Genomic DNA, 55,982 nt, shown 5'->3' on the forward strand with positions numbered 1-55,982 from the left:
GAGGCGGCCTGACGCGCAAAAAGCGGCCGCGGCCGTGATCAGGAGCGTGTGCCCGTCGAACCGCCGGCGATGGACCCCGGTCCGAAGTCGCTGTCCCCGATGCGCACTTGCACGCGGCCCCGGTGTCATCTTCAGCGCGTCGGCGGCGATCAGGATGAGCGGTCCGTGCACGGGTTCCGTTGTCCGACGCGTTGATCCGCAAGGTGAAGGTGTCGTCCGCTTCCGCCGTCGACGGTATGGCTCCCGCGGGGAAGGACGCCGCCGCAGTGCCGGTGCCGAGCGACCGGCGTCCGTCGCGACGCAGGCCGGGACGCGGGTCCCGGCCTCCCCAGCCGAACCGGCGGGCACCCTCGGTTCTTGGGTGCGGGTGCGCTGTGGCTTGTCGCGCAGTTCCCCGGGCCGCCTTCCGGGGCTGCCCGTTCAGCATTCTTCGACGGTCACGCAACAGCGCCCGGAGGCTCGGACGACCGACAAGCCATCAGGTCATCTGTCCCGGACTCTTGACTCTGTTAACCACAGTCGCGATTCTCATGACATCCGCTTGTACGAGTCATGACAATCAGGGCCGACTTAGTCATGCCCATGCCCGTCTGTCTGGCTCCTCAACGGCGCCATCCGCCGACCGGAGACGTGAGTGATGACCATGACTCGACAGCCACACCGCAGGCGTAGCCCCATCACGGTTCTCTCGCTGCTCCTCATCGTGATGACCATGACGCTCGGCCCCACGTCCAGTTCCGCGGCCGAGACGGACTGGTGGACCCCGGTCGCGCGGCCCGCGCCGGACTCCCAGATCAATGTCACGGGCGAGCCCTTCAAGGGCACCGACTCCCAGGGGGAGGTACGGGGCCTCGTCGACGCGCACAACCACCTGATGTCCAACGAAGCCTTCGGCGGCCGGCTCATCTGCGGCAAGCCGTTCTCCGCACTGGGGATCACCGACGCGCTCAAGGACTGTCCCGAGCACTATCCCGACGGCTCGCTCGCGATCTTCGACTTCATCACCAAGGGCGGCGACGGCAAGCACGACCCGAACGGATGGCCCACGTTCAAGGACTGGCCGGCGTACGACTCGATGACCCATCAGGCGAACTACTACGCCTGGATCGAGCGCGCCTGGCGCGGCGGTCAGCGGGTCCTCGTCAACGACCTCGTCACCAACGGCATGATCTGCTCGGTCTACCCCTTCAAGGACCGCAGTTGCGACGAGATGACCTCGATCCGGCTCCAGGCGAAGCTGACGTACGACATGCAGGACCACATCGACAAGATGTACGGCGGCACCGGCAAGGGCTGGTTCAGGATCGTCACCGACAGCGCGCAGGCCCGCGAGGTCATCGAGCAGGGCAAACTGGCCGTCGTTCTCGGGGTCGAGACCTCAGAACCGTTCGGCTGCAAGCAGGTCCTGGACGTCGCGCAGTGCAGCAAGGCCGACATCGACCGTGGGCTGGACGAGCTGTACGACCTGGGTGTGCGCAGCATGTTCCTGTGCCACAAGTTCGACAACGCCCTGTGCGGGGTCCGTTTCGACGAGGGTGGTCTCGGTACGGCGATCAACGTCGGCCAGTTCCTGTCGACCGGCACCTTCTGGAAGACGGAGAAGTGCGCCGGTCCGCAAGCCGACAACCCCATCGGCGGCGCGGCGGCGCCGGGCGCCGAGGAGGAACTGCCGGCAGGTGTGGAAGTCCCGTCGTACGACGAGAACGCGCAGTGCAACACCCGCGGGCTCACCCAACTCGGCGAGTACGCGGTGCGCGGCATGATGGACCGCAAGATGATGCTCGAGATCGACCACATGAGCGTCAAGGCCACCGGCCGGGTCCTCGACATCTTCGAGGCGGAGTCGTACCCCGGTGTGCTCTCCTCGCACAGCTGGATGGACCTCAACTGGACCGAGCGGGTCTACCGTCTCGGCGGCTTCGTCGCCCAGTACATGCACGGCTCGGAGGAGTTCAGCGAGGAGGCCGAGCGCACGGACGCGCTGCGTGAGAAGTACGGCGTGGGCTACGGCTACGGCACCGACTTCAACGGCATCGGAGAGCACCCCGCCCCGCGCGGCGCCACCACCTCGAACCCGGTCACGTACCCCTTCAAGAGCGTCGACGGCGGCTCCGTCATCGCCAAACAGACCACCGGCGAACGCACCTGGGACTACAACACCGACGGCGCCGCCCACGCCGGCCTGATCCCGGACTGGATCGAGGACATCCGGCGGGTCGGCGGCCAGGACGTCGTGGACGACCTCCTGGGCGGCGCCGAGTCCTACCTCGGCACCTGGGGAGCGTCCGAGGACCACAAGGCCGGCGTCAACCTCGCCTCGGGCTCGACCGCCTCGGCCAGTTCCTCGGAGTCGAACCCGTTCACGAGTTACGCACCCTCCAGGGCCGTGGACGGCAAGCCGGACACCCGCTGGGCGAGCGACTGGAGCGGCGACCAGTGGCTCCGGCTCGACCTCGGGTCCGCGAGCCTCGTCAAGCGCGTCACCCTCGACTGGGAGCGCGCCTACGGGAAGGCGTACCGCATCCAGCTCTCCACCGACGGCACGAACTGGCAGTCCGTATGGTCCACTACCACCGGCGACGGCGGTCTGGACACGGCCCGGTTCACCGGCGTGCCGGCCCGCTATGTGCGCGTCCAAGGGCTCGAGCGGGGCACCGAATGGGGATACTCCCTCCGCGAAGTCGGCGTCTACAGCAGATGACGGCACCGAATCGGTGCCCAGGGGCCGCGGCCGGCCGGATCAGCTCGCCTGATCCGGCCGGCCGCGGGCCGCCTTCCCGGCGGAACACAAGAGCCGAGACACAAGAGCAGAGACACGAGAGCAAAGGGAATCCACATGGCACGGATGCCGTCGGCCGAGCGGCGCCGACAGCTCACCGAGGCGGCGATCCGTGCGATGACCCGAGACGGCGTCCCCCGGACGACGACCCGGTCCATCGCCGCCGAGGCGGGTGTGTCACTGAGCGTCTTCCACTACTGCTTCGACTCCAAGCAGGCCTTGATCGAGTCCGTCATCGAGACGATCACCGGTCATTACGTCACGGTGGTGAAGGAAGCGATCCGGCCGAAGGCCACCCTGCGGGAGACCATCGGGGCCGGCTTCCAGGCCTACTGGGACCATGTGTCCGCCAATCCGGGCGAGCACATGCTCACGTATGAACTGACTCAGTACGCCCTGCGCCAACCCGGCTTCGAGCATCTGGCACGACGGCAGTACGAGCTGTACTCCGACACCTACGCCGAACTCATCGAACAGCTCCGGCACAGCATGAACTTCGAACTCCGCGTACCCGTCCCCGTGTTGGCCCGCTATCTGGCCGCCATGACCGACGGCCTGACTCTGAACTTCCTCGTCCTCGGCGATGACGCGGCCTGGGCGGACATTCTCGACACGATCACCGACCACGTGGCCGGTCTCGTCCGGGACGAGGCACCCGCGGCGACCTGAACGCCGGGCTCCGCCCCTGGCTGGTAGGGCCGCGGAGTCGATCGGGCGGGTGCCCCTGATCCTCCCCTGATCCGCCAGGGGACGGGGAACCCGCGGAGCATTCGGGCCCCTCGATGGAGCCGATGTCGATGTAGCCGATGACTGGGACGGTGCGGCCGTCGCGGGTGTGCGGTGGGAGTCGAGCTTGATCGTGAGCTCCTCGCCTACAGCGGAAGCAGCGGCCACGCTCCCCAAGGCTGCGACCACGAGTACGCGAGGTTCATGTCGCCGGTCCGCCAGCGGCGCGGAGTGGTGGTGGCGAGCCAGTCCAGGGGTTCGACGCCGCCCGGCTGTCCGCCGTCCAGGGCGAGGCGGACGGCCGCGGTGAGGTCGGCGTCGGCCTGAGGGGTGCGGGCCGCGGGGTCGACGGAGACGAAGAGGGCGGTGCCGGAGCGAGCCACGAGGTCGAGGAACTGACGGTTCAGCGCCCACTCGGTCGCCGGGGTGCACGGCACGCAGTCGGCGTCCACCGCGTAGAAGCGGTTGTGCTGGGCGAGGCGGAAGGCGAGGGTGTTGATCCCCATCCGGCGGGTGCGCTCCCAATGCCGGCCGGAGGTGTCGTCACCGGTGCGTTGTACCTCCACCAGGCCGGCGGCCAAGTGCCCGACGGTGTTGCAGCCGAGCACCAGCGCGTCTCCGGCGGCCTCGGCGATGGTGCGGTACAGGGCCACCAGAACCTCGGCGGTCGTACGGGTACGGTCGGCCAACTGCCAGCCGGGACCAGCCATTTCAGGCGGCGTGTCCGGGTGGAAGCGGCCGAAGACGTCGTACGTGCTGAAGTCGTGCTTGATCAGCTCGAAGCCCCAGGCGCGGAAGCGGGCGACGTCGGCGGCGACGGCGGCCAGCGTGGCGTCCGACGACGGGTCGAGCCGGATCCGGTCACTGGGGCTGACGGCATCGGTGCGCATGCCCTTGGTCTCGATGCGGGACAGCAGCGGCCTGAACCACAGGCCCGGCCGGGCGCCTTGGGCGGCGATGCCGGCGGCCAGGCCCGCCATGTCGTCGAACACCCCCGGCAGGCCGACGTCCCATGGCCCGCCCGGCGCACTGCCGCCGCCCTCCGTCCAGCCATCGTCGACGACGCAGAAGGGCCGTACCGGATGGTCGCCCGCGTACTCGGCGATGGTGGCGGCGTCGCGCAGCACGGCGTCGGGACCGAAGTCCTTGCCGTAGGCGTAGTACCAGTTGTTGCAGCCGACCACCGGCTGCTCGGGCAGCAGCGGGTCGGGGGACATGGCGGCACACAGCGCCTGGAGCGCCGCGTACGGGGTGGTGCCGGCGTCGGCCGCCACGCCGACCACGGTGGCGGCGGCCAACTCCCGCTCCCCCGGGAGCACCGGCAGGCCGCCGGAGCGTACGTCCAGCCACAGGGTGGTGCCGTCCTCGTCCACCGTCCAGCAGCACAGCGCGCCGGCACGGGTGCGTACGCCGAACCCCGCGGTAGTGCCGACGACCGGGTCGGTGCCCAGCCAGTACCAGGGCAACGGCCGCTCCGGCTGGATGCCGCGCCACTGCAACTCGCCGTACGAGCGCTCCCAGGCGTCGCCCAGCACGAGGGCGGGCCGGTGTCCGCCGGGGTGGTGCCACCAGCGCAGCGCCACCTTCGACAGGCCGTGCGGGCCCGGGGCGGCAAGAGCCAACTCCAGCCCGCCGTCCGGCTGGTGACGTGCCGTCACTTCGACGCCGGGCGCCGTCCAGCGGCCCGGCCCCGCCGGTGTGGCGGAGCGCGGGTCCCCGTCCGCCGCGATGATCACGTGGACGGCATCGGGCAGGGGAACATCGATCACGGACATGACGTGCCGCCTCTCTCAGCCCTTCGCCTCTCAGCCCTTCACCGCGCCGGACGTGAGCCCTTGGACGATGTGGCGGCTGGCGAAGGCGAACAGCAGCATCGTGGGCAGGATGGTGAGGACCGCCGCAGCGGACATGGAGCCCCAGTCGATGTTGAAGCTGGAGATGAATCCGTTCAGGGCCGTGGGGACGGTCTTTTTGGTGTCGCTGTTCATCAGCGTCACGGACAGGAAGAGTTCGTTCCAGCAGTTGACGAAGTTGAAGATGAACGCGGCCACGATCCCGGGACGCATCACCGGCAGCAGCACCCGGAACAGCGCCCCGAACCGGGACAGGCCGTCGATCATGGCGGCCTCCTCCAGCGCGTCCGGGATGTTCTCGAAGAAGCCGCGGAGCATCACCGTGCAGAACGGGATGCAGACGGCGATGTAGACGAGGATGAGCCCGAGCCGGTTGTCGACCAGCTTGAGGTCGGTCATCAGCAGGTACAGCGGTCCCAGCGCGATGAAGGTCGGGATCATCTGGGTGACCAGGGCGGCCATCAGCAGCGCGGACTTGGTACGGAACTCGAAGCGGGCCAGTACGTACGCCGACAGCATCGAGATCGCCGTGGCGACCGCGCCCGCGACGGTCGCCACGATGAGGCTGTTGGTGAGGTAGACGCCGAAGTCGGCCTTGCCGAACAGCCCGCTGTAGTTCTCCAGCGAGAAGCGCTCGGGCCAGTAGGCGATCGGGAAGGTGAAGATGTCGCCGGGTGCCTTCAGCGACGTGATGGTGATCCAGTAGAGCGGGAAGACGGTGAAGACCAGCCACAGCCCCAGGAAGGTGAACTTGGTGGCCCGGCCGGCCGTGGACTCCTTGCCGATCACGGCTTCACCTCTCGCTTCTCGCGCGTGGCCAGAAGGAAGAAGACCGCGAACACCAGCAGCGTGGCGACCACGATGAGGCCGAGCGCGGAGGCCCTGCCGTAGTCGCCCTGCTGGGTGATCTTGATCATCCAGGTGGTCACGATGTGCGTCTCGTTGTTGGGTCCGCCGCCGGTCATTCCGAAGATCAGGTCAGGGAAGTTGAAGATCCAGATGACCCGCAGCAGCACGGTCAGCGCGAGGGTGACCCTGATGTACGGGATCGTGATCTGGAACAGCGTGCGCACCTTGCCGGCTCCGTCGAGCGCCGCCGCCTCGTACAGCTCCTCGGGGACGGACTGCAGCGCGGCCAGGATCATGATCGTGAAGAAGGTGACCCCGTACCAGACGTTGGCGACCACGACGGCGAACATCGCGGTCTTCGGGTCGGCCAGCCAGGCGACCGGCTCGTCGATCAGCCCGGCCTTCTGGAGCAGGTCGTTGACCACACCGAACTCGCTGTTGAACAGCCAGCGGAACAGGATGCCGATGAGGAATCCGGAGATCGCCCAGGGGAAGAAGACCAGCGCCTGGTAGAGGCCGCGGAAGCGGAACTTCCGGCGCAGCCACAGGGCGAGGGCGAAGCCGATCACCAACTGGGGCACGATCGAACCGAACACCCAGACGGCGGTGTTGGTAAGGACGGTGCCCCAGGCGGGGTCGGCGAAGACGTCACGGAAGTTCTTCAGGCCCACCCATGAGGTGTCGCTCAGGTCCGTCAGATTCCAGTTGCGGAAGGCCATCTGGCTGCCGGCGATCATCGGGTAGTACGTGAAGACCGCCACGAAGATCGCGGCCGGTGCCATGAAGGCGGCGATGAGCAGCCCGCGCCGGGAGGTGAACTCCGGCTTGCGGCGGCCCCGTTCGGTGCCTCGGGCGGGCGGGTCTCCCCCCTTCCGGTTCCGGGAGGAGCCCGCCGACGCCGTTTTCATCGTTTCCGTCGCACTTGTACTCGTACTCGAACTCGTCGTTTCGGACGCGGACGGCATTTTGCCTAGCCCTCCTGCTGCCACTTCTCGGTCCAGTACGCGTCCCAGCCGGCCAGCAGCGCCTTGGGCGTCAGCTTGCCGAGCACCATCTTCTGCACGTCGGCGTCGGCCTTCTGCTGCCACTCGGTCCACCATGCGACGCCGCGCGGCTGGCTGACGTTGAGGTACTTCTCCGGCTGCTCCGTCATGGTGACGTAACTGGACCAGGGGCCGGTCTTGTAGAACGGGTCCTCGGTGGCCGACTTGAGGATCGGCACCAGGCTGTTCTTCTTGGTGAAGGTCGTCGACGCCTCGCCCTCGGAGAGGAACTCGACCAGCTTGACGGCCTCGGCCTTGTTCTTGCTGCCGTCGGCGACGCCCCATCCGGCGGTGGCCAGCGGCTGGACGGTCTTGCCGCTGGGGCCTGCCACCAGCGGGGCGGTGTCCCACTGGTCCTTCGCGATCGCCTTGGACTCCGAGACGGTGGCGATCACTTCGGGATCCTGGAGCAGGAAGGCCGTGGAGCCGTTGGAGAAGCCCTCGACCATCTCCGGATAGCCCCAGGACACGGACGACTTCGGGGACGCCTGTTTGAAGAGCTTGAGGTAGGTCTCCATGGCGTCGAGAGCCTCGGGCACGGAGAAGATCGTGCTGCCGTCCTTCAGCTTGAAGCCGTTGGCGGGGTCGATCTCGTCGGCGACGTACGCCTCGATGACGGCGGTGGCGTTGCCGTTGGCGTTGGCCCCGCCGCGGAAGGCGTACCCGTAGCGGCGCTTCGCCGGGTCGTGGATGGCGGAAGCCTGCGTCAGCAGCTCGTCCCAGGTGGCCGGCGGCGCGCTGAAGCCGGCCTCCTTGATCAGGTCGGTGCGGTAGAAGACGCTCAGGCCGTAGAAGCCGTACGGGACGAAGTAGGTCTCGCCGTCGGCGTCCTGGGAGGCCTTGACGGCGTTCTCCGTCATGGCATCCCAGCCCTTCCAGCCGGTGAGGTCCTTCTTCATGTCGTAGAGCCAGCCGTTGTTCGACCACGGGCCCACGGTGGTGTCCCGCACCTCGAGGGTGTCCACGCCACTGCCGGACTGGAGCATCTGCTGGATCTTCTGGTCGGCCTGCTCGGTGGGCGGCGAGACCAGATTGACCTTGATCTTGGGGTTCTGCTGTTCGAAGTCCGCTATGAGGTCCTTCAGCAGATCCGTGCGGGCGGGGTTCGTCAGGCTCTCGACCATGTTGAGGGTGACCGTTCCGCCACCACCACCGCCGCTCATGGCGGAGCAGCCGGTCAGTACCATCGTGGCGGCTGTGCCGAGGGCGAGAGCTGCCGTCCTTCTTCTCATCGTGCCGACCTCTTCCTGGGATACGGCCGCGCTGGCAGCGGCATCGGGGACGGGGGTTGGAGGGGTCGCGCCGCCTACGACGCGCCGGGCTGTTCGCGGGCCGCGCGGGCCCACTCGCCGAGGACGGGGACGCAGTCCTCGGCGAAGTACTCGTAGTCGGCGGCGGTGTTGTAGACGTGCGCGGACAGCCGCAGATAACCGGTGCCGCCGAAGCTGGTGAAGGCCGTCTCCACGCCCAGTTCCCGGGCGGCCCGGTCGCGCAGCGCGTCGGCCTCGACGCGGCTGGCGCCCAGTCCCGCCGGCAGCCGCACCAGACGCATTCCGGGCACCGGCATGCCCACGTCGACGGCGCTGGGTTCTCCGGTGAGCTCGGCGAAGGCGGCGCCGACGACGCGCTCGGCGTAGCCGACCAGGTCGTCCATGTACTGGCGGGCGGTCCCCCAGCCCCAGGTGCGCTCGATGAGGTCCAGCGCCGTCGGCGCCGCCAGATAGCTGGTGAGGTCCACCGTTCCCTGCTGGTCGAAGCGGTCGGGATACGGATCGGCGGCGCCCCACGAGTCGATCAGGGGGTAGAGCTGCTCGCGCCGCGGGCCGCGGGCGACCAGCGCGGCGGTGCCGCGCGGTGCGCAGCCCCACTTGTGCAGGTTTCCGGCCCAGAAGTCGCACGTCACACCGTCGAGGGGGGCGGCGATCAGACCAGGGGCGTGGGCGCCGTCGACGAGCAGCGGGATGTCGCGCCGCCGGGCCTCCGCGCCGATCCGCTCCACCGGCATCCGGCGTGCGGTCGCCGAGGTGATGTGGTCGAGGACGATGAGATCTGTGGCCTCGCCGATCTCGGCGGCCACGGCCTCGTACGCCTGCTCCTCGTCCGCGTCCAGCGGCACCCGGGCGGTGCGGACCCGGCCGCCCCAGCGGCGTGCCAACCGTTCGGCGCCCATGGTCACAGCCCCGTAGCCGTGATCGGTGACGACGATCTCGCCACCGCGGCGGCGGGAGAGGCCGGCGAACACGACGCTGGCACCGGCACTCGCGTTCGGCACCAGGGCGAGGTCGTCCGGGGCGACCCGCAGGAAGGCGGCGAGTTCGACCCGGGTGGCGGCGATCCGCTGGGGCAGCGCCGGGAACCACACCACCGGGGAGCGGTCCATTTCCGCACGCAGCTGGTTCTGCCGCTCCTGCGCCACCGAGGGGACCGCCCCGAACGAGCCATGGTTCAGGTGCTTCATCGCGGGGTCCAGCGACCACGCCCTGGCGGCGGGCCGACCGTCGGCCAGCAGGAGGGGGCGCGGGGCGGTGGTGACCTCGGTCTCGCTCACATCACTCCATATCTGCCCGGCCTGAGTGCCCGAGACATCAGACAGTGCCTGACCTTTTCCCGGAGACGTATGATGACTCGGCATCCTGGCATGGCACTTTCGAGCCTGCAAGGCTTGTGCAAGGGAAAGTCATCAGATGAATCCTGGCCGATACATACAAGACATCTGATGACTCGGTACAGTGCACACGGGCTTCGGTGATGCCGCCGGTCCGTCAGGGAGGAGTCGAATGTCCGCAGTCGACAAGGCGTTTCACGGCCTACGACACATGATCGCGACGGGACGTCTCGGTGCGGGCGAGCGCATCCCGCCCGAGGCCGAGCTCGGCGAGGAACTCGGCGTCTCGCGGGGATCGTTGCGTGAGGCCGTGCGGATGCTCGCGGCCCTGGGAGTGATCGAGCCGCGGCACGGCTCGGGTACCTACGTCTCCCAGCTCAGGCCGGAGGACATCATCGGCAGCCTCTCGCTGACCCTCGAACTCCTGCCGCTGCCCGGCCTGTTGGAGGTGTACGAGATCCGGCGGGTCCTGGAGGCTCATGTCGCGGCCAAGGCCGCCGCGCGCCGAACCCCCGAGACCGTGCGGACGCTCTTCTCGCTCATCGAGGCGATGGAGGCCACCGACGACCCCGCCGAGGCCTCGGAGCTCGACCACCGCTTCCACGCGGAGATCGCCCGGGCCGCCGAAAACCCCACCCTCGCCTCCCTGCTCGCGGTCTTCCGCGCCCGCTCCCGCAAGTACCAGGTCTTCACCCTCCCTGAGGGCCCCGAGCTGCGACGCAAGAGCGACGCGGACCACCGCGTGCTGGCCACCGCGATCGCCGACCGCGACCCTGGCTCCGCCGCGGGCGCTGCCGAGGCCCACGTCACCCAGACGGAGCGGTGGCTGCGTGCCTTCATGCCTCCGGTGGAGGAGGGCGCCCAAGGCCGGGAGAAGAGCGGCGAGGCTGACGGCGCCCTGAGCTGATGGCACTCGGCCGTCGGCAGGCCGTGCCCCGCGGCGCCCGTCACGGGGCGGGCCGGCCGGCCAGAGGGAATCGACGCGACAACCAATGGGGGTCCTGGCCGTCAAACTGCCTCATTCCAAGCAGCTCTCACCCTCTCGGGGTGGCCCTCCGATCCCGTCCCCGGATCGGCCGCCCGACGCCAGTGCTCCGCCACATCCCGGCCGGTCGCGAACCAGACGTCCCCCTGTGCGCGGACGTGGTCCAGCAGTTCCTCGAGCATCAGTGCCCGTCCCGGCTTGCCGATGGACTGCGGGTCGAGGGCCAGGACCCAGCACAGGCCGTAGTCGCGGTAGGCGTCGAAGGAGTCCTTCCAGTCGTTCAGGACGTCCTGGTAGGCGGCGATGCGGGACTCGGCGGGAGGGAAGGCGACCGGGGCACCGTTGAAGAGGAAGTAGGGGTGGTCGGCGTACTCCCACTGCCAGGGCAACTCCACGACGGGCGTGGGCCGTCCGGCGGACCACAGCAGGTGGGGGCGGTCGTCGCCGTGTGTGGACGAGGACCAGCCGAAGCCCAGTTCGTCGAGGAGCGCGGTGTGACCGTCGCCCATCGGGCCCGGGGCGGCACGCAACCCGGTCGGCCGGGCGCCGGTCACCGTCGTCAGCAGGTCGGCGGTGCGGGACCAGATCTCCCGGAGGTCCGAGGTGGGCGTTCCCCCGGGGACGGTGGGCCCAGCCGCGGCGATCTCATGTCCCGCGGCGGCGACTTGGCGGACCGTGTCGGCGTGGCGCAGCGCGGTGTGCTCGGGAACGAACCAGGTGGCTGGGAGCCCGTACGCGTCCAGGAGGTCCAGGAGGCGCGGGACTCCGCGGGTTATGGCGTACGTCCCCAGCGAGAGGGTCTTGGGCCGGTGCCGGGCGGAGGGGTGCTGCCTGAGCCAGAACAGTTCGGCGTCCAGGTTGAAGGTGAGCACCACCGCGCATCTGGCGCCTCCCGGCCACTGCGGGCGCGGCTGCCGGCGCCGCCGGGTGCCGCTGTCAGCGCCGGGACCCGGCATGGCCGTATCAGAGATGCTCATATCGCCCTCCCCGAAGCGGTCTCGCCGCGCGACCGCCACCAGTCGGCGATCTCGGCACCCGTGGCGAACCAGACGTCACCGGGTCGGCTCATGTGGTCCAGCAGTCGCTCCAGGGCACGCACCCGCTGGGGTTTGCCGATGACCTGGGGATGCAGCATCAGGACGTAGCACAGGCCCCATCGGTGGTAGCCGTCGAACTCGCGGCGCCAGTTGTCGAAGGTGGTGAGCGTGGACGCGATCCGGTCCAGGCCGCGCGGCTCCGGCGGGGACTCGTTGTAGACGAACTGCTGGTAGTCGTCCAGCTCCCAGTGCGCCGGGATCTCGATCAGGTCCAGGGCGTGGCCGTCGGCCTGCCAGCGGTAGGGCCGGTCGTCGCCGCGCATGGAACTGGAGTAGGAGAAGCCCAGCTCCGCGAGGAGGGTGGGGGTGTCGGCTGCGATGTCGCCGCTGGGGCTGCGGAAGCCCACCGCGCGTACTCCGGTGGTACGTTCCAGCAGGTCCTGGCTCCGCTGGATGATGTCGCGCTGTGCCGCGCGGGAGTGGTCGAAGAAGGTCTCGTGCATCCAGCCGTGATGGCCGATCTCATGGCCGGACGCGGCGATGTCCTTCACCACGGCGGGCCATTGTTCGACGATCTTGCCCGGCACGAAGAAGGTGGCGGGCAGTGAGCGGTCCTCCAGCAGATCCAGCAGGCGCGGGGTGCCTCGCCAGGGGCCGTACGCGCCGATGGAGAAGCCCCGCGCGTCGTCCCACTGCCCGGTGGCGCGTTCGAGCCACAAGGTGGGGCCGTCCAGGTCGAAGCTGAGCATGACGGCACAGCGTGCCCCGCCCGGCCAGTGGGGCGGCGGTTGTTGGTGCATGGGCGGTTCCGGTTCGCGTGCGTTCGGGTGCGGGGTGGGCTTCAGCTCTTGCGGGGCCGTGGCTCGGTGGGATCCAGCAACTGGCCGCGCAGAACGGTGAGTTGGTGGGAGGTTTCGACGGCTCGGTGCTCGTCCAGTGAGGCGAGGGCCAGTACGAGGGTGTCCATCACGACAGTCCCCGCCAGGGACTCGGCGGTGATGCCGGTGGGCGTGTGCGGGGCACTGATCACCACGTCGGAGCGGTCGGCGAGGGGGCTGGTGGGTTCGTCCGTGACGAGCAGGACGCTCGCGCCGACGGCCCGCGCCCGCTCGGTGAGGACGGTGAACTCCCGCAGCAGCCTTCCGGGTTGGAGGATCACCACGGCGTCGCCGCGGCCGAGGTCCAGCAGTTCGTCGGCCATGGTGAAGCCGGTGGCGCCGACGAAACGGGCCCGGCGGCCCGCCCGGCGCAGCTTCAACACCAGGTGCCGGGCGGCGAGTTCGGAGGCGCCGACGCCGTACGCGACCACTTCGCGCGCGTCGGCCAGGATCTGGACCGCCTGCTTGAGCACGTCCGTCTCCAGCAGCCGGCGGCACTGTTCGAGACGCTCCGCTGCCTCGTCGAAGACGCGGTCCTTGATCTGCTCCAGGTCGTGGCCGACATGGGCGATGCGCTGCTTGAGCCGCTCCTCGGGAGCGGTCGCGGAGGTGAAGTCGGCGGCGAGTTCCCGCTTGAGCGCGGGCAGTCCGGTGTAGCCGAGGCGCTGCAGGGCGCGTACGACGGTGGCGTTGCTGGTTCCGCTCGCCGTGCCCAGCTCCTGCGCGCTGGCGAAGAGCAGGTGCTCCGGCGGAGTGTTCGCCAGGTACTGGGCCACCACGCGCTCCGAGGCGGACAACTCCCCCCACAGGTCGCGAATCGTGGCGTGGAGTCGTGTCGCTCCGGTTACGTCTTCTGTTTCGCTCATTACAGCTATTGACTTCCTCGTAGCGTCCATTACTAACCTGGTGCCATCATTCCAGAAGCTCCGGATTCTGAAACGCACATTACAGGCCGCTGCGGGTCCGGGCCGTGGATCACGTGCGTCGCAGAGCACAGTCGTCGCAGAGCACAGTCGCAGAGCACAGGAGAGGCATGACAGCCAGCGCCATCCCGATCGTCGAGATCTCCGGTACGCCCGTCGAGCGCGGCCGTCAGTACGGCGAAGCCGTGCGCGGCAGACTCGGCGCCGCGCTCGCCTACTACCAGGAAGCCTTCGGCCAGTCCTCGGGTCTCACCTGGGAGCAGGTCACCGCGCGGGCCGAGCGCTGGCTGGAGCCGGTGCGCGCGTACGCCCCCGATCTCGTCGAGGAGATGAGCGGCATCGCCGAGGGGGCCGGGGTCGGTCTCCTGGACGTGCTCGCGCTGAACGCACGGGGCGAGATCCTCTACGACGAGACCTTCGCCGGGATGCGCGGCCGGGAGGACTCCACAGAGGAGACCGTGGAGGAGAAGGGGACCACCGACGGCTGCACCTCGTTCGCCGTCATGGGCGAGGCCAGCGGCGACGGGCACGTGTACTGCGGTCAGAACTGGGACTGGCGGGCGGGCACCGCGGACACCCTCGTGATGCTGCGGATCGTCCAGCCTTCTCGGCCCACGGTGATCATGCAGGTCGAGGCGGGCCAGATCGGCCGCCAGGGCGCCAACTCCGCGGGCATCGCCCTCAACGCCAACGGTCTCGGCGGCCGTTTCGACGACGCAGTGGGCCTGCCCCAGACCGTGATCCGCCGCCGCGTGCTGGACAGCGAGTCGATCAGCGAAGCGGTCGAGGTGCTGTGCCGCACCCGCGGCCATATCGCCAGCAACGCCCTGCTGACCTGCCGCGAAGGCTTCGCCGTAGATCTGGAGACCACCCCCGGCGCGCACGGCTGGCTGTATCCGACCGACGGCCTGCTCGTGCACGGCAACCACTACCAGGCCGGCGTGCCCGTCCAGCTCGCCGCCAACTACCGCCCGGCGTCCTCCGATTCACTGATCCGCGTCCCCCGCGCCGAGGCCGGACTGCGCCAACTGCGTACGGCCACCGCCCCTGACGACTCCCGCAAGCTGATCCGCCAGGCCATGTCCGACCACCTCGGTCACCCCGAGGGCCTGTGCACCCACCCCGATCCGCGGCAGGCGGAGGTCAAGCGGTGGACGACGCTGCTGTCCTCCTGCGTGGACCTGACCACCGGTGACTACCACGTGACCCCGGGCACCCCCTGCGACCACGAGTACCAGTACCTGCCCTGGAACCTCTACGACGGCCCGCACGCCCCGAACTGACGCACCATCAGCCGCAGCCGTCGAACGTCCCGCCACCCCCCGCGCCGACGCCCCCTCACCCCTCGAACCACCAGGAAGAGCCTGCTATGAGAACCAAGCTCTGTACCACCGCAGCCGGCCTCGCGGGAGCACTGCTGTTCACCGCGGGGTGCTCCGGGGCCTCCACCGGGTCGGGCGGCGCGACCGCCGACGCCGCCGAGCTCAAGCTCACCAACACCACCGCCAAGGCGTCCGGCGAGGCCGCCTCCGTGAACTGGCTGGTGGAGCAGGAGCCCGGTTCCCTGGACCTGGACCGGCAGGGCAACACCAGCGGACGGACCGTGCTGGCCAACGTCTGCGAGCGGCTGCTCCAGCTCCAGCCCGACCTCACCACCGAACCGCAGCTCGCGGCGAAGGCCGAGTACACCGACGACAGGACGCTCGTCCTCACCCTCCGCGACGGCGTCACCTTCCACGACGGTTCCCCCATGACGGCCGACGACGTGGTGTGGAGCCTGAAGCGGCACGCGCAGCCGGAGATGTCGGAGTCGGACGAGTACGAGGACGTCGACGAGATCACCAAGACCGGCGCTTCCGAGGTCACCGTCACCTTCAAGGAGCCGAGTGCCCTGTTCATGAAGGCGCTGGCGGGCGACGCCGGGATCATCATGGACCGCGAGACGGTGGAGAAGCAGGGCGACGACTACGGCACCCCTGGCCGGCCGGACGCCTGCACGGGGCCGTACCGGCTGAAGAGCTGGGATTCCGGATCGTCGATCAACATCGAACGTTACGCGGACTACTGGGACGACAGCAGCCCGGCGCTGACGAAGAACGTCGTCTTCCGCTGGGCGACCGGCAGCGCGCTGGTCAACGCCGTCTCCACCGGCGCGGCGGACGGCGCGTATCTGACCGCCACGGGCCCGGCCGCCGTACTGGCCGAGAAGAAGGGCGTGCGCGCCTACTACGGGCAGAGCACCACTGCCTGGTCGCTCAGCCCCACCGACAGCGGTGCGCTGAAGGACACCCGGCTGCGCAAGGCGCTGTCGCTGGCGCTGGACCGTGAGGGCATCGCCAAGTCCGGGTTCAGCGGGCTCGCCACGCCCTGGGCGACGCCCGTCGGGCCCGGCGCGTGGGGCTACGAGAAGGCCACGTTCCAGAAGGCCCAGACGGACCTGGAGAAGTCGACCGCGTACACGGCGTCGCCGTCGTCCGACGACATCGACGAGGCCAAGAAGCTGGTCGAGGAGGCCGGGGCGCCCGCGCAGCCGATCGTCGTGGCCAGTGACGGCGGTGAGAGCCAGACAGTCATCACCAACGCGGTGCGCGGCGCGGCCCAGAAGATCGGTCTCGAAGTGAATGTGAAGACGGTGCCGCCGAGTCAGTACGACGAGTTCTTCGCCGACCCGAAGGCGCGGGAGGGCTTCGATCTGATCGCGGTCGACTGGTACATCTCCAAGGCCGACCCGGTGGGCTTCTACGACAACGCCATGTCCGGCAACGCCAACAACTGGCTCGGATACTCGGACAGCGGCTACGACGCCCTCGTCAAGAAGGCCCAGCAGACGATCGACGACAAGGAGCGGGCGAAGCTCGTCATCGAGGCTCAGTCGAAGTTCGCCGACGCCGCCGTGTGGATTCCGCTGGTGCAGGTGCCGTCGGTGCTGGTGCTCGGCGAGAAGTACACCGGCCCGCCCGCGTCCATGGTGTCGCTGTACTACCCCTGGGCCGCCGACCTCGGAACGAAGGGCTGAAGCCATGCTGCGCGGACTGCCGCGGCGCATCGCCGGCCTGCTCGCGACGCTGCTCGCCGCCTCGTTCGTCATCTTCTCCGCCGTCTACGCGGCACCGGGCGACCCCGCCGTCCTCCTCTCCGGCAGCAGGCAGGAGCTCACTCCTGAGAAGCTCGCTGCGGTCCGCGCCGAGTACCACCTCGACGAGCCGCTCGTCGTCCAGTACGGGCGGTGGCTGTGGGAGAGCGCGCAGGGCGACCTGGGCCGGTCGTTCCAGTACCGCGACCAGGTGGCTGACCTGATCGGGGCGCGACTGCCGACCACCCTCGAACTCGTCGCCTACGCCACGGTGTTCTTCGTGGTCCTGGGCGTCGGCTCCGGGGTGCTGGCGGCGCTGCGCCGCGGCTGGGCGGACTCGGCCGTCGTCGGGGGCACCACGCTCGCCGCGTCCATCCCCTCGTTCGTCGCCGCGATCGCGCTGGTTTCGCTGTTCGGTGTGCAGCTCGGCTGGTTCCCGGTGACCGGCCAGGGCGAGGGATTCGCCGGTCGGCTGCACCATCTGACGCTCCCGGCGTTCGCGCTGGCGCTCGGCGCGCTCGCGGTGATCAGCCGGGTGACCCGGCAGGCGATGGCCGAGGCGTACGCCTCCGATCATGTGGAGGCCGCCCGCGCCGCCGGTCTGACGGAGCGTGAGATCGTCGTGCGGCATGTGCTGCGCAACGCGCTCGGCCCGATCGTCACCATGTGCGGCCTCGTCATGGCGGGCATGCTCGCCGGAACGGTGGTCGTCGAGACCGCCTTCGGCCTCAGCGGCGTCGGCTCGCTGCTGGTGAGCGCGATCACCACGCACGACTTCCCCGTCACGCAGGCGGTGCTGCTGCTGATGGTCATCGGCTATGTCGTCGTCACGACGCTGGTCGACCTCGTCCATCCGCTGATCGACCCCCGGGTCTCGCTCGCAGGGAGGGCCGCATGACGACCCTGACAGCCGGGGCACTGATCCCGGTCAAGGTGCGGGCCCGGCGGCCGGTACCGGTGATGGTGGCGGGCGGCTTCCTCGCCCTGGTCGTGGTGGCGGCCGTGTTCGCTCCTCTGCTGGCGCCGTACGCGCCCGACGCGGTCGACCTGTCCGCCTCGCTCGCCGGGACCAGCCCCGAGCATCTGCTGGGCACCGACGCATCGGGACAGGACCTGCTCTCCCGAGTCCTGTACGGAGCCCGGTCGAGCCTGCTCGCTCCCCTGGCGCTGCTCGCGCTGGCCGCACTGCTCGGCATCACCATGGGCACGGTCGCCGCCTGGTACGGCGGCTGGGTGGACACCCTGCTGTCACGGGTGACGGATGTGATGTACGCCTTCCCGGGCCTGCTGTTCGTCGTCCTGGTGATCGCGGTGTTCGGCGACGGCCTCACCACCTCGGTCGTCGCCATGGGGCTCGCCTACGCGCCCACCATCGCCCGGTACACGCGCAGTCTCGCCCTGTCCGAGCGGTCCAAGCCCTACATCGACGCCTATCGGGTCCAGGGCATGGGCGGGGCGCGGATCTGCGTACGTCATCTCGTGCCCAATCTCTCCGGTGCGCTCGTCGGCTATCTCGTGGTGCTGTTCGGCGAGGGACTGATGAGCCTGGCCACGCTCAGCTATCTGGGCTTCGGCGCAGGATCGCCCAGTATCGACTGGGGATTGATGGTGCAGGAGGGCCAGGACGCCGTGGTGCAGGGAGCGCTGCTGCCGGCCCTCGTACCGGGCACGGCCATCGCCGCCGTGGTGGTGGCCTTCAACATCGTCGGGGTCTGGGTCTCGGACCGGCTGGGCCAAGGAAGGTAACCGTCCATGCTGCTGGACATCGAGAATCTCACCCTCCGGCTGCCCTCGGGGGCCGCCGCCCGGCCCCTGCTCGCCGAGGTGTCGCTGACCGTCGGCCGGGGCGAAGTGGTCGGCCTGGTCGGCGAGTCGGGCTCCGGGAAGTCGACCACGGCGCGGGCGGTGCTGGGCATGCTGCCCGAGGGGGCGTCGGTCTCCGGCGCCGTGCGGGTGGACGGCGAGGACGTACTCGCCATGGAACCGGGCCGCCTGCGCGCCCACCGGTCCCGTACCGTCTCCATGGTCTTCCAGGACCCCCGCTCGGCGATGAACCCGGTCCGCCGGATCGGCGACTTCCTCACCGAGCCGCTCGTACGCGTCCTGGGGCTGCCCAGGCGCAAGGCGGCAGCGAAGGCCGTGGAGCTGCTGGCCGCCGTGGGGCTGCCCGATCCGGAGCGCCGGATGCGGCAGCGCCCGCACGAGCTGTCCGGCGGCATGCTGCAACGGGTCGTGATCGCCGCCGCGCTCGCCACCGACCCCGGCCTCCTGCTCGCCGACGAGGCGACGAGCGCGCTGGACGCGACCACCCAGGCGGAGGTGCTGGCCCTGCTGCGCGGCATCCAGGAGGAGCGGCGACAGGCCGGCAGCGGCCTCGGCACGCTGTTCATCACGCACGATCTGCCGCTCGCCGCCGCCTACTGCGACCGCGTGTACGTGATGTACGCGGGCCGCGTGGTGGAACACCAGCCCGCCCGCGGTCTGTTCGCCGACCCCCGGCATCCCTACACCCGCGGCCTGCTGGACTGCTCGCCCGCGCTGGGCGACGAGCGCGAACTGCGCCCCATCCCCGGCCGCCCGCCGTCCCTGTCCGACACCTTCGCCGGCTGCCCGTTCGCCCCGCGCTGCCCGCGCGCCGAGGCGGAGTGCGAGAGCTGGACGCCGGTGACGGTGCCGTTCGGCGGCGACAGCGGATCGGCGGACAGCGGATCGGCAGCCTGCCGCCGTCTGGAACTCGTAGCGAGGAGCAGCGCATGACCAAGGCCGAACCCGCACTCGTCGTACAGGGCCTGTGCAAGAGCTATCCGCTCCCGGGCGGCGGCCGTACGACGGCCGTGGACGACGTCTCGTTCTCCGTGGCGGCAGGCGGTTCGCTGGGTGTCGTCGGCGAGTCCGGCTCCGGAAAGACCACGGTGGCCCGGATGCTGGTGGGCCTCGTACGGCCGGACGCGGGAACGATCGCCGTGAACGGGCGGGAGCGGACACCGGGGGAACGCGGCGGAAAGCTGCCCGGGCTGAGGCGGCCGGGCGGGGGTAGAGCGGCACGTCTGCGCCGCGCCCGCGAGATCCAGATCGTCTTCCAGGATCCGTATGTCTCCCTGGACCCCCGCCTGACGGCGCGTCAGTGCCTGCACGGCGCATTGCGGCTGCACGGCCGGTACGAGGGTGAGGCCGCCGCGACGCGAGTCGGCGAACTGCTCGATCAGGTGGGCCTGGGCAAGAGGGAGGCCGATGCCCGGCCACGTGGGCTGTCGGGCGGGCAGCGTCAGCGGCTGGCCATCGCCCGTGCGCTGGCCGTGGATCCTCAGGTGCTGGTTCTGGACGAGGCGGTGGCGGCGCTGGACGTATCCATCCAGGCGCAGATCCTCCAGCTTCTCGCCGATATCCGCCGGGAGACCGGGGTGGCCCTGGTCTTCGTCAGCCACGACCTGGCCGTCGTACGGCACATCACCGACGACACGCTGGTGATGCGCCGCGGCCGCACGGTCGAGACCGGCCCGACGGCCCGCGTCCTGGACGCCCCGGCGGACCCGTACACCCGGCTCCTGCTCTCCTCGGTACCACGCGAGGGCTGGGACCCCGCCCAGACGGTACGGCTGCGCGGCGAACTCGCCGGAGCGACGCGGGCGGACTGATGTCCCGTCGAATGCATCGAACGCGCCATCAGGGGTGTGGAAGTGGGCGCAGAAGTGGCGCAATCGGCCGTTGCGGCCCTGCTGCCCGAGGAAGAATCTGGAGGTTGCGGGAGCGCTCCCATACCGGAATTCGCCATCTCGGAAAGAAGGAGCCCATGACTTGTCATGATCGCACCAAATTAGCCCGGCCTCGGGTGACACTCGTCCTGAGCCTGCTCACCGCGGCCCTGCTCTGCCTGATCCCCTGGAGCGGCACCGCCGCCGCCCACGGCTCCGTCATCGACCCGGCGTCCCGCAACTACGGCTGCTGGCTGCGCTGGGGCGACGACTTCCAGAACCCGGACATGGCCCAGGAAGACCCGATGTGCTGGCAGGCCTGGCAGGACGATCCGAACGCCATGTGGAACTGGAACGGCCTGTACCGCAACGGCTCCGCCGGCGACTTCCAGGCCGTAGTCCCCGACGGTCAGCTGTGCAGCGGCGGCCGGACCGAAGGCGGCCGTTACAACTCCCTGGACACCGTGGGCGCCTGGCAGACGACGGACATCGACAGCGACTTCACCGTGAAGCTGTACGACCAGGCCAGCCACGGCGCCGACTACTTCCTGGTCTACGTCACCCGCCAGGGTTTCGACCCCACCACCCAGCCGCTGACCTGGAACGACCTCCAACTGGTCGCCCGGACCGGCAAGTACGCCCCCAGCCAGAACTACTCGATCGACGTGAGCACCTCGGGCCTGAGCGGCCGCCACGTCGTCTACACGGTCTGGCAGGCCTCGCACATGGACCAGACGTACTTCCTGTGCAGCGACGTCAACTTCCGCTGACACACCGTCGTCCCGCCGGACGCACCGGACGCACCGCGTCCGGCGGGACACCCCGCCTGCGCGAGCTTCGCCGGAACAGCGCCTAAGCTCGACAGATGGCCAAGTACTTCGACGTGCACCCCGACAACCCCCAGCAGCGCACCATCGGCCAGGTGGCCGAGAGCATCCGCTCAGGTGCCCTGGTCGTCTATCCGACGGACTCCTGTTTCGCGCTGGGCTGCCAGCTGGGCAGCCGTGACGGCATCGACCGGATCCGGTCCATCCGGCAGCTCGACGACCGGCACCACTTCACGCTCGTCTGCCAGAACTTCGCGCAGCTGGGCCAGTTCGTGCATATCGACAAGGACGTGTTCCGCGCCATCAAGGCCTCCACGCCCGGCAGTTACACCTTCATCCTGCCCGCGACGAAGGATGTGCCGCGCAGGATGCTGCACCCGAAGAAGAAGACGGTCGGAGTGCGCATCCCCGATCACACCGTCGCCCAGGCCCTGCTCGCCGAGCTGGGTGAGCCGCTGCTCTCCAGCACCTTGCTGCTCCCGGACGAGGAGGAGCCCATGACCGTGGGCTGGGAGATCAAGGAGCGTCTCGACCACGTGGTGGACGCGGTGGTCGACTCCGGGGACTGCGGCACCGAGCCCACCACGGTCATCGACTTCTCGGGCGGCGAGGCCGAGATCGTACGCAAGGGGGCGGGCGACACCGCACGCTTCGAGTGACGCGCCGCCCGACGATCGTGCGGGGCTTCCACGCAGGACAGCACGAGGGGTTTGCGGGCCCGCGCCTGCCGGAATTGTGATCTTTGTCTGTTTAGCATACGGCGATGACACCCCCAGGCCGTCACAGACCACCGCTCCGGTACGCGCCTTCCCGGCACGACCCCCAACTGCGCAGCGCCGCCCGGCACTTCGGGCGGCGTGGCTTGCTCAATCTCACCGCCGCGGCAGCCGTCCTCGCCTTCGCCACCCATCTGCCGGCCCCCGGCGTGGCGAGCGCGGCCGAGCTCGATGCGGCAAGGATCTCCGAGGATCCCTTCACGCTCGGTGTCGCCTCCGGAGACCCGCTCCCCGACTCCGTACTGCTGTGGACCCGGCTCGCGCCCGCGCCGTACGAGCCGGGCGGCGGACTGGCCGGGCGCCGGGTCAAGGTCCAATGGGAGGTGGCCGCCGACGAGTTCTTCCACCTGACCGTCCGGCGCGGCGCCGTCTGGACCCACCCCGAGTACAACCACACGGTGCACGTCGAGGTCGGCGGCCTCTTGCCGGGCCGGGAGTACTACTACCGCTTCCGGACCGGCAGGTGGATCAGCGAGACGGGCCGTACCCGCACGGCACCCGCCACCACTGCCGCCGTTTCGGCTCTCACCTTCGCCGCCGTCTCCTGCCAGGCCTACCACGACGGCTACTTCACGGCGCACCGGCATCTGGCCGAGGACGACGTCGATGTGGTCTTCCATCTCGGTGACTATCTGTACGAGTACGCCGTCAACTCCGCGGGCGGACACCGCCGTTACACCGACCGCCGGCTGCCCGAAATTTTCAACCGCGAGGCCGGGACCCTCGAGGAGTACCGGCTGCGGTACGCGCTCTACAAGAGCGACCCGGATCTGCGCGCGGTCCATGCGGCGCATCCCTTCGTCGTCACCTGGGACGACCACGAGACCGAGAACAACTACGCGGACGCGGTCGACGAGGAAGGCAATCCGCCCGAGGAGTTCCTGCTGCGCCGCGCCGCCGCATACCGGGCGTACTGGGAGAACCAGCCGCTGCGCGGCGCCCAGGTGCCGCAGGGGCCCGACCTCCGGCTCTTCCGCCGGCTCCAGTGGGGCACGCTCGCCCAGTTCGATGTGCTCGACACCCGGCAGTACCGCTCCGACCAGGCGTACGGCGATATGCCACACGTCCCCGGACCCGAGTCGGACGATCCGGCGCGCACCATCACCGGGGCGGCGCAGGAGCGCTGGCTGCTCGACGGCTGGCGCACCTCGAACGCCCTGTGGAACGTGCTGCCGCAGCAGGCGGCTTTCTCCCAGCGCAAGCTCGGTACGGGCCCGCAGGCGACGGTGTCCATGGATACCTGGGACGGCTACCGCGCCTCGCGGAAGCGGGTCCTTGCCGGGGCGATGTCGGCCGGGATCCAGAACCTGATGGTTCTCGCGGGTGACGCCCACGTGGGCTACGCCTTCGACATCAAGGAGGTCTTCGACGACCCGGCCTCCAGGATCGTGGGCACAGAGTTCGTCACCACGTCCGTCTCCAGCGGCAGGGACGGAGTTCAAAGGCCCGCCGACTGGGACGCGTACCTCACGGCCAATCCGCATCTGCGGTTCTACGACGGGCGGCGCGGCTATGTGCGGGTCGAGCTGGGGCGGGCGGCGGCGAGGGCCGACTTCCGGACCGTGTCCGCCGTGACGACGCCGGGTGCGCCCATCACGACGGCCGCGTCCTTCGTGACCGAGGCGGGTCGTCCGGGGCTCGAACCGGCGTGAAGCCGATGCCGGACCGTGCGAGCACGGCCCGTAACCCCTTCCCTGTTCGGCTGAAGAGCCGAAGCCCCGCACATCTTTTGTGATGATTGCGGCAAAACCTACGGATTCGAGGCTCTTTCACCTTCGAACCCGAGGAGACATCCTGATGGTCCATCGATCCGCCGGAGCAGGCTGTGCCGCCCTGGCCGTGCTCGGCACACTCGTGCTGACGGGGCCGCCCGCGGCCGTGGCGGCAGAGCCCCCCGTACCGACGACCGCCACCTCCGCCGCCGAGACGCTGGGCGCCCACAAGCCGTCGGCCGAAGTACTGCGCGCGCTGCGGCGCGATCTGGGCCTGACGGAGGCGCAGGCAAAGACCCGGCTTGTGAACGAGGCGGAGGCCGGCACGCGCGCCGGCCGTCTCCAGAACTCGCTCGGCGAGCGCTTCGCGGGCGCCTGGCTGCACGGCGCGACCTCCGCCGACCTCACCGTCGCCACCACCGACGTCGCGGACATCCCCGTCATCGAGGCCGGCGGCGCCCACGCCGCCCTCGCCAAGACCGGTCTGGACGAGCTCAGAGCCGCCAAGGAGAAGCTGGAAGCCGCCGCAGCCCGCACCAAGGGCCTCGGCACACCGGTCCGGTACGTCGACGTCCGGGCGAACCGGGTGACGGTGCAGGCGACCAGCCGGTCCGCCGGGAACGCGCTCATCGCGGCTTCCGGGGTCGACCGGAAGCTCGTACGCGTCAAGGTGTCGGCGGACCGGCCGCGTGCGCTGTACGACGTCCGGGGCGGCGACGCATTTCACAACATCGAGGAGGAGACCCGCTGCTCCGTCGGGTTCTCCGTCACCATGGACGAGCAGCAGGGCTTCGCCACCGCGGGCCACTGCGGGAGACAGGGCGACAGGACCGCCGGCTACAACAGCGTCGCCCAGGGAACCTTCAAAGCCGCCACGTTCCCGGGCCGCGACATGGCCTGGGTGGGCGTCAACGACGACTGGACGGCGACCCCCAACGTCAAGGCCGCGGGAGGAAGCACCAGCCAGGTCACCGGCTCGGTGCAGGCTCTTGTGGGCACCGCGGTCTGCCGGTCCGGCTCCACCAGCGGCTGGCGCTGCGGTCGGATCGAGCAGCACGACACCAGCGTCAGCTACGACGAGGGCACAGTCGACGGCGTGACCGAGACGACCGTGTGCGCCGAGTCGGGCGACTCCGGCGGCTCCGTCGTCGCGGGCACCCAGGCGCAGGGTGTCCTCTCCGGCGGCTCCGGCGACTGCACGAGCGGCGGGACGACCTACTACCAGCCGATCAACCCGCTGCTCGAAACGTACGGACTCGTCCTGAGGACCAGTACGAGCAGCACGGGCACTCCCGGCGGCGTCCCGGACGCGCCGGCGGGCACCTGGGCCCCTGGCCAGGTCTATGGCGTCGGGAGCGAGGTGACCTACGGCGGCGTCACCTACGCGTGCCTTCAGCCGCATCAGGCGCAGACGGCGTGGCAGCCTGCGGGCACCCCGGCTCTGTGGCAACGCCTCTGACGGATGATCAGGTTCATGCGGCGCGAGGCTCCGGACCCGGCTCTCGCGCCGCGCTCGGTCTCACCCCTGCCGGGAGCCGCGTGCGACGCCCCTCGCCCACAGCACGAGGGGGATCTGGAGGGGCAGGCGGCCGAATGCCGCGGTCTTGAGGGCGGTGGGGCGGTGTCGCCAGTCGAGCGCCATCTGCACATTGGCCGGGAACACCCCGACGAAGAACGCCGCCGTCGCGTGGGCCGCTGCGCGTCGTGTGCGGGGATGCGCGAGTCCGGCCGCCAGGGCGAGTTCCGCGGCGCCGCTGACGTAGGTCCACGTCCGGGGGGATCCCGGCAGCATGCGCGGGATGGTCGCGTCGTACGGCTTCGGCGCGACGAAATGCGTCACACCGGCGGTGGCGAGGAGACCGGCGAGCATGAGCGGGGAGCGTCGAGAAGGGGCCATCGTGCCTCCGTAGTCGTGGATACGGCGCAACGCTACGGGAGGGCAGGCGCTGCCGCGCAACGCCTGCGGCCTCAAGTCCCTTGTCTCGTCAGGCGGTTGAGTCCCGGCACACCGCGCCTCCGCCGACCCGGGAAGCCGGGTCGACGGAGGTCGCCGCGGTGCTTGTCGACGGTCGTCGGCTAGGCGACGACACCGGACTTCGCGATCTTGATCGGCACCCTGGTGGCGCCGGAGCGGGAGCCCTGGGCCTCGACGGCCTTGACGACGTCCATGCCCTCGACGACCTCGCCGAAGACGACGTGCTTGCCGTCCAGCCAGTCCGTGACGATCGTCGTGATGAAGAACTGCGAGCCGTTGGTGTTCGGCCCGGCGTTGGCCATGGACAGCAGTCCCGGCTTGGTGTGCTTCAGCTTGAAGTTCTCGTCGGAGAACGTCTTGCCGTAGATGCTCTTGCCGCCGGTGCCGTCGCCGCGGGTGAAGTCGCCGCCTTGGAGCATGAAGTCGGGGATGACCCGGTGGAAGCCGGAGCCCTCGTACCCGAAGCCGTGCTCGCCCGTGGCCAGCTCGCGGAAGTTCCGCGCGGTCTCGGGGACCACGTCGTCGTACAGCTTGAAGACGATCCGGCCGGCGGGCTGGTCGTTGATGGTGATGTCGAAGTACACGTTACTCATGGCTTCATCCTCACACCTTCCCCCGCCGCCGCACTATTCGGGCCCCGAAACGGGGCCCGAGCCGTGTGGTGTCAGGAGGTGCCGAGGGCCGTACGCAGGGTGCTGACCGCCTGGGCGATGGCGGCTTCCGCCGCCTGGGTCTCGCGCAGGGCGTTGAGCATCACGAAGTCGTGGATGATGCCCTGATAGCGGACCGCCGTGACCGGGACGCCGGCCTTGCGGAGCTTGCCGGCGTAGGCCTCGCCCTCGTCGCGCAGGACGTCGGCCTCGGCGGTGATGACCAAGGCCGGGGGAAGGTCGGCGAGTTGCTCGGTGGTGGCGCGCAGCGGGGAGGCGGTGATCTCGGCGCGCTGGGCCCCGTCCGTCGTGTACTGGTCCCAGAACCACTGCATCGCGTCGCGGCGCAGGAAGTAGCCCTCGGCGAACTGGTGGTAGGAGCCGGTGTCGAAGGCGGCGTCGGTGACCGGGTAGAAGAGCACTTGCTGGACGAGGGGCACGTCGCCGCGCTCCTTGGCCATCAGGGTCAGCGCGGCGGCCATGTTGCCGCCCACCGAGTCGCCGGCGACCGCGATGCGGGTGGCGTCGAGGGAGTGGGCGGCGCCGTCGCTGACGATCCACTGGGCGACGGTGTAGTTCTGCTCGATGGCGACGGGGTAGCGGGCCTCGGGTGAGAGGTCGTACTCGGGGAAGACCACCGCTGCGCCGGTGCCGACGGCGAGTTCGCGCACCAGTCGGTCGTGGGTATGGGCGTTGCCGAAGACCCAGCCGGCGCCGTGGATGTACACGATCACCGGGAGAGCGCCCTGTGCGCCCGCGGGTCGCACGATACGCGCGCGGACCCGGCCGGTGGGGCCGCCCGGAACGATGACCCACTCCTCGTCGACGGCGGGCTTGGTGACCTCGCCCGACTGCACCTCGTCGACGAGCTTGCGCCCGTCCGCCGGGCCGAGGTCGAACAGGTACGGAGGGTTCGCGGTCGCCTCGGCGAAGGACAGGGCGGCGGGCTCCAGGACCGGGCGGGGGCCGGCGTTCTCAGTCATGGCGGTCTCCTCGGATCGAATGCCGCGAGCACACTCCGGAGGCGGTCTGCGCTGGGGAGCGGCGGCACGATGAGATAGTAGCGCGCTATTTGGTCGTGCACAACTTATTAGTGCCCGATACAATCGAGAGGACGTGAAAGATAAGGTGGACGTCCTCATGCAGGGCACATGCACCTCATGCCGGGCACAGGACGAGAACAGGGGAGCGAGACCATGACCGCAACCGGGGCAGAACCGAGGCAGGAGGGCTCCCTGCTCCTCGACGACCAGCTCTGCTTCGCCCTCTACGCGGCCTCGCGGGCGGTCACGGCGCGCTATCGGCCCCTGCTGGACGAGCTCGGGCTCACCTACCCGCAGTACCTCGTCATGCTCGTGCTGTGGGAGCGTGACGCCGGAAGCGCAGTGTCCGTACGCGACCTGGGGACCGCCCTCCAGCTGGAATCCAGCACCCTCTCCCCCCTCCTCAAGCGCCTGGAAGCGCACGGCCTGATCCGCCGCGAGCGCCGTGCGGACGACGAGCGTTCCGTCGCCATCCGTCTCACCGAGACCGGCGCGCGCCTTCGGGAGCGGGCCGACACCGTGCCCGTGGCCATCGGTGACGCCATGGGCCTGACCCGCGAACAGGACGCCATGGCCAAGCAGTTGCTCCGCCTGCTCACGGCGAACGTCACCGAGGACTGACCTCGCCGGTCCCTCAAATGGCGGTCCCCGGTCGACGGGCAGACGATGGAGTTCAGGCCCGCGACTGTGCTGGGCCATGGCCAGAGTGGAGGGAAGCACGATGATCGAGGTCAAGACGGTCGAAAAGCCGGACGAGCGGCGCGATTTCCCCAGGGGCCACCTCGAAGCCGTCCACCTCACCGGGCTGGACTTCGCCGTGGCAACCTTCGAGCCGGGCTGGCGCTGGTCCGAGTCCGTGGCTCCGATTGCGGGGACCGAGAGCTGCCAGGTCCATCACAACGGCTATGTCGTCCAGGGACGGCTGCGCGTCCGCATGGACGACGGCGCCGAGAGCGAGGTCGGGCCCGGCGATGTCTTCGTCGTCCCGCCCGGGCATGACGCCTGGGTAGTCGGTGACGAACCCGTGGTGGCGTACGACTTCGCCGGCGGCATGGCCCAGGAGTACGCGAAGGCCAAGGAGGGATAAACAGCCCGGCGTTCCCGGATCAGTTACGTCCGGAAGTTACATACGGACCAGTTGCGTACCGGTCAGTTGCGTACGGGTCAGTTGCGTACGGGACTGGCCGTCGCGTTGCGCAGGCGGATGCCGCTGAATCCCAGCGTGCTGGTGATCACGGCGTCCCAGAACTCCCAGAGGTTCTCGAGTACGCGCAGCTGGATTCCGGCGTCCCGGTGGAGCTGGAGCAGATCGCCGACCGGCTCGGGCGGGCCGAGCGGCTCGACGGGCTCGCTCGCCACGAAGGCGTGCGGTACCGGTTCGCCGATCGGCCGGAAGGCGTCGGCGGAGAACCGGTAGGCGAACAGCCGGCCGCTCAGGAACCGTTCCACCCAGCCGTACTCGATCGCGTGCACGCGCTCGCCGCCGCCCGGACCGAGGATGCGTTCCCGGTCGGACGCCGATGTGCCGGGCGCGGTCCAGGCCATGGCCCGCGGGCACTGGCGGGGAAACCAGTAGTCCGGTGCCCGGGCATGGTCGACGGCCCATACGTATGCCTCCGTCTGCTGGGCGGTGGCGGCGACGTGCGGGCGGAACTCGGTGATCGTCGGGTCTTCCGAGAAGTGCAGTACCTCGCCAGGTCGTGGGCGCATGCACTGTTTCTACCGCAGCGCCACCGCCCAGGGACGGTCGCGCGTCACTCGTTGGGGGCGGCCGCGCTGATGTCGCCCAGCGCGGACTCCGGGTCGCGCTCGATGGCGAGGTCGCCCAGGGCGACGATCCCCACGGGGGTCTTGCCCTCGACGACGGGAAGCCGGCGCAGGGAGTGCTCGCGCATCAACTGCACGGCGCGGCCCACCTCGTCGTCAGGGGTGACGGTGACGAGTTCCGGGCTGCACGCGGACTGCACGGTCGTGTCGGCGGGGTTCTTGTCCTCGGCGAGTACCCGCACCACGAGGTCCCGGTCGGTGACCAGGCCGCGCAGTTCGTCCCCCTCGGCGACCAGCACCGCACCGATGTTCTCGTCACGCATCCGGTGCGCGACCTCGCTGACCGCGGTACTTGTGCCCACCGCGACGGGGGCACTCGTCATGATCTCGCGGACCTTCTGAGCCATCGCTGTCCTCCGATGAACGGGCGGCGACATCCCCAGCCGCCGCTGGACCGACCCAGTACCCGCAGGATGCGGCTCCAAGCACGCTCCCGTGCCTGTCATCGGCCGGGGTCCTCGTCGGAGCGGGCGCGCCAGCCGTGCCACCGTCGTACGGATACGACGATCACCGGCCCGCCGGGGGGCCGTTGACGGTACTGGGCGTACTTCTGCCGCAGAAGTTCGACCGCGGCGGCGTACTCGTCCCGCGCGTCCGTTTCCGGCGCGTCCGGCTGTACGACCCGGGCGGTGCCGTCCGCCCGTACCCACCACAGCCGGTCCCAGTCCTCGTCGTACGCGTCCACCAGCAGGCACACCTCCGGGTGGACGGCGATGTTGTCCAGCCGCTTCACCCGGCCAGGCCGCTTCGGCTTCCAGTCGATGGCGGTGACGATCTCGTCGCCGCGCCGGGCGAACACGAGCGGCACCAGGTGCGGGCGCCCCTCGGCGTCCGAGGTCGCCAGGCGTGCCACGCGGGCCTCGGCGAACCACTGCCGCGCCTCGGCCTCGTCCATGACCGGCATGAGGAGCCTCCGTCCACCTTTGTTCGCCTCGGTGTCCGTCCATGGTCGCGCGGGTTCTGGTTCTGGCCGAGCCGGGGGTACGTCCGACGCGGCGACGGGGCGGCCTTAAGGTCGAGGTGACGCACCGACCTGAGGAGAAGCACCGCTCGTGCACGACGCACCGATCTACGACCAGCTGATCTCCGAACGCGGAGATATTCCGCTCCAGGTCCGCAGCGAGGCCCGCCGACTCCAGAGCGAACTCGGCTGGATCGCCGAAGCGGAACCCTCGCCTGCCGGCCGGACACCCCGCTCCCCCACTGCTCCCGCCCCGGTTCCTGCCCCCAACTCCCGTCCCCAGCCGCCCAGTTCACAGTCCGGTTCGCAGCAGGGCTGGTTCGCCTGACGGGCTTCAGCACCGGATTCGGCACCCGGGCACGACGCGGGATTCAGACGCGCAGCCACTCCGTCACCACGACCTCCTCGTCGGTCCGCAGCCGTAGGGCGAACGGGCCGGTGAGGAGCAGGTCGCAGAGGAAGCGGCCCATGTCGTCGGCCGTGACCGTGGTGGCCGCCGCCGGCTGCGCGGTGCCCAGGATCTCGATGCGGGCAGGCTGCGGCGGCAGCAGCTGGCCCGTCATCCCCTGGGCCGTCACCTCTACGTCGACGGTGAGGGCGGTCGTGTTGAAGGTCAGCATCCTGGGCACGTCCGCACCCCTGACCGGGGCGGCGTCGACGAGTGAGTCGAACGTCAACTCGGCGAGCTGCGCGTCCACATCGCGCATCGCGTGCAGGGTGTAGGCCTCGACGGCGATGTGCCGCAGCTCGGCGGGCACCGGGTCCAGGATGGCGGCGGCCTGGCGCAGCGCCTCCTCGAGAGCGTCGTCCTGAGACGCCTCGAACGCCTCGAAGCCGTCGGTGCCCTCGGCGTCGAAGGTGTCGTTGCCATCGTTGTCGTTCACAGCACCCCCCGTGCGACAAGACGTGCGCGCAGGCGGCCCAGACAGCGCTGGCGCAGGGGTCCGATGCTGCCCACGGCGATGCCCAGCGCGGCGGACACCTCCTGGTAGCTGGGCGGCGGGGAGGCCATCAGGACGCGGAGTAACTCCCGGCAGCGGTCGCCCAGTTCTTCGAACTCCTGCCACATCCGGCGAATGCGTTCCGCCTCCGCGGCGGCCTCCTCGGACTCGATCAGGGTCTGCTCGGGCGTGCGGTCCTCACTGATCCGGTCGAGCACCCGGGCGTCGTCCGTGGGAGTCAGCCTCCTGGTGCTCTTGATGACCTTCAGGCACTCGTGACGCGCGGTGCTCGCGAGCCAGGACCCGGCCTTGTGCGGTTCGCGGATCCGCCCGAGGTGCTGGGCGAAGCGGAACCAGGCGGTCTGGTACACCTCGTGCCCGTCGGCGTCGGAGAGCCGGTGCGCGCGTACGACGGACCACACCAGCGGGCTCAGCCCGTCCACCAGCGCTTTCCAGGCCGCCGCGTCCCCGTCGGCGGCGGACTGGACGAGCGCACCGACAGCATCACGATCCACGGCCCCACCCCTCGTGTACGGCCAGTCATCGTACGCCGCGGAGTGGGTGATTCCGACCGTGATCCGGGACAAGAGCACCGTGCCCGAGCGGGAGGTCATGCCGTCGCGGAGGGCGTGGCGACCGCGACGGGGCTCCAGGTCGGCGGGCGCAGCGCGGGCACGACTGCGCCGCGTACCTCCGCGTGGTCGCGGTTCGCCGACAGCAGCTGCCGCCGGGCCGCTCGGGGGTCGCTCTCCTTGTGTGCCGTCATATGGGCGGCGATCATCGCGGCGGTCACCGGGGTGGCGAACGAGGTGCCGCTCCACTGCGCGAGTCCCTCGAACATCACCTGCTCCGGCTTGGCGGGCGTCGGCTGCTGCTCCTCGCTCAACACGCCGATGTGCTGGGGGTGTTGGCAGGTGCAGACGTAGGCGAAGCCGTGCCTGCAGGCGTCGTACGTGGAGTGCTGGTACAGGTACGGGACGGGGGTGTCGAAACCGGTGAGCGAACTGGTCAGCCGCTCCCCCGGCGCGTAGATCTTCACCCAGGAGCCGTGGTTGCTGAAGCAGGCGCCGAACTCGCCGTCGCCGCGCAGCGCTCCGACCGACAGCACCACGTCCTCGTAGCCGGGGACGTCGGCGTAGGCGGCGGGCCAGAAGGGGGTGGCGCTTGCGTTGTTGCCGGCCGCCGCGATCAGCAGCGTACGGGGCTGGTCGCGCAGTTCCTCCATGAAGCGCTCCAGGCCGAGCAGGCCGTCGGTGCTGCCGTTCGACGTGCCGGCGGAGAGGCTGATGAGGTCGGGCCAGCCGTCCTGGTCGACGGCCTCGAAGAGCTTGTCGCCGAACTCGGACTCCAGGATGGCGCCGACGTCGCCGAGGGTCCCCCGTACGGTGATGTCGGTGTTGGGGGCGACCGCCGCGACGAGGCCCGCGATGAACGTGCCGTGGCCGACGTACTGGTTGAGGAAGCCCTGGTCGTCGGTCTCGGCGAGCGCGCCGTCGCCCTGGACGTGTGCCAGCAGGGGGTACGACCGGTAGTCGTGCATGAGTCCGGTGTCGATCACCAGGACGCCGACGGCGGTCTCGGGGACGTACCCCATTTCCGCCGGCGTCGGGTTGGCAGTGACGGTGGGCTGGGCGGGCACGGGTTCGTCGCCGGGGCAGGCGTTGACCGCGATCGTCACGACATGGTTGCGGCTCACCAGGCGGCGTTCGGCCCGGCCCTCCACCTCGCGCATGGCCCGCAACGCCCCCGCGACGGCACGGTCGCCCGATCCCGATCGGATGCCTGCTGCCGGGTCGCCCACCTGGATACGGGTGATGCCCGACCGGTTCGTCTCCGGTCCTGCCCTGCGGACGCTGTCCGCGGTGAGGCCCGGGATGTCAGATGACCGTGCCCGCAGGGTGTCCTCGACGATCCGTGCGTCCTCGCCGTCACGGGCCAGGACAACCCCCTGCTCGTAGAAGAACTCGGCGGAGTCGTCCGGCCCCATCGCCAGGGGGACGTCCGGCATCGCGCGCCGGACCTGGTCGAACTGCTCCTGGAATCGCTGTGGTGCCATGGCGTGTCCTCCCCTTCGTTCGACGGGTCGTCAGTCAGAGCCGGGTGATGGCTGATTGATACAGCGGCGCCGATTGACCGATTCGGCAGCGGTGCCGGCCGATTCGGCGTCACACCTGGCTGCCGCACTGCCCGCAGCCCTAGGGCCTGTCCGGCGGATCAGGCCGCAGACGCGGGGTCTGGCACGCACATCTGCGGCGTTGTCGTCAATCGCCGACGCTCCGCGTCGACTCAATCCTCCGCCTTGCAGCTGCACGCACCAGACCCCGCTCACCCGTGTTGATAAGTCACTGTTGCCTCCCTGCAGCCTGATCCGCCGGACAGGCCCTAGCATCCGTTGAGTGACAGGCGGAAGCGACACGATTTTCGAGCTGCTCCCGATGGTGTTCGCCCGCCCCGGCGACGCGCTGGCGAGGGCGGAGGCGGTGCTGGACACCGATCCTTCGCCGCTGCACGCCTCTGTCGCCCACCATGTGATCGGTATGTGGCAGCGGGACTTCGGTGATCTGCGGGTCGCGCTGCAGCATCTGCGGCGCGCCCGAGATCTCGCGGCACGGTCGGGTTCGGCCGACCGGGAGGCGGACGTCCTCGGCACGCTGGGGGTGGCGCTGGTCCACGCCGGTCGTACGCGGCAGGGTCTTGCCGCGCTCGAGCGGGGCGTCGCGCGGGGCACGGGGCACACCCGCGCCCGTGTCCTGTACCGGCGGGCGTACGTGTGGTGGGTGCTGGGGCACCATCGTGAGGCGCTGGACGATGTGCGCCGGGCGACACCCGTGCTGCGGCAGGCGGGCGATGTGATCTGGACGGCGCGCGCCCTGACGCTGCGTGCCACCGTGCATCTGGCGCTCGGCGCGGTGGAGCGGGCCGATGCCGACTTCACGGCGGCTCAGCGGCTGTGGGACACCACCGGCCAGGAGCACGACAAGGCCGATGTCGTGGAGAGCCGGGCGCTGGCCGCCTTCCGCTCTGGCGACATTCCCGCGGCGCTGCGGCTGTTCGACGAGGCCGAGGAGGCGTACGCGAAGCTCGGTACCCCGGTGTTCGTGTTCCACATCCGGCGCTGTGAGGTCCTGATGGCCGCAGGTCTCGCGCCCGAGGCGCTGGCCGAGGCCGATGCCGCGATCGGTCTGCTCGACCGTATCGGCGGCCAGACCACCCGCAAGGCGGAGCTGCTGCTGGCCGCCGCCCGTGCCGCTCGGCTCGCGGGCGAACCCGACACCGCGATCGCCCGGGCGGCAGATGCCGTACGCCACTTCGCGGGCCAGCAGCGCGCCTGGTGGGAGACGCACGCCCAACTGGTGCTGATCGAGGCGCGGTTGGCGGCCGGGCGTACCTCCGGGCGGATGGTCGCCGATGCCGCGGCCGTGGCTGAGCGGCTGACGGAATGCGGCTCGCCGGCCGCGCCCGAGGCGTCGCTGCTCGCGGGGCGGATCGCGCTGCGCCTGGGCCGACGGGCCGAGGCCGAGCTGCATCTGGGCGTGGCCGCGCGCAGCCGGCGGAGCGGGCCGCCGCTGGCGCGGATGACGGGCTGGGCCGCGCAGGCGCTGCGGGCCGAGGCGGCCGGTTCCAGCCGGGGCGTACTGGAGGCCTGCCGGCGCGGGCTCGATGTGCTCGACGACCACCGGATGACGCTCGGTGCCTCCGAGTTGCGCGCCCGGGCTACCGCGCAGGGTGCGGAGCTCGCCGCGCTGGCCCAGCGGGCCAGCCTGGTCTCCGGCGGGCCGCGGCGGCTGCTGGTGTGGAGCGAGCGCTGGCGGGCCACGGTGCTGTCGGCTCCGCCCACCCGGCCGCCCGCCGATCCGGCCCTGTCGCGGAATCTCACCGCCTTCCGGGAGATCGCCGCCCGGGCGGAGGCGGCCCTCGTCGACGGGCGGGCGGTGCCGGCGCTGGAGCGTGAACAGCGCCGTCTTGAGCGGGAGATACGGTCCCGGACGCTGCGTATGCGCGGTGAGGTGCCGGGCGACGGGCATCGGTTCGATCCCGGCAGGCTGCTGGAGCGGCTGGGCGGGGGGCGGCTGGTCGAGATCGCCGAACTCGGCGGCCGGGTACAGGTGCTGCTCTGCGGCGAGGGCCGCGTACGGCGGTTTGAGGGCGGGCCGCTCGCGGACGTGCTGGCCGAGGCCGAGCATGTGCAGGCCGGGCTGCGGCGGCTTGCCCATCCCGGGGCGGAGGGCAGGCTCCCGGTGCTCGAGGCCGCGGGGCGACGGCTGGAGGAACTGCTGCTGGGCGCGGCCGTCTCCCACCTGGGGCCGGGCCCGCTCGTGGTGGTGCCGCCGGCCAGGCTGCACCGCGTGCCGTGGGCGCTGCTGCCCTCGCTCCGCGAGCGTGTCCTCAGCGTCTCGCCGTCGGCGAGCAGCTGGCTGCGGGCCGTGGAGACCGAGCCGCCGCCGGACGGAGGGCATGTGCTGGTCCGCGGCCCAGGCCTGGCGACCGGCGGCGCGGAGGTGCCCGAACTCGCCGACCGCTACGGCGACACGACCGTGCTGGAAGGCGACGAGGCGCGGGTGCCCCGCGTACTGGACTCGCTCGACGGCGCCGTGCTCGCGCATATCGCCGCGCACGGTACGTTCCGCGCGGACAGCCCCCTCTTCTCCTCCCTGCGGATGGCCGACGGCCCGCTGATCGTGCACGACTTCGAACGCCTCAACCGCAGCCCGTACCGCATCATCCTGTCCAGCTGCGACACCGCCCGCCTCGCCCCGTTCGGCGCCGACGAGGTCCTCGGCCTGGTCACGGCCCTGCTCCCGCTGGGCACGGCGGGCATCGTGGCGAGCAACGTCCCCGTCAACGACGCCACGGTGGTGCCGCTGATGCTCGCCCTTCACAAGGGCGTGAGCTCCGGCCTGTCCCTGGCGGAGTCCCTGCGCGACGCGCGTGCCGCGCTGCCGGGCGACGCGGTGCATCAGGCGACGGGGTGGGCGTTCACGGCGTTCGGGGCGGCGTAGGCGCTCCGCTGGTTGTGCGGTTGGGGTCGTTTTCGGGCGCGGGTTCGTTGTGGCTGGTCGCGCAGTTCCCCGCGCCCCTGGGTTCGTGGTGGGTGCGGGGTCGTGGGCCGGTGCGTCAGCCCGTCGCAGGCCGGGCATACGACCCGGTGTTGGTACACGGTGCGGGTGGCCTGAGACAGAACCTAAGCGACGGGCATACGACGCACCGGCCCACGTCCCCTCCCGCCGGTGGGAAGCTGCGGGCACACGGTGTCTGGCGAGCAGGGCGAGTGGTGAGCATGGTGGCGGACGGCTCCAGGAGCGCCCCGTTAGGGGCGCGGGGAACTGCGCGACCAGCCACGACGGGCCCGCAGTCGCCCATGAACTGAACCCACCCTCCCGGTAGGCGCCCTGCTCAACCGCCGGGGGCAGTCGTCACGCCGACCGTGCGTCCGGCAGTCCTCCCTCCGGGTCGTGTACGAGCCGCGGCAGGGAGCCGCGGTCGGTCGTGCCGAGTCGGGTGTAGGCGCTGTGGAGGTGGTTGCCGACGGTGCGGATCGACAAGGTCAGCTGTTCCGCAATCTGGCGGTTGCTCAGGCCGGCGGCGGCGAGGGTGACGATCTGCCGTTGGCGGGCCGTGAGTTCGCCCAGGACCAGGCCGGAGAGTGCCGGGGTGCGGGCTCCCTGGCAGCGGCGGGCCAGGGTTACGGCGCGCGTACGCGACATGCGGGCGGCACGCGGGTCTCGGTGCGCCGACGCGGCCTGCGTATGTGCTTCGGCTGCGAAGAGCAGGAAGCCGCGCTGCTCCAGGCGTTCAGCGGCTCGGTCCAGGGCCGGGCCGTCACCCCGGGTGAGTGCGTCCGCGTGCTGGGCCAGCAGGGCCGCGGGTTCGCCGGGAAGCCGGGCCAACCGGTCCGCGACCAGGGCTGGTTCGCCGAGGCGCGCCGCGTCATACAGGGCGTAGGCGTCGTCCCCCGTGATGGACTCCAGTGCCCCGGCGGTGTCACCTCGGGCGGCCCTCAGCCAGGTGTTCGCCCCTGCTGACGCCGGATGCGCCGCAAGCAGCTTGCGAGCGGCTGCCGTCGCGGTGCCCAACTGAGCCTCCGTCACGGCCAGTTCGGCACGGCAGCCCCGGTCGTCCGGAGCCGCCCGCAGGCCTTCCCGCGCCCAGGCCACGGCCTCGCGCAGGTCTCCGCGCAGCCGTGCGTACCGGGCGCGGATCATCGCGTACCCGGGCGGGACCGAGTGGTCCGGGCCCGCGCCCTCCCCGGCCAGCCAGTCCCCGATCGGCGTCGGCACGTCCCGTACGTCTGCCTGCTCGATCCGCCCCGCCAATGTGGCGGTCTCCGCGTCGAGGGCCGGGCCGCACCGGGACGGTGTACGGGCCAGCCGCCTGGCCCGCAGTTGTCCGGCCTCGGAGCGGAGCACCGGGCCATGGAGAGGGTGTGCGAGGCGGACCGAGGAGTGGCCGTCGATGGCCACCAGTCCCTGCGCTTCGAGGAGTTCGAGGACCCGTAGGTCCAGCTCGGCGACATCGAGGGGCAAAGGTTCGCTGAACGCGAGCCGTTCGAGGACCGCCCGTTCGTCCGGGTGGGGCCGGTCCAGGGCCTTCGCGGTTCGTTCGCGCAGGGTCGCGGTCACCGGCACCGGGCCCCGCCAGGCCCACGCTTCGGACCCCCGGGTCAGAAGTCCGCGCTCGCGCAGCGCGCCGAACACGGCGCGCAGCAGCCGCAGATCCCCCTGACACAGCCGGTGCAGCCGGTTCACGGTGAGCGGCTCGGCCGCACCGCCGGCGCCCACCGCCACGAGCTGTGCCAGGTCCTCGCGCGGCAGCGGCTCCAGGCGGAGGCGCGGCAGCAGCTCTCCGGTCCACAGCCGGGAGATCGCGCCGGGGACCGGCTCGCCGTCCGTCACGACGACGAGCAGGCGGGTACGCCCGTGCACGGCCAGCTGGTGGACCAGCGCGGCCGACGCGTCGTCCAGCAGATGCGCGTCGTCGATGAGCAACAGCCGTACGTCCGCGAGCAGTTGGACGGCGCGGTGCAAGGAGACCGTCTCCGGCAGCAGGTGCGCGAACGCGGCGAAGGGCAGCTGCCGCGTCTGCGGCGTCCCCGTCACCTTCGCGCAGCCGGTGTCGCGGACGGCGTGAGTGACGAGCCGGGTCTTGCCGCAGCCCGCGGGGCCCGTCACCACGATGCCGTGCCGTCCGGCGGCCAGCGACCTGCGGATCAGGTCCAGTTCGCCTTCGCGTCCGGTGAACGGCCAGGGCAGTTCCAGGGTCTTCGCGTCCCGTTCGTAAGTCATCACGTACAAGAAGAGTCGGGCTACTCACCCTTGATACAGGGTGACTTGAGTACCCCTCGACTCATGCGCCCGGCAGGCGGCAGGCGGCATCCTGTGCGCAGACCACAGGCCATGTTCCGGCACCGGGGGAGCGGTCGAGGACGTCGCTGTCATGGGGGAGAGTGACGTCCTCGACCACGCCCCGAGGCTCCGGCGCCGAGCCGCACGCCGCACCTCAGCGCCCCAGCGGCTCAGCGGCTCAGCCGGTCGAAACGGAAGGGCGCGAGGGCTTCGGGCCGCCGGCCGGTGCGGATGTACTCGGCGAGCTGGTGCCCGGTGGCCGGGCCGAGCGTGACGCCGAGCATGCCGTGGCCGGTGGCCGCGAAGGCGTTGTGGTGGCCGGGGACGCGGTCGATCACCGGGAGCCCGTCGGGGAGGAACGGCCGCCCTCCGACCCAGGGGTCGCGGATCAGGCCGACCAGGTCGTCCGGGTCGTCGAACCAGCGGCCCAGGTAGTGGCGGCTGGCGAGGGCGACGGCGACGATACGGCGCCAGTCGAGCCGGTTGTTGTTGCCACTCAGCTCCATCGTGCCGCCGATCCGCGTGGTGCCGCCGATCGGTGAGGCGACGGCCCTGCGCTCGCCGAAGTACAGCGTGTGCCGGGGCGCCTGGTCCAGCTCCACAGAGAAGCTGTAGCCCTTGCCCGCCTGGAGCGGCAGCGGCTGTCCCAGTGAGCGCAGCAGGTGCGGCGAGCGCATCCCGGCCGCGACGACGACGGCCGCACAGGGAATCTCGCCCTGGGTGGTCCGCAGCGCGGCGATGCGCCCCGCGCTCGACCGGAACCCGGTGGCCTCCGCATGCTCGTGGACCTTGACCCCCGAATCGGCCAGCGCCTCCCCCAGCCCTTGGGCGAACGCCTCCGGATCCACCACGCCCTCCCCCTCGACGAGGTAGGCCGCGCGCACCCCGGGCGACAGCGCGTCGTCCAGCAGATGTGCCTCGGGTCCGGTGGTGACGTCGTCGGGCATCGGGTAGCGGCCGTCCGCCATCTGCCGCTGGATCGCGAGATGGTGGCGGGCCTCGACCGGCGACAGGAAGGCGTGCACCATGCCGGGGCGGGTCAGCGTCGTGGCCACGCCGTCCTCGCGCAGACCGTCGAAGAGGTCGAAGGTGTCGCGGTTCAGCTCGGCGATCGCCGCGTAACCGCGCCGGAAGGCCGCCGGTGTGCTGCTGCGCCAGAACCGCCACAACCACCGTACGAACGCCGGATCCGGCAGGGGCCGCAGATAGAGCGGCGAGTCGGGCTGTCCCAGCGAGCGCAGCGCGTAGCGCACCACTCCGGGCGCCGGGACGGGCGTGGAATGGCTGAGGCAGACCCATCCCGCGTTGCCCCGGGAGGCCCCGGAGCCCAGTCCGCGCCGCTCGACGACCTCCACCGGAAGACCGGCCGCGGCCAGGTAGTACGCCGTGCACAGTCCCACGACGCCGCCACCGACGACCACGACGGGGCCCTCGCCGAGCGGGCCCGCCGCACCGGATGCACCGGTCATGACGTGGGCCCGTACGAGGCGAGGAACTCCCGGGTCCGGGCGCGGGCGGGGTTGTCGATGACGTCCTCGGGCCTGCCCTCCTCCACGATCCGGCCGCCGTCGACGAAGACGACGTGGTCGGACACCTCGCGGGCGAACGGCAGTTCATGGGTGACCAGCAGCATCGTCATTCCGTCCGCGGCGAGTTCCCGCATCACGTTCAGCACCTCGCGGGTGGCCTCGGGGTCCAGGGAGGACGTGGGTTCGTCGAAGAGCAGCACCTCGGGCTTGAGGGCGAGGGCCCGCGCGATGGCGACGCGCTGCTGCTCACCACCGGAGAGCTGCTCGGGCTGGGCGAGCCCGCGGTGGGCCACCCCGACGCGGCGCAGCAGCGCGACGGCCCGCTCCAGCGCCTCCTGTTCGGGGACGCCCGCCTTGCGCTGCGCCAGGACGACGTTCTCCACGGCGGTGAGATGCGGGAACAAGTTGAACCGCTGGAAGACCATGCCGACCGTACGACGCAGCCGGGGCAGGTCGCGGCAGACCATCTTGCCGCCGTTGTGCACCACTTCACCGGCGACCTCGACCGTGCCGCCGTCCGGCCGTTCCAGCAGGTTGACGCAGCGCATCAGGGTCGTCTTGCCGCCGCCGCTCTGCCCGATGACGCTGACGATCCGGCCCCGGTCGACCTCCAGGTTCACGTTGTCGAGGACGAGACGGCCGTCGAAGGACTTGCTGAGGCCCTCGATCCGTACGACGGCATCGGTGGTGGCCGCCGGTATGACGGTCTTCGCTGTGGTGACGGGCTCGGTCATACCGCCGCCTCCTTCCGGTCGGCCTTGCGGTCGGTGCCGACCGAGATGTCGGCCGCGAGCAGTGCGCGGGCGGCCCGCATCCGGCGCCGTCGCCACGGGGACAGGGGGACGCCCGCGCGCACCTTCCGCTCCAGCAGCAGGAGGAGCTGGGAGAGCGGGTAGCAGAGGGCGAAGTAGATGGCCGAGATGACCAGGTACACCTCCAGCGCGCGGAAGGTGGACGAGGTGATCAGCCGCCCCTCCGACATCAGCTCGGCGGCGGAGATGGTGACCAGCAGCGATGTGGACTTCAGCAGGTCGACGAGAAAGGTGTTGGTGCCGGGCAGTGCCTGCCGGACGGCCTGCGGCAGGATCACCTGGCCGAAGATGCCTGCCCTGCCCAGCCCCAGCGCCTCCCCCGCCTCCGTCTGTCCGGCATGCACCCCGCTGATCGCGGAGCGGAAGATCTCGGACAGGTAGGCGGCGTAGAAGACGATGAGGCTGACGCAGCCGGCCGTGAACACGTCCAGCTTGAGACCGGCCGAGGCCAGGCCGAAGTAGGCCAGGAAGATGATGGCCAGGAGCGGGATGTTCTTGAAGACCTCGGTGTAGACGGCGGCGACGGCGCGCGCGGGCCATACCTTGCTCAGCCTGAGCAGGGCCACCGCCAGGCCGAGCAGTACGGCGCCGACGAAGCTGACGACCGTGTAGGAGAGGGTGCGCCAGAGCGCGTCGATGAGGTCGGAACGGTAGTCGGACCAAGGGACTTGGAAGAGCTCGGACACTGTCATCCCCTCACTGGGCGATGGACGGCGGCGTCCAGTCCTGGGGCCGGTCCACGCCTTGGCGCGCCGGGGCGACAGCGGCGTCGGGTGTGAGGAACTGCTCCGGGTCACCGCCGTACTTCTTGACGAGTTTCTCCATCTCGCCGTTCTTGTACATGGCGTCTATCTGCTCGGAGATCGCCTTCTCCAGCTTGGTGGCCTTCTTGGGGAGGTAGAAGCCGGTCTGGTACGGCTGGAAGTACGCGTACGCGGGCTTCGCCTTCACCTGCTCGGCGGTCGGCGGCGTCATGTACTGGGTCTCGATCTTCAGTTCCGGCCGTTCCTTCTGCGCCGCGATGATGATCAGCGGGTCGAGGAAGCCGACGTCGACGCGGCCGGCGCCGAGGTCGTCGAAGACGCCGTTGGCGTCGGGGTAGGCGTGCAGCTTGGCGTCGGGCACGGCCTGGATCGACTTGACCCAGACATAGCCCTCGACCGTGCCCAGTTCCAGGCCCTTCAGGTCGTCGACCGTCTTGTACGTCTTGCCGTTCCTGACGGCCATCGCCGGGGGCGAGTAGTACGGCGGATCGGTGAACAGCCCCTGCTTCTGCCGCTCCTCGGTCCAGGCGACGCCGCCGATGGTGATGTCCACCCGGCGGGACTGCACTCCGGCGAGCATGCCGGCGAAGTCCGTGACCTCGGGCTCGACCTTCAACCCCAGCTTCTCCGCCGCGTAGTTGAGGATGTCGCCGTCCAGTCCGACGATCTTGTCGCCCTCGACACTGGTGTACGGGGCGTACGGCTGGACGGCCACCTTGAGCACGCCCGGCGCGAGGGTGCCGAGCCCGGCGGCCTTCGCGGACACGTTGGTCGGTTCGTCGTCGCTGTCCGAGCCGCAGGCAGCGGTGGCCGAAAGCAGGAGTGTCGCGGACAAAGCGGCGACAAGTGAGCGCACACGGGTCATCGGCATGGTCTTCCGTTCTGGCACTGAAGGGGTCCGCCGTTCACCTCGCTGGGCCCGGCGGGGGATGTGACAGGGCCCATACGCTATGGACAGGCTCGCGGTACGTCACCGGTCACTTCGTCCGAACTTATGGCCGAAATCGTTCGATGCACTGTACGGTGCGTCCAGTCCGGGCAACGGCCCCGCGGCGGGAGGAGCCCTTGATGCTGAGCCCGTCACTCGCGCAGGAGATCGCCGGGGACACCTCGGCGGTCATCGGCTTCAACGTGCTGATCACCGATGCGACGGGCACGGTCATCGGCAGCGGCGACAGCAGCCGGGTCGGCACCTTTCACGAGGCGTCCGTCGAGGTGATCCGTACGAAGGAGCCCGCCACGCACAACACCTCGCAGGCTCTCCAACTGCGGGGAGTACGCCCCGGAGTCACCCTGCCGCTGGTCACGGACGGGCAGGCGGTGGGCACGGTCGGGATCACCGGTACGCCCGCCCAGGTGCGCCGCTTCGGACTCCTGGTGAAGCGCCAGACGGAGATTCTGCTGCGGGAATCGGTGATGCTGCGCTCCCGGCTGCTCGCCGAGCGGGCGGCCGAGAAACTGCTCGCCGACATCGCCTCGTACGACCCTCATGTCGTGGAGGGCGAGTTCTTGCTGTTCCGGGCCGCCGAGCTGGGTTTCGACCTGCGGCTTCGGCGGGTGGCGGTGGCGTTCGAGGTGACCGTGCCCGATGCGGGCGCCCGCCGCCAGGGGGCGCCGACCCGGGACATGGCGCTGATCCGCTCGGAACTGCTCCGCACGGTGCGCGAGGTCTTCGCCGACCCCCAGGACATCGTCGCCACCACTGCGCCCGGCTGGATCGGCGTACTGCACCGGCTGCCGACCCGGCGTCCGGTGACGTCGCTGGTCGACGACTGCCGCAGGGTCACCGACGTCATCGCCGCCCAGGACGGCCTCGCCGCCCGCGCCGGCATCGGCGAACCCGCCTCCTCGGTCGGCGCCCTGCACGACTCCTACCAGGACGCCTGCGACGCGCTGCGCCTCGGCGCCCGCGTGGGGAGCGAAGCGAAATGGGGGTCCCCCCGCACGGAGGGTGGGGGAGGCTCCCCCGTCCACCTGATCACCGACCTCCGCGTCCACCAGGTCCTGGCAGCGGTGGGCCAGCCCGCCCGCAACCGCCTGCTGGACCTCACCGCCGCGGACCTGCGCGCCCAGCCGGACTGGCCGGTACTCCGCGACACGATCACCGCCTGGTGCGAGAGCGGCTTCAACCTCGTACGGGCCTCCGCGGCCCTGCACATCCACCGCAACACCGTCGTCTACCGAATGAACAAGATCGAGCAGATCACCGGCCGTCCCCTGCGTGAGCATCGGATCACCATGGCTTTGTACCTGGCCTGTCTGTCCGACCGACTGGGCAGCGGCGTACCCCCTGCGGGCGATTCCTAGGTCCACAGTTCGGCGAGGCGCTCGAGGTCGTCCTGGACCGAATCCCGGCCTGCGCCTGAGGAGCTGGTGGACAGGCGAAACACCGCCCCCACAGCTGGGCACGGCGGCCGCTGATGAGCTGTCATGGCCGGGTTACAGATCAGTCTCCAGCCGAAGGCACGACCGTGTAAAAGAGCCGCTTCCAGGACCCGGACCTGGTCAGAGCCAGTCCCAGGGGCTCCAGAACAGAATGGAGCCTGTCGAGCCGGGCGCGGACGGCCGCGCGGTTCAGGGGCTGTTCGGCGGTGCCGAGCAGTTGGCTCAGATCGTGGCAGCACCACGGTCGCCGGTCGCTGAGCAGCAGACGCAGGAGCAGTCTTTGCGAGCCGTGATGGGGAAGCACCGAGGCGGGCGGGGAACACTGCTCGTACGGCACGGGACCGGCCGAGGCCAGCGAACGCCGTTCCGTGGCCAGCCGTACGGCCAGTTCCTCGACCGGCATGTTCCGCGTCAGGACGTTGTCGGCACCGGCGTCGAGGAGGTCGGCGGCATCGGCGCCTTGGGGCACGAGCGCTATGACGGGCGCCAGCCGGCGCAGCAGTCCTACGCGATGCTCCAGGCCGGGTCTCCATCGCTCGTCCGGTACGTCGAGAATAGCGAGCGACCGCGGTTCGGTCAGCAGCTCTTCGTAGGCGTGGTGCGATCCCCACGGGTGGATGAGCGGAGGGAGTAATCGCGCCCCGCGCAGGGCGCGCAGAAGGGGCCCGCTGCGGGATCGGTCGAGAGAAACGATGACGTAGTTCATGTCGCTGTTCACGCAGCAGGCGAGGAGGTCTCGGAGTGCCTTCGTGATGTCGGTGGCGCCATCGAAGGCAACGTTGTCAAAAGGCAGGCGCGCTGGTGGTCCAAGTTCAGGATGGTCAGTGTCATGGTGTGCCGCTTCGGTCGACTGCGGGACGCGTCCGCCGGTCTACGGACACGCAGAGCCTGCCATGTCCGAGTCAACATCCGGCCAGCATTCGATCGGCGCGTCCGGAAGTGGCGCACTTGTTACGAGGCCCTGCGAACTCCACGGCCAACTGGTCCGTACGGAAGGGGCGTTCGCCGCTGACTGGGGCGGGGCCCCGGTCAGCGGCGAACAACGGGTCAGGGTCGCCGTGTTCCCGCGCTACTTCCCGGGGCACTCCTTCCAGGCCAGGTGATAGATGGTGCTGATGTCACCGTCGGTGGAGTCCATGGTCATGAAGCTCGTACTGCCGGGCGCGGAGGTTCCCGCGTTGACCCGCAGTTCGGTGTTGATGTTGAAGTTGCGCTGCACTCCGCAGGGTGCCCAGACCAGTTGTGCCCAGTCGGTGGTGTCGGTCGCCTGCCAGTTGTCGTTGTAGGGGCCTCTGAACGGATGGGTTCTGGACTCCGTGTTCGGCGATCCCTGGAAGTAGTACGAGGCCTTCTGGGTACTGCTCGCGCCCGGCTGGAGCGAGGCGAAGCCTCTGTAGTCGGCGCTCGCGACCGCGTAGGTGAAGCCCTGCGGCACGTGGACGATGAGGTTGAGCTGGCAGTTCTTGCGGAACGCGGTGGGACTGGCGCCGCCGCCCACCTGGGCGAGGTAGTCGCTGTACGTCACCGTGAAGGCAGTGTTGTCCTGCGAGACGGCCACGGCGGCCGTCCCCTGGGGACAACCCGACCCGTTGACCGTGGCGACCTCGATCACGATCTTGTCCGGGGGCGGGTCGGCGATCGCGGAGGAGCTCTGCGGCGCGGGGAGCGCCGAGGCGAACAGCGCTGTGACCGCGCCGCTCAGAAGCAGTCCACCAGTCATCTTCTTCCAATCCGGTGCTTCGGTGGTCCTGGCGGTTAGGGCAGGTGCCTGCGCCGCCGGGGTTGGGGGGTGCGGTGTCCGCCTGCGCGGAGACTGTCGCTGACCAGGTGCGTCGGATGGAGCAAGGGCGTGGGCATGCGCACACAAAGGGCGCATAGGTCATGCACATGCCAAACGCGGGAGCGCGCTCACGACTTCGTGAAGGAAATGTGAAGGCCGTGAGCCATCGCGCATCGTATGGCGCTGCGCACCGGCGGACTAGGGCGATCTCCAGCCATTTGGGATCCCACCTCGTCCGCGCACGTGAAGTGCCGGTGAACGTACGGGCGGCCAGTCTCTTTCTGCACGCACCTTGACGCCTTCGGCCCAGTCGATCTCATAATGTCGCGTCCACATATCTAAACGTTGTTTCTTCTTGTGGACGCAGCTCGAACAGCACGGAGGATCAGTGACCGGTCCAGGCTTAGCCCGTACCCGTTCGACGGCCCGTTCTCGCCGGGGGCGGGCGGCGGGTGCGTTCATGTCCGTAGGCGTACTACTCGCCCTCTCAGGGTGTTCGGTGGCCGGGGCCGACCCCATCGGTGAAGGGCCGGACACTCTGCGCGTCGTCCTGCCCGAGGAGCCGCCGACCCTCGAGCCCTGCGATGCCTCGCTCACCGCGACGGGACGGGTGACGCGGGCCAACATCACCGAGGCGCTGACCGAGCGCGAGCCGTCCACGGGGCGACTGGAACAGGCCCTGGCCACCAAGTGGACCCGCACGTCGCCCACTTCGTGGACTTTCACGCTCCGCGAGGGCGTCACGTTCCATGACGGCACACCGCTCACGGCTGAGGCGGCGGCGTTCTCGATCAAGCGCGCCACGGACTCCGACATCGACTGCAATGTCGACGGCTATATCTTCACGGACAGCGAGGTCACCGCAACTCCCGTCAATGACACGAAACTTGAGGTCAAGACGGCCAAGCCGGACCCGATCCTCCCGCTGCGCCTGTCCTTCGTCGAGATCGTGCCGACCACCACCAACCCCGGTGCCAGGGTGCGCGAGCCGGTCGGCACCGGCCCGTACCGGATCGACGAATGGAGCCAGGGCCGCTTTCTGCGCCTGAAGCGCTATCCCGGCTACTGGGGCAAGGCCCCCGAGTACGCCGCGGCGAAGTACGTATGGCGCGCGGAGGGCAGCGTGCGCGCGGCCATGGTGACCAATGACGAGGCGGATGTCGCGATCGGGCTCGCTCCCGAGGACGGGGCGGGCGACCGGGCGGTGGAGTTCGCCACCAACGAGGTCTCGTTCCTGCGGATGGACGCCGACAAGCCACCGCTCGACGACATCCGGATCCGCCGGGCCATCAACTACGCCATCGACCGGGAAGGCCTGGTCACGGCGGTCTTCGCGGGCCGGCCGAGCGGCCAGCTCGTGGCGAAGGGCGTCACCGGACACAATCCACGGGTTCGGCCATGGCCGTACGACCCGGAGCGCGCGAAGAAACTCGTGGCCGAGGCCAGCGCCGACGGAGTCCCGACCGACCGGACCATCACGATCATCGGCCGCAACGCGATCTACCCGAAGGCCGCCGAGGCGATGGAGGTCGTACAGGACGGCCTGCTCAAGGCCGGGCTGAAGGTCGAGATCAAGATGCTCGACGTCAACGCCTGGCTGGAGTACCTGCTGCGGCCCTTCCCCAAGGGCATCGGTCCCACCCTCCTCCAGGCACAGCACGGCAACCAGGCGGGGGACGCCGCGTTCACGATGGGGCAGATCTACGGCAGCAAGGGCGCGCAGAGCAGTTACGGCACTCCGGAACTGGACGGGCTGATCAACCAGGCCCAGCTCGCCGCCGGCGAAGCGCGCCAGAAGGCGTTCGCGGGCGCGTTCGCGTACCAGAACGACGAGGTCGTACGGGACGCCGTCATGGCCAACATGACCGGCATCATGGCCCTTTCCCCGAACGTCCGTTACCGGCCCGACTCGGCCTCCAATGACGAGATGCGGCTCGCCGACATGCACCGTACGGACTGAGGGAGGAGCGGGCCGATGTTCATCATGCTGCGCCGCCGCGCGGTCTCCAGCGTCATACCCCTGCTGGTCGTGGTTCTCGGGGTGTTCTTCCTGGCCCGTCTCACCGGGGACCCCGCCAATCTGTACCTGCCGCTCAGCGCGACGCCCGAGATGCGCGCCGAGTTCGCCGCCCGCAACGGTCTCGACGACCCGCTGCTCGCCCAGTTCGGTGACTACCTCGGCCAGGTCGTCCACCTGGACTTCGGTGAATCACTGCGCACCGCCCAGCCGGCGGGTGAGGCGGTGCTGCGGGCCTTCCCCGCCACCCTCCAGCTCGCCGGGTGGACGATGCTGCTCGCCATCCTGGGCGCCGTCGTGATCGGCAGCCTGGCGGCGTACCGGCCCAACTCGGCGACCGACCGGGTCGCGAGCTTTCTGTCCTCGACGGCCGCGAGCGTTCCCGACTTCTGGCTCGCCATCATGGGCGTGCTGGTGTTCGCGGTGACACTCGGCTGGCTGCCCACCTCCGGCACGAGCGGCGCGGCGGCGTGGGTGCTGCCCGTGGTGACGCTGCTCATCCGTCCGTTCGGGGTGCTGGTGCAGGTGGTACGCGGCGCCATGGTCTCCGCGCTGTCCGCCCCGTACGTCAAGGTGGCGCGCAGCAAGGGGGCGAGCGAGTCGCGGGTGGTCTTCGGGCATGCCCTGCGCAACGCGGCGGCACCGGCGCTCACCGTCGCGGGTGACCTCGCTGTCGGGCTGGTCAACGGGGCCGTCGTCGTCGAGACGATCTTCGGCTGGCCCGGCATCGGCAAGCTCATGATCGACTCGGTTCTGCAGCGTGACTTCGCGGTCCTGCAGGCCGCGGTACTGCTGACCGCTCTGGTGATCTTCGCGCTCAACATCCTGGTGGACATCTGTCACGCGCTCCTCGACCCGCGGGTCCGGCAGCAGGCGGCGGCGTGAGTCAAGGAGGTGACATGCTCCCGAAGGACGACGTGCTCCGGCAGGACGCGGACAAGGGGCAGGACAGGGACACGGGTGCGGAGAGCGGCCCGGGTTCCGGGACCGACCGTGCGGCGGTACGGGTGAAGTGGCCTGCTCTGCTGCTCCAGGACCGGTTCGCCTTCGCGGCGGCCATGGTCCTGTTACTGGTCGCTCTGTGCGCCGTACTGGGCCCGCTCCTCATCGGAGACCTGGCGACGCGTCAGAACCTGCGCGACCCCGGCCGGCCGCCCTTCAGCCTCGAGGACGGCTGGGCGTACGTACTCGGCAGCGACTCCCTCGGCCGCCCCGTCGCCGCGCGGCTGATCGCCGCGGCCGGGACGACCCTGTCGGTGGCCGTACCCGCCGTCCTGTGTTCCCTCGTCGTCGGCTCGGTGTGGGGCATGTGGGCGGGCTATCACGGGGGTTGGCGCGAGAACGTGTCCCTGCGGATCGCCGATGTGATCCTCAGCTTCCCCTCGCTGCTGCTGGCCGTGGTCGTGCTGTACGTGTTCTCGCCGAGCGCCGCGAACATCGTGCTGGTACTGGCCCTCGCGCGGATCCCCGTGTACCTGCGGACCGCGCGGGCCGAGTCCGCCGAACTGCGCAGCCGGCTGTTCATCGACGCGGCCCGCACCTTCGGCACCAACGGCTGGGCGACCATCCGGCGCCACGTCGCACCCACGGTGCTGCCCACCCTGCTCACCGTCGCCGCCCTCGACTTCTGCTTCGTGATGCTGACCGAATCCTCGCTCAGCTTCCTGGGGATCGGCATCCAGCCGCCGGACGTGAGCTGGGGGCTGATGGTGGCGCAGGGACGGCAGGAGTTGCAGAGCTCCTGGTGGATAGCGGTCTTCCCCGGCCTCGCCATCGTCATCACGACGGTATCGGCGACCGTTCTCGCCGCCTGGGCCCGGCTCTCGACGGACCCGGGTCAGCGGTGGCGGCGGGGGATCCGGCGTGGGGGGCGGCGCCCTGAACCCACTCCAGCCGTCCAGGAGACGGGAGTCGAGCCGACCAAGTCCATCTCGGCGGGGAACACGAGCAAACCGGTGCCGGCCACTCCAGAAACAAGGGAAGTCCCCAAGGAAGTCCTCTCCCCCGCCGAGCCGCTCTCCACTCGCCCTGACACCCTGGCCGTCGACGGCCTTTCGGTCTCGGTCCATACCGCCGCCGGGCCCGTCCCCGTCGTACGCGGCGTGAGCTTCGGCGTGCGTTCCGGCAAGACCCTCGCTCTGCTGGGCGAGTCCGGATGCGGCAAGAGTATGACCGCGCACGCCGTCGCGGGCCTGCTCGATCCCGCCGCTCAAGTCATGGGCGGGCAGGCGCGGTTGGAGGGTGAGGACCTGCTCGCGCTGGGATCACGGGCGCGGCGCCGACTCGCCGGTCCCGGCCTTGCCATCGTCTTCCAGGATGCGCTGAGCGCGCTCAACCCCGTTCACACGGTCGGGGCCCAGCTCGCGGAGCCGTTCCGTATCCACGAGCGGATGTCGCGGCGTGCCGCGCGGGCCAAGGCCGTTGAGCTGATGGAACGTGTGGGCATCCCGGAGGCGCGGTCACGCGCCGACGCGTATCCGCACCAGTTCTCCGGAGGCATGCGCCAGCGCCTGCTGATCGCGATGGCGGTCGCGCTGCGGCCGAAGGTACTGCTCGCCGACGAGCCCACGACGGCACTGGACGTCACCGTGCAGGCCCAGATCATGGATCTCCTGAGGGAGTTGCGGAGCGAGCAGCAGATGGCTCTGGTCCTCATCACGCACGACCTCGGGCTCGTCGCCGAGCACGCGGACCGGGTCGCCGTCATGTACGCGGGTACGGTCGTGGAGACCGGTCCGGTGGCCGAGGTGTTCGGCAAGCCCAACCACCCGTACACCCGGGGCCTGTTGGAGTCGGTGCCGGCCGAGCAGCACAAGGGCTCCCGGCTGAGCTCCATTCCCGGAGGCCCGCCCGACCCACGCGCCGTGCCCTCCGGCTGTGCCTTCCGTACGCGCTGCCCGATGGCCCGCGACCTGTGCGCCACCCACCGGCCGACGCTGGCCGGTACCGGAGCCGACCGAGCCGCCGCCTGCCACTTCGGGAAGGAGCTGGCCGATGCCTGAGTCCGGGACACTGCTGGAGGCCACCGGCCTGGCCAAGAGTTTCACGGTGCCGCGCACCGCCAAGGGCAGCACCAGGCTGCGCGCGGTCGACGGGGTGGACCTCAGCCTGGGACGCGGCGAGACCCTCGGCCTCGTCGGCGAGTCCGGCTGCGGCAAGTCCACGCTGGCCAGGATTCTGCTGATGCTGGAGCATCCCGACGAGGGCACAGTACGGTTCGAGGGCGTGGACCCGTTCTCGTTGTCGGGTGCGAAGCTGCTCGCCTGGCGCCGCAAGGTGCAGATGGTCTTCCAGGACCCGTTCGGCTCGCTCAACCCCCGGCTGTGCGCGGCGGATCTGATCAGCGAGCCCTGGCGCACCCACCGCGACCTCGTGCCCGGCCCGAAGCGCGCGGCGCGCGTAGGTGAGCTGCTGGAGATGGTCGGGCTGCGCGCGTCCGACGCACGCCGCCACCCACAGGAGTTCTCCGGAGGGCAACGGCAGCGGATCGGGATCGCCCGCGCCCTGGCACTGGAGCCCGATGTCATCGTCTGCGACGAGCCTGTCTCCGCACTGGATCTGTCGGTACAGGCGCAAGTGCTCAACCTGCTGTGCGATCTGCGGGACGAGCTGGGGCTGTCGTACGTGTTCATCTCGCACGACCTGTCCGTGGTGCGGCACGTCGCCGACCGCGTTGCCGTCATGTACCTGGGCAGGATCGTGGAGACGGGCCCGGCGGAGGAGGTCTTCGAGCGGCCACGCCACCCTTACACGGCGGCGCTCCTGTCGGCGGCCCCGTCCCTGGCGGCCGGAGGCAGGGCGAAGAGACAGCGCATCCTGCTCAGCGGCGAGATCCCGTCACCGGCCGACCCACCGTCCGGGTGCCGGTTCAGGACCCGGTGCTGGCGTGCGGAGGACGTATGCGCCGAGGTCGTCCCGACGCCGACACCCGCCGCACCGGGCCACACGGCGGCCTGCCACTTCCCGCTGGATGAGGCGTCCGCGCTCACGGGAGATCACCGGGCCGGCGCCTCCTGAGCCCGGCTGCCGGCCCGCCCCGCCGAAGTCCCCTTCGGCGGACCAGAAAGGCCGCCAACACGCCCCCGACGCCCACTCGTTCATCCGCCACGCCATTGGTATGGACCTGTCCATGATCACCGGCTAGGCTCTGCCCCGCCACGTACGAGAGCGCTCTCACCGTTCTGCTGTTCCACCCCCACCTTGCTGGAACAACGAAGGGCTACTGCCTTGAGACGCACTACAGCCATGCGCACCGGCCTGGCCACACTCCTCCTGCTCGCCACGTGGGCCGGCGCGGGCGCCCTGCCGGCCTCCGCCGCCGACGCCCCCGGCGCCCCCGAATCCGTCCGCTCCTCAGACGCCCCGGCCTCCACCGCACTCCTGTCCGCCATGCAACGGGATCTGGGCCTGACCAAGTCCCAGGCCGAGGCGCGGCTGGCGGACGAGAAGGCGGCGGCAGCCGTCGAAGCGAAGGCGCGGCGTGCCGCGGGAGCGGCGTACGGGGGCTCCTGGTTCGACGCCAAGAGCGGCAAGTTGACCGTGGCCGTGACGGCCGGCGCCCCCGACGCCACCGTCGACGCCGTACGAGAGAGCGGCGCGAACATCCGTACCGTCGAGCACAGCGCGCGCCGGCTCGACGCGGTCAAGGCGCGCATCGACAAGCTGTCCGCGCCGGAGGGCGTCAGCGGCTGGCGTGTCGACCCCCGGGCGAGCACGGTCGTCGTGAGCGTCGTCGGCGTGCAGCGCGCTGACAACGATGTCCAGAAGTTCGTCGAACGGGCCCGTGCGGCAGGACCAGTCACCGTCGAGGAGACCGACGAGGTACCGCAGACCTTCGCCGCCGGGACGGTCGGCGGCGACCCCTACTACACCGGCAACGTCCGCTGTTCCATCGGGTTTTCGGTGCACGGAGGCTTCGTCACCGCCGGGCACTGCGGCCGGGCCGGAGCCGGTGTCAGCGGCTGGGACCGGTCGTACATAGGCAACTTCCAGGGGTCGTCGTTCCCGGACAACGACTACGCCTGGGTCAACGTCGGAAGCGGCTGGTGGACGGTGCCCGTCGTGCTCGGCTGGGGCACGGTCCCCGACCGGCTCGTCCGAGGGTCCGCCGAGGCACCCGTCGGCGCTTCCATCTGCCGTTCGGGGTCGACCACGCGCTGGCACTGCGGCACGGTGCTCGGCAAGAACGAGACCGTCAACTACAGCCAGGGCGCGGTGCATCAGATGACCAAGACCAGCGTCTGCGCGGAGCCGGGCGACTCGGGCGGCTCCTTCATCAGCGGCGACCAGGCGCAGGGTGTCACCTCCGGGGGCTCGGGCAACTGCTCCAGCGGCGGCCAGACCTGGTACCAGCCGATCAACGAGATCCTCAACCGGTACGGGCTCACTCTGCACACGGCCTGACCCCGCCACACCGCAGGTACACGGGCTCCGTCACCGCACGCGTGGCGGAGCCCCGTCCTGCCCGAGCGCAACACCGGCGGCCCAACGCCGGGGGCCCAACGCCGGGGGCCCAAATGCCCTGGATTCACCGCGCGTTCACCGAGCCTGCCACTGCCGTCGGTTCACCCCGCGCCCCGATGATCTACGCTCGGCGGCGCTTTGCGGTCCTCTCCCCCTGGCGGTAGTCCGGGCCGCGCCGTCCGTATCCTTCGGCGGCGACGCTGGCCACGTTCTACGCGATGGGCGTACGCCACTTCGACTATCGCGGCGCCTTCGACTCGCTGGCCCGCCAGGCCACCGTGCCGCACCCCGACGGGCTCTCCGACGCCGGCTGCCCAGGCCAGTGCACAGGCCAACGGCCCAATCTGGCCCAGTATTTGACCTCCCACTACGCCGCGCAGGACGTCTGCCACTGCTGGGGCGGCGCCGCCGAGACCCGGAGGACTCGGTCGCCGACTCGGCGCTCGGGCGCTGGGCGGAGCTGTTGGGCCTCGACAAGCAGGCCGCCGCGTTCGCCGAGCGGGGCGGCTGGTGGCGCAACGTCTTCAACCCGCAGGCGTCCGACGCGGCGGGAACTTCCGGCTACATCCAGGCCCGCAACCTCGACGGCTCCTGGGTGACGCCGTTCAGTCCCGGCAGCGACCGGGGCTTCGCCCAGGGGACGAGCGCGACGTACACCTGGATGGTGCCGCAGGACGTCCAGGGCCTCGCCGAGGCGATGGGCGGACGTGAGGTGGCCGCGCGACGGCTGGACGGTTTCTTCCACAAGCCCGACGGGTCCTGGTCCGTGAAGGGCGGCGACCCGCTGCGCTACGACCCGACCAACGAGCCCGGTATCCACGCCCCGTGGCTCTACAACGCGCTCGGTCAGCCCTGGAAGACGCAGGCGACGGTGCGGCAGATCGTCGACACCGTCTACGGCACCGGACCGGCCGGGCTGCCCGGCAACGACGACCTCGGGACCATGTCCGCCTGGTACGTCTTCTCCGCCCTCGGCCTCTATCCGCAGACCCCGGGCAGCGCCTCGATGCTCCTGAGCGCGCCGCTCTTCCCGCACGCCGTCGTCGACCGTCCCGGCCGCGACATCGTCATCGACGCGCCCGCCGCCGACGCCGGCCACCCGTATGTCAGCGGTGTCCGGCTCAACGGGCGTCCGTACGACCGTTCTTGGACCGACACCCGCCTCCTGGAGAACGGCGGCAACCTCACCTTCCGGCTCGGTGAGCAGCCGGACACCGACTGGGCGACCTCGCCCGAGAGCCTGCCCCGCTGACGCGACGTCACTGTTGCCCCGGATTCGATCCCTGGGATCCGGGGCATCGTCCGTCAGAGTCTGCGCCAGCGTGCCATGGCGAACGAGAACACCCCGAACAGGACCAGTCCGATCGCGACGCCCACCAGCAGCCACGGCCCCATCGTCGTCTCGGTGAACGAACGCAGTGTGTCGTCCATGCCCTTGGCCTGGTCCGGCTCGTACTCCACGGCCGCGCGGAGCGCGAAGACTCCTGCCGCGGCGAACACCAGACCACGTGCCGCACCGCCCACGACACCCGCCGTGTCGACCAACCGGCGCGTCTGTGGCGGAATTTGACCGAGCCGCAAGTGCTTGCGATACCGGCGTGCCACGGCCCGGACACCCATCACCACACCCACGCAGGCGACAGCGGCACCGGCCACCCCCATGAACCACTGCCCCCCGGACAGCTCCAGGACCCTCGCCGTCACATCGCGCGACCGCCCGTCGCTGGACCCGCTGCCGCTGCCCCGGGCGCCCGCGGCGAACGAGAGCACCGAGTAGGCGACGAACCCGTAGAAGACGGCGCGAGCCGCCGACGACAGGCGCTTCTTCCCGGTGCGGCCGTCCGGGCCCGCCGCGCCGAACAGCGCTTCGGACAGCCGCCACAGGGCCATGCCGCACAGTCCGGCGCCCAGGGCCCACAGCAGGACGGCCCCGAAGGGCTGCTCGGCGACCTCGGCGAGCGCGCCTCCCTGGTCCGCCTGCCGCCGGCCACCGCCGAAGGCGAACTGCAGCGCCAGCATGCCGACCAGCAGATACAGGACACCGCGTGCGGTGAACCCCGCCCGCCCGGCGCCCTCGGTCAGTGGCCCCGCCGCCCGGCGAGTCCCGGCCCGGTTCCTCCATACCGACGTACTCATCGACGTACGCGAGTGCATCAGGACCTCCCCCGGACAGGTGCCCCGACAGGGACATACGACACTCGGGACAGCCGGGCCGGAGTGGGCCGGTACCCCCCGATTCCGGAGCGAAGCGGAGCGATCGAACATACGATGGGCGTGCACTGGCCGGTGCTGCGGTGAGACCGCACCAGGACGCCGGCCGCTCGGGGTGGGAGACGAATGGCACAGGGCACCGACGCAAACCGGACCGTCATCCTGACCGTGGACGACGATCCGGGGGTCTCGCGTGCCGTGGCCCGCGACCTGCGGCGTCGTTACGGCGAGGCGTACAGGATCGTGCGCGCGGAGTCCTCTCAGAGCGCTCTGGAAGCCTTGCGCGAGCTGAAGCTGCGCGGTGATCTGGTGGCGGTGATCCTGGCGGACTACCGCATGCCGCAGATGAACGGGATCGAGTTCCTGGAGCAGGCACTGGACGTGTACCCGGCCGCACGCCGGGTGCTGCTGACCGCGTACGCGGACACGAACGCGGCCATCGACGCGATCAACGTCGTCGACCTGGACCACTATCTCCTCAAGCCCTGGGATCCTCCGGAGGAGAAGCTCTATCCCGTCCTGG

50 protein-coding genes and 2 pseudogenes (2 of these 52 only partly in view) are annotated in these 55,982 nt (G+C 70.3%); 26 read left to right on the forward strand and 26 right to left on the reverse strand.

Translation table 11 applies throughout. The annotated features are described in order from the left end of the window. A protein-coding gene (locus tag ACGFNK_RS19720; RefSeq protein WP_393417474.1) for a transposase crosses the window boundary here: on the forward strand, nt 1-12 show its end. Its footprint begins 297 nt before the window's first position; only the last 12 of its 309 coding nucleotides appear in the window; its start codon lies off the left edge, out of view; its stop codon occupies nt 10-12. 29 nt (nt 13-41) lie between these two features. Here the strand turns inward: ACGFNK_RS19720 and ACGFNK_RS19725 are convergent. Next, a pseudogene (locus ACGFNK_RS19725) lies at nt 42-352 on the reverse strand (molybdopterin cofactor-binding domain-containing protein); the annotation flags it as partial. Nucleotides 353-643: 291 nt separating this feature from the next. Here ACGFNK_RS19725 and ACGFNK_RS19730 point away from each other — a divergent pair. After that, nucleotides 644-2,701, forward strand: coding sequence for a discoidin domain-containing protein (locus ACGFNK_RS19730; protein WP_393417476.1), 2,058 nt, complete (start codon nt 644-646; stop codon nt 2,699-2,701). A 135-nt stretch (nt 2,702-2,836) separates the two neighbouring features. Next, nucleotides 2,837-3,448, forward strand: coding sequence for a TetR/AcrR family transcriptional regulator (locus tag ACGFNK_RS19735; RefSeq protein ID WP_033319233.1), 612 nt, complete (start codon nt 2,837-2,839; stop codon nt 3,446-3,448). 203 nt (nt 3,449-3,651) lie between these two features. Here the strand turns inward: ACGFNK_RS19735 and ACGFNK_RS19740 are convergent, their stop codons facing one another. From ACGFNK_RS19740 to ACGFNK_RS19760, 5 genes are all read right to left on the reverse strand, one after another. Then, nucleotides 3,652-5,280 carry a hypothetical protein gene (locus ACGFNK_RS19740; RefSeq protein WP_393417478.1) on the reverse strand — a complete coding sequence of 543 codons (1,629 nt, stop codon included), beginning with the start codon at nt 5,278-5,280 and terminating at the stop codon, nt 3,652-3,654. Between the two features lie 30 nt (nt 5,281-5,310). Continuing rightward, on the reverse strand, nt 5,311-6,147 hold the full coding sequence (locus ACGFNK_RS19745) for a carbohydrate ABC transporter permease (protein ID WP_033319234.1): 837 nt from the start codon (nt 6,145-6,147) through the stop codon (nt 5,311-5,313). After that, nucleotides 6,144-7,115 carry a sugar ABC transporter permease gene (locus ACGFNK_RS19750; protein ID WP_352378085.1) on the reverse strand — a complete coding sequence of 324 codons (972 nt, stop codon included), beginning with the start codon at nt 7,113-7,115 and terminating at the stop codon, nt 6,144-6,146. Before ACGFNK_RS19750 ends, ACGFNK_RS19745 begins: the two co-directional genes overlap by 4 nt. Nucleotides 7,116-7,177: 62 nt before the next feature. Continuing rightward, nucleotides 7,178-8,482: an ABC transporter substrate-binding protein gene (locus ACGFNK_RS19755; protein ID WP_393417480.1), complete on the reverse strand. Its 1,305-nt coding sequence runs from the start codon at nt 8,480-8,482 to the stop codon at nt 7,178-7,180. Nucleotides 8,483-8,556: 74 nt separating this feature from the next. Next, nucleotides 8,557-9,798, reverse strand: a complete 1,242-nt coding sequence (locus ACGFNK_RS19760) for an aminotransferase class V-fold PLP-dependent enzyme (RefSeq protein ID WP_393417482.1) — start codon at nt 9,796-9,798, stop codon at nt 8,557-8,559. Between the two features lie 229 nt (nt 9,799-10,027). On the opposite strand from ACGFNK_RS19760, the gene ACGFNK_RS19765 reads away from it, so the two are divergent. Then, nucleotides 10,028-10,762 carry a FadR/GntR family transcriptional regulator gene (locus ACGFNK_RS19765; protein ID WP_393417484.1) on the forward strand — a complete coding sequence of 245 codons (735 nt, stop codon included), beginning with the start codon at nt 10,028-10,030 and terminating at the stop codon, nt 10,760-10,762. 101 nt (nt 10,763-10,863) lie between these two features. Here the strand turns inward: ACGFNK_RS19765 and ACGFNK_RS19770 are convergent, their stop codons facing one another. The 3 genes from ACGFNK_RS19770 to ACGFNK_RS19780 all read right to left on the reverse strand — a co-directional run bounded on the left by ACGFNK_RS19770 (nt 10,864) and on the right by ACGFNK_RS19780 (nt 13,621). Then, nucleotides 10,864-11,817 carry a polysaccharide deacetylase gene (locus ACGFNK_RS19770; RefSeq protein ID WP_393417486.1) on the reverse strand — a complete coding sequence of 318 codons (954 nt, stop codon included), beginning with the start codon at nt 11,815-11,817 and terminating at the stop codon, nt 10,864-10,866. Then, nucleotides 11,814-12,626 (reverse strand): polysaccharide deacetylase, encoded by an 813-nt coding sequence (locus ACGFNK_RS19775; protein ID WP_393417488.1) that lies wholly within the window; start codon nt 12,624-12,626, stop codon nt 11,814-11,816. Before ACGFNK_RS19775 ends, ACGFNK_RS19770 begins: the two co-directional genes overlap by 4 nt. Before the next feature lie 92 nt (nt 12,627-12,718). Further along, nucleotides 12,719-13,621, reverse strand: a complete 903-nt coding sequence (locus ACGFNK_RS19780; protein ID WP_393417490.1) for a MurR/RpiR family transcriptional regulator — start codon at nt 13,619-13,621, stop codon at nt 12,719-12,721. Between the two features lie 167 nt (nt 13,622-13,788). On the opposite strand from ACGFNK_RS19780, the gene ACGFNK_RS19785 reads away from it, so the two are divergent. The 10 genes from ACGFNK_RS19785 to ACGFNK_RS19830 all read left to right on the forward strand — a co-directional run bounded on the left by ACGFNK_RS19785 (nt 13,789) and on the right by ACGFNK_RS19830 (nt 25,217). Further along, nucleotides 13,789-14,961, forward strand: a complete 1,173-nt coding sequence (locus ACGFNK_RS19785) for a C45 family autoproteolytic acyltransferase/hydolase (RefSeq protein WP_393417492.1) — start codon at nt 13,789-13,791, stop codon at nt 14,959-14,961. Nucleotides 14,962-15,047: 86 nt separating this feature from the next. Further along, complete coding sequence (locus ACGFNK_RS19790; RefSeq protein WP_033319241.1) at nt 15,048-16,694, forward strand: ABC transporter substrate-binding protein; 1,647 nt, start codon at nt 15,048-15,050, stop codon at nt 16,692-16,694. A 4-nt stretch (nt 16,695-16,698) separates the two neighbouring features. Continuing rightward, nucleotides 16,699-17,649: an ABC transporter permease gene (locus ACGFNK_RS19795; RefSeq protein WP_393417494.1), complete on the forward strand. Its 951-nt coding sequence runs from the start codon at nt 16,699-16,701 to the stop codon at nt 17,647-17,649. Continuing rightward, nucleotides 17,646-18,497, forward strand: coding sequence for an ABC transporter permease (locus ACGFNK_RS19800; protein WP_393417496.1), 852 nt, complete (start codon nt 17,646-17,648; stop codon nt 18,495-18,497). The genes ACGFNK_RS19795 and ACGFNK_RS19800 overlap by 4 nt, the downstream gene beginning before the upstream one ends. 6 nt (nt 18,498-18,503) lie before the next feature. After that, nucleotides 18,504-19,508, forward strand: coding sequence for an ABC transporter ATP-binding protein (locus tag ACGFNK_RS19805; RefSeq protein ID WP_393417498.1), 1,005 nt, complete (start codon nt 18,504-18,506; stop codon nt 19,506-19,508). Further along, the gene (locus ACGFNK_RS19810; protein WP_393417500.1) at nt 19,505-20,386 is read left to right on the forward strand and encodes an ABC transporter ATP-binding protein; all 882 of its coding nucleotides are present in this window, start codon (nt 19,505-19,507) and stop codon (nt 20,384-20,386) included. The genes ACGFNK_RS19805 and ACGFNK_RS19810 overlap by 4 nt, the downstream gene beginning before the upstream one ends. Before the next feature lie 155 nt (nt 20,387-20,541). After that, the gene (locus ACGFNK_RS19815) at nt 20,542-21,213 is read left to right on the forward strand and encodes a lytic polysaccharide monooxygenase (protein ID WP_393417502.1); all 672 of its coding nucleotides are present in this window, start codon (nt 20,542-20,544) and stop codon (nt 21,211-21,213) included. A 95-nt stretch (nt 21,214-21,308) separates the two neighbouring features. Beyond that, the gene (locus ACGFNK_RS19820) at nt 21,309-21,929 is read left to right on the forward strand and encodes an L-threonylcarbamoyladenylate synthase (RefSeq protein ID WP_033319247.1); all 621 of its coding nucleotides are present in this window, start codon (nt 21,309-21,311) and stop codon (nt 21,927-21,929) included. 104 nt (nt 21,930-22,033) lie between these two features. After that, complete coding sequence (locus ACGFNK_RS19825) at nt 22,034-23,698, forward strand: alkaline phosphatase D family protein (protein WP_393417505.1); 1,665 nt, start codon at nt 22,034-22,036, stop codon at nt 23,696-23,698. Nucleotides 23,699-23,843: 145 nt separating this feature from the next. Continuing rightward, entirely contained in the window at nt 23,844-25,217 is a 1,374-nt protein-coding gene (locus ACGFNK_RS19830; protein ID WP_393417507.1) for a carbohydrate-binding protein, read from the forward strand. Between the two features lie 60 nt (nt 25,218-25,277). Here ACGFNK_RS19830 and ACGFNK_RS19835 read toward each other — a convergent pair whose 3' ends face one another. The 3 genes from ACGFNK_RS19835 to ACGFNK_RS19845 form a co-directional block, all read right to left on the reverse strand. Beyond that, the gene (locus ACGFNK_RS19835) at nt 25,278-25,655 is read right to left on the reverse strand and encodes a hypothetical protein (RefSeq protein ID WP_393417509.1); all 378 of its coding nucleotides are present in this window, start codon (nt 25,653-25,655) and stop codon (nt 25,278-25,280) included. A gap of 179 nt (nt 25,656-25,834) precedes the next feature. Further along, nucleotides 25,835-26,326 carry a peptidylprolyl isomerase gene (locus ACGFNK_RS19840; RefSeq protein WP_386351807.1) on the reverse strand — a complete coding sequence of 164 codons (492 nt, stop codon included), beginning with the start codon at nt 26,324-26,326 and terminating at the stop codon, nt 25,835-25,837. Nucleotides 26,327-26,397: 71 nt separating this feature from the next. Beyond that, a complete protein-coding gene (locus tag ACGFNK_RS19845; protein ID WP_393417511.1) occupies nt 26,398-27,366 on the reverse strand; it encodes an alpha/beta hydrolase in 969 nt (322 codons plus the stop codon). Between the two features lie 213 nt (nt 27,367-27,579). Here ACGFNK_RS19845 and ACGFNK_RS19850 point away from each other — a divergent pair, with 213 nt between their 5' ends. Together ACGFNK_RS19850 and ACGFNK_RS19855 are read left to right on the forward strand one after the other, a co-directional pair. Further along, nucleotides 27,580-28,047, forward strand: coding sequence for a MarR family winged helix-turn-helix transcriptional regulator (locus ACGFNK_RS19850; protein ID WP_393417513.1), 468 nt, complete (start codon nt 27,580-27,582; stop codon nt 28,045-28,047). Nucleotides 28,048-28,147: 100 nt separating this feature from the next. Continuing rightward, complete coding sequence (locus ACGFNK_RS19855; protein ID WP_393417692.1) at nt 28,148-28,513, forward strand: cupin domain-containing protein; 366 nt, start codon at nt 28,148-28,150, stop codon at nt 28,511-28,513. A 77-nt stretch (nt 28,514-28,590) separates the two neighbouring features. Here ACGFNK_RS19855 and ACGFNK_RS19860 read toward each other — a convergent pair whose 3' ends face one another. The 3 genes from ACGFNK_RS19860 to ACGFNK_RS19870 all read right to left on the reverse strand — a co-directional run bounded on the left by ACGFNK_RS19860 (nt 28,591) and on the right by ACGFNK_RS19870 (nt 30,157). Then, nucleotides 28,591-29,136, reverse strand: a complete 546-nt coding sequence (locus ACGFNK_RS19860; RefSeq protein ID WP_393417515.1) for a DUF6886 family protein — start codon at nt 29,134-29,136, stop codon at nt 28,591-28,593. 44 nt (nt 29,137-29,180) lie between these two features. Next, a complete protein-coding gene (locus tag ACGFNK_RS19865) occupies nt 29,181-29,600 on the reverse strand; it encodes a CBS domain-containing protein (RefSeq protein ID WP_393417517.1) in 420 nt (139 codons plus the stop codon). Between the two features lie 95 nt (nt 29,601-29,695). Next, nucleotides 29,696-30,157, reverse strand: a complete 462-nt coding sequence (locus tag ACGFNK_RS19870; RefSeq protein ID WP_393417519.1) for a TIGR03668 family PPOX class F420-dependent oxidoreductase — start codon at nt 30,155-30,157, stop codon at nt 29,696-29,698. 148 nt (nt 30,158-30,305) lie between these two features. On the opposite strand from ACGFNK_RS19870, the gene ACGFNK_RS19875 reads away from it, so the two are divergent. Beyond that, nucleotides 30,306-30,542 (forward strand): hypothetical protein, encoded by a 237-nt coding sequence (locus tag ACGFNK_RS19875; RefSeq protein ID WP_393417521.1) that lies wholly within the window; start codon nt 30,306-30,308, stop codon nt 30,540-30,542. Nucleotides 30,543-30,585: 43 nt separating this feature from the next. Here the strand turns inward: ACGFNK_RS19875 and ACGFNK_RS19880 are convergent, their stop codons facing one another. From ACGFNK_RS19880 to ACGFNK_RS19890, 3 genes are all read right to left on the reverse strand, one after another. Further along, a complete protein-coding gene (locus ACGFNK_RS19880) occupies nt 30,586-31,098 on the reverse strand; it encodes a hypothetical protein (protein ID WP_393417523.1) in 513 nt (170 codons plus the stop codon). Beyond that, nucleotides 31,095-31,670 (reverse strand): RNA polymerase sigma factor, encoded by a 576-nt coding sequence (locus ACGFNK_RS19885; protein ID WP_393417525.1) that lies wholly within the window; start codon nt 31,668-31,670, stop codon nt 31,095-31,097. The genes ACGFNK_RS19880 and ACGFNK_RS19885 overlap by 4 nt, the downstream gene beginning before the upstream one ends. Nucleotides 31,671-31,765: 95 nt before the next feature. Continuing rightward, nucleotides 31,766-33,211, reverse strand: a complete 1,446-nt coding sequence (locus tag ACGFNK_RS19890) for a S8/S53 family peptidase (RefSeq protein ID WP_393417527.1) — start codon at nt 33,209-33,211, stop codon at nt 31,766-31,768. 379 nt (nt 33,212-33,590) lie between these two features. On the opposite strand from ACGFNK_RS19890, the gene ACGFNK_RS19895 reads away from it, so the two are divergent. Further along, nucleotides 33,591-36,155 (forward strand): CHAT domain-containing protein, encoded by a 2,565-nt coding sequence (locus ACGFNK_RS19895; RefSeq protein ID WP_393417694.1) that lies wholly within the window; start codon nt 33,591-33,593, stop codon nt 36,153-36,155. 414 nt (nt 36,156-36,569) lie between these two features. Here ACGFNK_RS19895 and ACGFNK_RS19900 read toward each other — a convergent pair whose 3' ends face one another. The 5 genes from ACGFNK_RS19900 to ACGFNK_RS19920 form a co-directional block, all read right to left on the reverse strand. After that, nucleotides 36,570-38,438 (reverse strand): LuxR C-terminal-related transcriptional regulator, encoded by a 1,869-nt coding sequence (locus tag ACGFNK_RS19900; protein ID WP_393417696.1) that lies wholly within the window; start codon nt 38,436-38,438, stop codon nt 36,570-36,572. A 230-nt stretch (nt 38,439-38,668) separates the two neighbouring features. Beyond that, nucleotides 38,669-39,967, reverse strand: a complete 1,299-nt coding sequence (locus ACGFNK_RS19905) for an NAD(P)/FAD-dependent oxidoreductase (RefSeq protein ID WP_393417529.1) — start codon at nt 39,965-39,967, stop codon at nt 38,669-38,671. Continuing rightward, complete coding sequence (locus ACGFNK_RS19910; protein ID WP_393417531.1) at nt 39,964-40,761, reverse strand: amino acid ABC transporter ATP-binding protein; 798 nt, start codon at nt 40,759-40,761, stop codon at nt 39,964-39,966. The genes ACGFNK_RS19905 and ACGFNK_RS19910 overlap by 4 nt, the downstream gene beginning before the upstream one ends. Continuing rightward, nucleotides 40,758-41,531 (reverse strand): amino acid ABC transporter permease, encoded by a 774-nt coding sequence (locus tag ACGFNK_RS19915; protein ID WP_393417533.1) that lies wholly within the window; start codon nt 41,529-41,531, stop codon nt 40,758-40,760. Before ACGFNK_RS19915 ends, ACGFNK_RS19910 begins: the two co-directional genes overlap by 4 nt. Before the next feature lie 4 nt (nt 41,532-41,535). After that, nucleotides 41,536-42,468 (reverse strand): substrate-binding periplasmic protein, encoded by a 933-nt coding sequence (locus tag ACGFNK_RS19920; protein WP_393417535.1) that lies wholly within the window; start codon nt 42,466-42,468, stop codon nt 41,536-41,538. A gap of 203 nt (nt 42,469-42,671) precedes the next feature. On the opposite strand from ACGFNK_RS19920, the gene ACGFNK_RS19925 reads away from it, so the two are divergent. After that, nucleotides 42,672-43,910 (forward strand): CdaR family transcriptional regulator, encoded by a 1,239-nt coding sequence (locus tag ACGFNK_RS19925; RefSeq protein WP_393417537.1) that lies wholly within the window; start codon nt 42,672-42,674, stop codon nt 43,908-43,910. Nucleotides 43,911-44,049: 139 nt separating this feature from the next. Here ACGFNK_RS19925 and ACGFNK_RS19930 read toward each other — a convergent pair whose 3' ends face one another. Continuing rightward, nucleotides 44,050-44,694 (reverse strand): hypothetical protein, encoded by a 645-nt coding sequence (locus ACGFNK_RS19930; protein ID WP_393417539.1) that lies wholly within the window; start codon nt 44,692-44,694, stop codon nt 44,050-44,052. Nucleotides 44,695-45,057: 363 nt separating this feature from the next. Further along, entirely contained in the window at nt 45,058-45,708 is a 651-nt protein-coding gene (locus ACGFNK_RS19935) for a DUF4360 domain-containing protein (RefSeq protein ID WP_393417540.1), read from the reverse strand. Nucleotides 45,709-46,228: 520 nt separating this feature from the next. Here ACGFNK_RS19935 and ACGFNK_RS19940 point away from each other — a divergent pair. The 6 genes and pseudogenes from ACGFNK_RS19940 to ACGFNK_RS19965 all read left to right on the forward strand — a co-directional run. Then, nucleotides 46,229-47,728, forward strand: a complete 1,500-nt coding sequence (locus ACGFNK_RS19940) for an ABC transporter substrate-binding protein (protein WP_393417543.1) — start codon at nt 46,229-46,231, stop codon at nt 47,726-47,728. Between the two features lie 15 nt (nt 47,729-47,743). Further along, nucleotides 47,744-48,670 carry an ABC transporter permease gene (locus ACGFNK_RS19945; RefSeq protein WP_393417545.1) on the forward strand — a complete coding sequence of 309 codons (927 nt, stop codon included), beginning with the start codon at nt 47,744-47,746 and terminating at the stop codon, nt 48,668-48,670. 14 nt (nt 48,671-48,684) lie between these two features. Next, complete coding sequence (locus ACGFNK_RS19950) at nt 48,685-50,787, forward strand: dipeptide/oligopeptide/nickel ABC transporter permease/ATP-binding protein (RefSeq protein ID WP_393417547.1); 2,103 nt, start codon at nt 48,685-48,687, stop codon at nt 50,785-50,787. Then, complete coding sequence (locus ACGFNK_RS19955) at nt 50,780-51,802, forward strand: ABC transporter ATP-binding protein (RefSeq protein WP_393417549.1); 1,023 nt, start codon at nt 50,780-50,782, stop codon at nt 51,800-51,802. Before ACGFNK_RS19950 ends, ACGFNK_RS19955 begins: the two co-directional genes overlap by 8 nt. 210 nt (nt 51,803-52,012) lie before the next feature. Beyond that, the gene (locus tag ACGFNK_RS19960) at nt 52,013-53,188 is read left to right on the forward strand and encodes a S1 family peptidase (protein WP_393417551.1); all 1,176 of its coding nucleotides are present in this window, start codon (nt 52,013-52,015) and stop codon (nt 53,186-53,188) included. Between the two features lie 245 nt (nt 53,189-53,433). Further along, nucleotides 53,434-54,500, forward strand: a pseudogene (locus ACGFNK_RS19965) (glycoside hydrolase domain-containing protein); the annotation flags it as partial. Nucleotides 54,501-54,553: 53 nt separating this feature from the next. On the opposite strand, the gene ACGFNK_RS19970 reads toward ACGFNK_RS19965, so the two are convergent. Then, nucleotides 54,554-55,402 (reverse strand): DUF1206 domain-containing protein, encoded by an 849-nt coding sequence (locus ACGFNK_RS19970; RefSeq protein ID WP_393417553.1) that lies wholly within the window; start codon nt 55,400-55,402, stop codon nt 54,554-54,556. A 183-nt stretch (nt 55,403-55,585) separates the two neighbouring features. Here ACGFNK_RS19970 and ACGFNK_RS19975 point away from each other — a divergent pair, with 183 nt between their 5' ends. Further along, nucleotides 55,586-55,982, forward strand: the start of a protein-coding gene (locus ACGFNK_RS19975; protein WP_393417555.1) for an FAD-dependent oxidoreductase. The gene runs 1,280 nt beyond the window's last position; only the first 397 of its 1,677 coding nucleotides appear in the window; the start codon lies at nt 55,586-55,588; its stop codon lies off the right edge, out of view.

Source organism: Streptomyces sp. NPDC048825 (assembly GCF_043198355.1).
In the GTDB taxonomy this organism is placed as follows: domain Bacteria; phylum Actinomycetota; class Actinomycetes; order Streptomycetales; family Streptomycetaceae; genus Streptomyces; species Streptomyces xiangluensis.

Coding starts and splice junctions, on each gene's coding strand:
- ACGFNK_RS19740 (WP_393417478.1), bottom strand. CDS start 5,280: ATGTCCGTGATCGATGTTCCCCTGCCCGATGCCGTCCACGTGATCATC.
- ACGFNK_RS19935 (WP_393417540.1), bottom strand. CDS start 45,708: ATGACTGGTGGACTGCTTCTGAGCGGCGCGGTCACAGCGCTGTTCGCC.
- ACGFNK_RS19815 (WP_393417502.1), top strand. CDS start 20,542: ATGACTTGTCATGATCGCACCAAATTAGCCCGGCCTCGGGTGACACTC.
- ACGFNK_RS19870 (WP_393417519.1), bottom strand. CDS start 30,157: ATGCCGGTCATGGACGAGGCCGAGGCGCGGCAGTGGTTCGCCGAGGCC.
- ACGFNK_RS19930 (WP_393417539.1), bottom strand. CDS start 44,694: ATGAACTACGTCATCGTTTCTCTCGACCGATCCCGCAGCGGGCCCCTT.
- ACGFNK_RS19905 (WP_393417529.1), bottom strand. CDS start 39,967: ATGACCGGTGCATCCGGTGCGGCGGGCCCGCTCGGCGAGGGCCCCGTC.
- ACGFNK_RS19790 (WP_033319241.1), top strand. CDS start 15,048: ATGAGAACCAAGCTCTGTACCACCGCAGCCGGCCTCGCGGGAGCACTG.
- ACGFNK_RS19730 (WP_393417476.1), top strand. CDS start 644: ATGACTCGACAGCCACACCGCAGGCGTAGCCCCATCACGGTTCTCTCG.
- ACGFNK_RS19940 (WP_393417543.1), top strand. CDS start 46,229: ATGTCCGTAGGCGTACTACTCGCCCTCTCAGGGTGTTCGGTGGCCGGG.
- ACGFNK_RS19865 (WP_393417517.1), bottom strand. CDS start 29,600: ATGGCTCAGAAGGTCCGCGAGATCATGACGAGTGCCCCCGTCGCGGTG.
- ACGFNK_RS19945 (WP_393417545.1), top strand. CDS start 47,744: ATGTTCATCATGCTGCGCCGCCGCGCGGTCTCCAGCGTCATACCCCTG.
- ACGFNK_RS19900 (WP_393417696.1), bottom strand. CDS start 38,438: ATGACTTACGAACGGGACGCGAAGACCCTGGAACTGCCCTGGCCGTTC.
- ACGFNK_RS19775 (WP_393417488.1), bottom strand. CDS start 12,626: ATGCTCAGCTTCGACCTGGACGGCCCCACCTTGTGGCTCGAACGCGCC.
- ACGFNK_RS19920 (WP_393417535.1), bottom strand. CDS start 42,468: ATGACCCGTGTGCGCTCACTTGTCGCCGCTTTGTCCGCGACACTCCTG.
- ACGFNK_RS19750 (WP_352378085.1), bottom strand. CDS start 7,115: ATGAAAACGGCGTCGGCGGGCTCCTCCCGGAACCGGAAGGGGGGAGAC.
- ACGFNK_RS19770 (WP_393417486.1), bottom strand. CDS start 11,817: ATGAGCATCTCTGATACGGCCATGCCGGGTCCCGGCGCTGACAGCGGC.
- ACGFNK_RS19785 (WP_393417492.1), top strand. CDS start 13,789: ATGACAGCCAGCGCCATCCCGATCGTCGAGATCTCCGGTACGCCCGTC.
- ACGFNK_RS19810 (WP_393417500.1), top strand. CDS start 19,505: ATGACCAAGGCCGAACCCGCACTCGTCGTACAGGGCCTGTGCAAGAGC.
- ACGFNK_RS19845 (WP_393417511.1), bottom strand. CDS start 27,366: ATGACTGAGAACGCCGGCCCCCGCCCGGTCCTGGAGCCCGCCGCCCTG.
- ACGFNK_RS19840 (WP_386351807.1), bottom strand. CDS start 26,326: ATGAGTAACGTGTACTTCGACATCACCATCAACGACCAGCCCGCCGGC.
- ACGFNK_RS19950 (WP_393417547.1), top strand. CDS start 48,685: ATGCTCCCGAAGGACGACGTGCTCCGGCAGGACGCGGACAAGGGGCAG.
- ACGFNK_RS19850 (WP_393417513.1), top strand. CDS start 27,580: ATGACCGCAACCGGGGCAGAACCGAGGCAGGAGGGCTCCCTGCTCCTC.
- ACGFNK_RS19765 (WP_393417484.1), top strand. CDS start 10,028: ATGTCCGCAGTCGACAAGGCGTTTCACGGCCTACGACACATGATCGCG.
- ACGFNK_RS19805 (WP_393417498.1), top strand. CDS start 18,504: ATGCTGCTGGACATCGAGAATCTCACCCTCCGGCTGCCCTCGGGGGCC.
- ACGFNK_RS19925 (WP_393417537.1), top strand. CDS start 42,672: ATGCTGAGCCCGTCACTCGCGCAGGAGATCGCCGGGGACACCTCGGCG.
- ACGFNK_RS19895 (WP_393417694.1), top strand. CDS start 33,591: ATGGTGTTCGCCCGCCCCGGCGACGCGCTGGCGAGGGCGGAGGCGGTG.
- ACGFNK_RS19915 (WP_393417533.1), bottom strand. CDS start 41,531: ATGACAGTGTCCGAGCTCTTCCAAGTCCCTTGGTCCGACTACCGTTCC.
- ACGFNK_RS19825 (WP_393417505.1), top strand. CDS start 22,034: ATGACACCCCCAGGCCGTCACAGACCACCGCTCCGGTACGCGCCTTCC.
- ACGFNK_RS19795 (WP_393417494.1), top strand. CDS start 16,699: ATGCTGCGCGGACTGCCGCGGCGCATCGCCGGCCTGCTCGCGACGCTG.
- ACGFNK_RS19860 (WP_393417515.1), bottom strand. CDS start 29,136: ATGCGCCCACGACCTGGCGAGGTACTGCACTTCTCGGAAGACCCGACG.
- ACGFNK_RS19855 (WP_393417692.1), top strand. CDS start 28,148: ATGATCGAGGTCAAGACGGTCGAAAAGCCGGACGAGCGGCGCGATTTC.
- ACGFNK_RS19890 (WP_393417527.1), bottom strand. CDS start 33,211: ATGGCACCACAGCGATTCCAGGAGCAGTTCGACCAGGTCCGGCGCGCG.
- ACGFNK_RS19910 (WP_393417531.1), bottom strand. CDS start 40,761: ATGACCGAGCCCGTCACCACAGCGAAGACCGTCATACCGGCGGCCACC.
- ACGFNK_RS19830 (WP_393417507.1), top strand. CDS start 23,844: ATGGTCCATCGATCCGCCGGAGCAGGCTGTGCCGCCCTGGCCGTGCTC.
- ACGFNK_RS19735 (WP_033319233.1), top strand. CDS start 2,837: ATGGCACGGATGCCGTCGGCCGAGCGGCGCCGACAGCTCACCGAGGCG.
- ACGFNK_RS19800 (WP_393417496.1), top strand. CDS start 17,646: ATGACGACCCTGACAGCCGGGGCACTGATCCCGGTCAAGGTGCGGGCC.
- ACGFNK_RS19820 (WP_033319247.1), top strand. CDS start 21,309: ATGGCCAAGTACTTCGACGTGCACCCCGACAACCCCCAGCAGCGCACC.
- ACGFNK_RS19780 (WP_393417490.1), bottom strand. CDS start 13,621: ATGAGCGAAACAGAAGACGTAACCGGAGCGACACGACTCCACGCCACG.
- ACGFNK_RS19755 (WP_393417480.1), bottom strand. CDS start 8,482: ATGAGAAGAAGGACGGCAGCTCTCGCCCTCGGCACAGCCGCCACGATG.
- ACGFNK_RS19835 (WP_393417509.1), bottom strand. CDS start 25,655: ATGGCCCCTTCTCGACGCTCCCCGCTCATGCTCGCCGGTCTCCTCGCC.
- ACGFNK_RS19955 (WP_393417549.1), top strand. CDS start 50,780: ATGCCTGAGTCCGGGACACTGCTGGAGGCCACCGGCCTGGCCAAGAGT.
- ACGFNK_RS19970 (WP_393417553.1), bottom strand. CDS start 55,402: ATGCACTCGCGTACGTCGATGAGTACGTCGGTATGGAGGAACCGGGCC.